Genomic DNA, 57671 nt, shown 5'->3' with positions numbered 1-57671 from the left:
CCTTATTAGGCAAATTGTTTGAAGAAGCTGGTTTACCCGCAGGTGTGCTCAATGTGGTTTCAGGTGCAGGCAGTGAAATCGGTGATTATTTTGTCGAGCATTCGATACCAAAAATGATCTCATTCACGGGTTCTACTGAAGTGGGTCAGAATGTAGGAAGCAAAGCCTTAGCCAGCCCTCGAATTAAACGTCTGGCACTGGAACTGGGCGGAAATGCACCACTGGTGATTCTGGATGATGCTGATCTTGATCTGGCAGTAGAACTGACAATCATGGGGCGCTTTATGCATCAGGGGCAAATCTGTATGAGCACCAATCGGGTCATTGTTGATGCATCCATCCATGATGCCTATGTGGAAAAGCTTTTAGAGCGAGTGAAAACTGTTGCTGTGGGTGATCCAAATCTGGAAGAGACCATCATTGGGCCGATCATCAATCAGAGTCAGGTCAAAAAACATCAGCAGATTATTCAGAGTGCAAAAGAGCAGGGTGCAGAGCTGGTATATGAAGGGGGTATAGAAGGTAATCTGGTCTATCCACATATCTTTACTGGGGTAGCACCTGAATCTCCACTGGCTCAGGAAGAAAGTTTTGGACCGATTCTGCCAGTACTGAAAGCTCGTGATGAAGCACATGCCTTAAAGCTGGCCAATGATACCCGTTTTGGCTTATCCAGTGCGGTTTGTACTTCGAATATTGAACGTGGTATCAGCTTTACAGAACAGCTGGATATCGGTATGACTCATATCAATGGTATTAGTGTGGCAGATCAGGCTAATGCTCCGTTTGGGGGAGAGAAAAACTCTGGGCTTGGGCGTTTTAATGGACGCTGGATTTTTGAGGAATTCACCCGTACTCACTGGCTGACTGTACCCAGTGAATAATATTAAATGATAGAAACTTATCCATAATCCATACAGGTTTAAGCTTGGCATCAAGCTATAATCAGAGCATCAAGTGATCTGTCTGATTAAGCATGTGTGCCAACTTTAAGCCTTTAACTTCGCAGCAAATACATGATCTGGGCTTACCGGAAATTCCCTTTGAATATCCGGAAGAAGTCTATCCGAATTATGCTACCCCCTTGTTATTTCAATCTGATCAAGGTCTGGAATGGCGCTCGGTTAACTTTGGCTTTATTCCCAAATGGGCAGAGGATAAAACGATTGGGACAAAAACCTACAATGCCAGAAATGAAACTTTGCTGCAAAAACCAACCTTTGCAGAAGCGACAGCCAAATGCAAGTTTGGGGTGATTCCCGTCTCGGAATTTTATGAGTCAAAGTATTTTGATAATAAACCACAACGCTGGGGCGTCAGACGTAAAGATGGAAAGGCGACCTTTATTGCGGCACTGTATGAAATTGCACGGGTGCAGGATGAAATCGTACGTTCAGCCAGTATGATTACGATGGATGCAATAGACCATCCCATGATGAAAGAGTTTCATGAGCCGGGAAATATTAAACGTTCAGTCATTGTGATTCCGCATGAGCGTATACATGAATGGTTGAATCTCACGCAACCGGATATTCGTAGCTTTGTACAGGGATTTCCAGTGGAGGAGTTCGAATGTTCACATGTACCAAAAGAAAGAATCAAAAAAGCCAGTCCACAGCTGAACTTTTTTGATTCCTAAAACCTAGAAAGCAATGGCGGATCGTTAATTATTATAAAAGGTGTTATTGATCTCGCCAGCTAAATTCAAAATTGAAAAAATACTTAACGAGCCAAGTTTTTAAAGATATGGCGTAAGCTTTCCATAGTTTTTTCAATTTGTAATGGGGTTAGCCCTTCAAATGACTGTTCCAGTACAACATTGGTCAGGTCATTAATTTTATGTGTCATTTCCATTCCTTTTTCAGTCAGCACGACACGGGTAATACGAGCATCGTCTTCACAGGAATAGGTTTCAACCAGACCTTCATCTTTTAAGCGATAAACGATCTTGGTGGTTGTCGACATTTTAGATACGACCATTTCTGACAGGTCAGAAACGCTGGCATGTGGTTTGGCTTTAAGAGCAAGCAAGATACGGCGACGTGAATTATCGACACCATACTTTTTTAGTGCATGATCTACATTTAGGACATATTGGGCATGGACTTGAGTCACCCAGTAGTATGGAAAGTTTTCTAAATTAAAGTCTTCTGCACAAGGTAAAAATTTTGCATATTTTTTAGTCATGAAATGTTCCTTTTATTTATTTTTCTAGGGCACTGACATTTTATGTAAAAGTTTATACATGTTTCAACCTTTATTTTTAAAATGTTAACGAGATTGCATTTGTTAGATCTTCTTAACATCAAAAAATCAGGCGATTTACATGTTGTAGCTCAATCGGGGCAAATTGTAACTGTCTTTATCCAGATGAATGGCATTGATATGACATGCAAATCTTAAGGCTCCAGATTAGGTTTAGAGTCTAAATAAGAGCTGGGTTGGCAAACCATATGGATAAATGGCCGACCTGCGCATATCTTACTTTTGGTGAGTATGCGGAAATACAATTCAAAATCGATGCTGTTTAAATGAATGCTCTGATACATTTTTAATCTGTAGCACGATGCAGATGCGGATTTCTCAAATCTGACCGAAAGCTAGAGCGAGTACATTTAAATTGGTCACTCATCGAATAAAACCGTTTTGGATGAGAAACTTATGCATCTTTTTGATCTCACGACTAACTATTTATAACGTGTATGAACCATTTTAATAAAAAAATCCATATTTAAAATATGTCTTTAGATAAGTGGATTTAATGGACTTAGTCGGATAGTGGATGATTCAATATTTTATGATGCATGATTAGATATGAATATTAAGAGAAACAGTAATTTATATCTCAGGCTTCTATCAGTTAGATTTAATGCGCTTAGGGTCAAAAAGAAGCCTAAATTTTCTTTAATTTGTAATGAGTTATGTAGAACATGACAGATTTCGGCCAATGATTTGAAAATTAAAAGATTTTAGAATAAGGAGAGACAAAGCGGTGCAACAGTTTTTCATAAATTTTATTGTTCAAAAATCATAAGTTTATGCATAATGGATACATCTTAAGTCGAAAAGGTTAAATTAAATGGATCCCTCGCCGTGCGTTGATCTTCCATATTCGTTGCTTACATACTCAAACGGGATGGTGTTCTAATGGAATTTTTATTAGATCCCGGAATTTGGGTTGGTTTAATTACTCTTATTATTCTCGAAATCGTTTTAGGTATTGATAACCTAGTCTTTATTGCCATTCTGGCTGAGAAACTTCCCCCTGAACAGCGTGATAAGGCCCGTGTGATCGGTCTATCCTTAGCCTTGCTGATGCGTTTAGGTCTGTTGTTCGCGATCTCTTGGTTAGTCACCTTGACTCAACCGCTTATTCAATTATTTAACTGGACCTTCTCCGGACGGGATTTGATTCTGCTCTTTGGTGGTTTATTCCTGCTCTATAAAGCTGTTACCGAACTTCATGAAAAAATTGAAGGCAAGCCTGAAATACAGGTTACGACCAAGGTGGCATATGCAGGCTTTACAGCAGTTGTGGCTCAGATTGTCATACTGGATGCCGTATTTTCACTGGACTCGGTGATTACCGCCGTAGGCATGGTCGATAATATCTATGTCATGATGGCGGCCATGATTATCGCGATGGCCGTGATGTTATTGGCGTCTAAACCATTGACTGACTTTGTGAATCGTCATCCTACGGTCGTGATTCTGTGTTTGAGCTTCCTGCTACTGATCGGGATCAGCCTGATGGCAGAAGGTTTCGGTTTCCATATTCCGAAAGGTTACATCTATTCTGGTATTGGCGTTGCAATTGCAGTTGAAGCCTTTAACCAGTTTAGTCAGCGCAATGCTGCGAAACATGAAGCCAAGATTCCGTTGCGTCATCGCACTGCTAACAGTATTCTCCAACTGATGGGCGCTAAGCTTGAAACCACCAGTACTACTCAGCATGAAGCACAGGAAACCTTTGCGGATGAAGAACGCTATATGATTGGCGGGGTATTGACCTTGGCAGAGCGTTCTGTAGCATCGATCATGACCCCACGAAGTCAGATTTCCTGGGTCGATCTGGAGGATAGTCCGGAACAAATCCGTGAAAAAATCCTGTCTGTACCCCACAGCCTGTTTCCGGTTTGTCGGGGCAGTCTGGATAAGGTGATTACCATCGTTCGTGCCAAAGAGCTGTTAGATGTACTGGATGAACCGGAAGAGTTAAAAGCTTTGATCAAGCGTCATCGCCCTATCTATATCTTTGAAAGAATGAAGGTGATTGACGCGATTAATACCTTACGTACCTCAAAAGGCTCTCTGGTGCTGGTGAGCGATGAATTTGGTCATGTACAAGGTCTGATTTCACCGCTAGATGTGTTTGAGGCAATTGCCGGTGAATTCCCGGATGCCGATGAGCAGCTGGATCTGGTCAAAGTTGATGATACACACTGGATTGCATCTGGTATGCTGGATTTGTACCAGTTAGAACTTGAGCTCGGTATGCTGGATCTGATTGATGAAGATGCAGGCTATATCAGTGTTGCCGGTCTGATTCTGGATAAAACCAATAGTGTGGTCGAGGTAGGCACTGAACTGAACTACCAAGGTATTCAATTCAAGGTAATGGAAATCGAAAATAACCGGATTAAGTCGGTGAGTATCCATTATCAGGGTTAATCGCCTGTCTTGATTATTTTTTGAGTCAGTTGCTTAAGGGCAACTGACTCTTTTATTGAATATTATTTATGACTTAGATATTAATGCTCACCTAAGCTTATTCTTCAGGCTAAATGGAGTATTGAATATTTCGGAAGCCAAGAATGCGTAATAGGTTTTACAGGTTTAGAAGTAATAAATCTTACTGAAGTATCAAAATACAGACATGCTTTATTTAGAATTATTAAACAAATTTAAATAAAGTTTAAAAATAAGTGTGAATTTGACTAAGTGGTAAAATATATATTTCACGTAATTTTGAAAGATATTAGTCAAATTCGAGATACAAAAGCTCATCCAAAGCTTACACAATACTCAGCTTGAGCGCTTGAAAAATTATTTTTGCCAGATTAGGGCTGAATTTAATTATCTAAAAAATAAGTTGAATAGTGTAATAGGGTGTTCCATGTGTTCATTATAAAACACCCGACTGATGCTTAATCCGCCAAAATCCGAAAGTCTGCATATTGACGGATCGTTTCTATATTCAATTGATGGATCTCATCGGTAAATGCAGCATTAAACTGGCCTAAGGTCGGTGCTTTGGCAAAAGCCAATTGACCGGCGATTGCAAAATGAACATGAGCAGAGAGCGCTGCGATCGCAGGAGAACTTACTGCACTATACGCTGCAATCAGGGCCCCTAGGGCACATCCAGTTGCTGTGACGCGCGGCTGTAAATATGAACCGCCTAAAACCTGAATCACCGGATAATCTCTGGAAATGATGTAATCAGACTCACCTGAAATAGCAATACATTCACATTGTTCCAGTAAGGACTGCGCCTGTAGATAAACTTCCGAGCTATCGACAGTGCTATTGACGCCTTTGGACTCAATATTTTTCCCTGCCAAGGCACCAATTTCTGAAGCATTTCCCCGTAAAATGGTGGGTTGATAGGTCATGAGCTGATCCACAACACCTGAACGCCAATGCAGTACATTTCCATAACCAACAGGATCTAGTACCCATGACTTTTGAATGCTGTGTGCTGTTTTCGCAGCAATCTGCATTGCCTCGACCTGTTCGGTAGTCGGTATTCCCAAATTTAAACTGAGTGCCCCGGCAATTTTGACAAAGCTCTCTGCTTCAAAAGGATTATCAATCATAGCGGGCGAAGCATTCGCAGCCAGCAAGATATTGGCCACATAATTGCTGGCCACCGCATTGGTCATCACATGCACCAAGGGTTGCTGCTCTTGAAGCAATGACCAGGCTTCACAGATCTGATCGAAAAGAGTATTTTGTAATTGTTGCACGGAAGTATTCATCATCCTGATCTTTCAATTATGAATAGAGCTGCTAAATGCTTAGCGGGTAAAATAATGGTCTTGATGTTTGCAGTTACGGCATAACAGGCTGACATAATCGCTGGCATCATATTCAACAGTAAGCTCTTGTGAGCCGCAATGCATACAGCGTTTTTGTGAATAAAATTTCAGGCGTGGTTCAATCTTTTGCCATGAACGCCAGACCGGTTGGAAGAAAATATTTTCATCATAACCCAGGAAGCGGAAAAACAGGATGCTGCTCATTTTGCTCAAAGGCAATTGCGGTGGACGAGGCAGGATAGAGGTTTCCCATTTTTCATTCACTGAACGTTCCCGATATTGCTGTAGGGTCTTTTTCAGTAAATTGGTATTAATGAAATTTTCATTTCGTGGTTTTAAAGCTTTCTGCTGATACAGATATTCGAGGGCCGATTGCACCAGATAATAAATCTGTCCCACAGCCAAAACATCGAGCAGGCGATAGCAGAAAGCCTGAAAACTTTGATTGCCCGCAATCTGGATACCCCAGCTACGGCAATAGAACTGAGCGAATTGAATGACTTCCTGATACAGCAGACAATACAGTGCATCTTTGACTTCATCCGCACTTTTAAAAGGTACGCCTTTGCTCAGATTTTCATAGAACCAGTAACGCAATTGCTGGGTAATACTAAACAGGCTTGGCTCAGAATAGCCATCCAGACGTACATTAATATAGTACTGCTGATTCTCTTGTTGAATATCTCTAGGAACTAGAATCTGGTCTTTCAGCAGATTTTTGACCAGACCATGCTGATACAGGTAATTCGGGCTGATGGAATAATATTTAATGGCATGCCAGTCAATATATTCCTGATGCTGGCTATGTTCCTGAACCTGTTCATCCAGAATCGAGAGCAGAAACAGTTTATTAATAAAGCTGAGCTGATTGAGCTCATATTCATGCCGATCCTGTTTTTTATGAAATTTCCGGTTTTCCTGTAAACGGACTTCTTTCAGCATACGTTTACGCTGAGCCAGACACTGATCGCAATAACAGTTATGTTTCTGGTCGGTATAGAGCTGATGCTGGCAGTGGCTGCATTCATGATAAGTAATGTCCTGATCATACTGTTCTGCCTCGATCCAGTACATGGAAGCCTTACATAGTGGGCACTGCGTACTTTCATCAAGCTGTTTTTGCAGAACGTTGAATACCATGATTGCGCACAACTCCAGAATAAAGAGAAACTGCGATTATACACAGCTCATCAAAGTCACGCGTCATTTGAGAATATTTTTAATGCTGCAGATTTCAGGACAGGATAGCCTTTAAACGAACAGAGCTACCGAAGTAGCCCTGTATTCAAGAAATTGGATCATCGTTTTTAAACGGGGCAGGGTAATGTTTCGTCTTCCTCTCCTTGATGTTTCGCTTGAATCAACGCCTGCACTTTTTTGGATGGAACCTTTTTGGCACCAAGTGCATCATAAGTATTCAGAATCGCACTAACCTCATGCGCTTGTAGCTGAACGCCTTCAGAACTCATGAACAGGGCAATAACTTTATGATCAATATTGGCCTGATCCAGAACCTGAAGTGTTTTAAGATTTTCAATCCGTACCACATGCTGTTTTAAATACATAGCTCACCTCAATTTCTTTGTTGTCGTTATTCTTGGATTTTTGCGCTTGGAGAAAACACACTTAGACTGTAGCAAAAACCATGCTCATTTTTTAATCAATATTTCGGAATTGCTATTAATCATAAATTATATATTTTTAAATCAAGCACATAAGAAAATGTAAAAAAATATGATATTAGCCGAAAACTTGGCATATATCTTTCTTTGAATCCTGCCATTGCTGTTGGGTGATGCAAAATGCATTCAAACTGGTGCATGTCATTTGTGCATTTAAAATGAAATTTGGAACGCAGATTAACCAGAACTTAATCTTTTAGAAGTCAGGTTTTGCAGCGCCCAGCATCTAAATTAGATATAAGGTTGTCCTGAACCTAGGCAGTAATTTTTCATATTGGAATAATACTTTGCATGTGCAGGAATCATGCATAGAGGAATCATACAGTGCAGATGAAAGCTTTTTTTATTTTATCTTTAAGTTGTTTTAGAGATGGGGATTTTAGATATCGGGCAAATATAAGGCGATTATCGTATATTTTGATGTAGCTCAATTGAAAAGATCAGTAATTATTCCCATATACAATACAAATGAAACGCACAGACAGGTTCAAGATCAAGGCGTATGATCAATGCATTGACAATCTTTTGCCTTAGAAGCTGTGCAATAAAGGATCAGGACATTATATGAATATCGCGGCGAATCCGGTGATCGAAGCAGATCAAACCATTTATTTAAAAGACTATCAAAAACCTTCTTTTGTTGTAGATTCAATCGACCTGAATATTCAAGTCTATGACGATCATACGCTGGTCAGCAGCAAACTGGAGATGCAGCGCCAAACAGCAGGTGATCTGGTATTGCTTGGTCGTGACCTGGAACTGCAATCGATCCAGTTAAATGGTCAGCCACTAAATGCATCAGATTATATTTTGGATGCTGAGCAACTGGTGATTAGCAATGCTCCAGATCAGGCGACTATTGAAACAGTGGTCAAGATTCATCCAGAAAGCAATACCATGCTGGAAGGTCTGTATCAGGCCAGTTCAGATTTATTCGTAACTCAGAACGAACCGGAAGGTTTCCGTAAAATTACGTTCTATCCAGACCGCCCAGATGTATTGTCTGTATTTACCACTCGTGTCGAAGCTGACAAAAAGTATCCGGTTCTACTGGCTAACGGTAACCTGATCGAAACTGGTGAAGTGGATGAAAACCGTCACTATGCACTTTGGCAAGATCCAACCAAAAAGCCGAGCTATTTATTTGCCTGCGTAATCGGTGATCTGGCAGTGATGAAAGACCGCTATACCACATCAGAAGGTCGTGATGTCGCACTGGAAATCTATGCTGAAGAAAAAGACATTCCAAAATGCAAAATCGCGATGGAAGCGTTGAAACATTCCATGCGTTGGGATGAAGAGCATTATGGTCTGCCATACGACCTTGATAATTATATGATCGTAGCAACCAGCGCATTTAACATGGGTGCGATGGAAAACAAAGGTCTGAATATCTTCAATACCTCATGTGTATTGGCTGATGAAGAATATACAACTGATGCTGCCATCATGCGTGTGCAGTCCGTGATTGCCCATGAATATTTCCATAACTGGACGGGTAACCGGATTACCTGCCGTGACTGGTTCCAGCTGTGTCTGAAAGAAGGTTTGACCGTATTCCGTGATCAGTCTTTTTCTGAAGATCTACAATCTGCTGTGGTACAACGTATTGATGATGTGGCAGTCCTGAAAGCGCATCAGTTTCCGGAAGATTCTGGCCCTTTATCGCATCCACCGCGTCCGGATCATTTTGTGGAAATTAATAACTTCTATACGGCGACCGTGTATGAAAAAGGTGCAGAAATTAACCGTATGATGGCGACTTTGCTCGGTAAAGAAAAATTCCGTCAAGGTACAGATGAGTATTTCCGCCGTCATGATGGTCAGGCCGTAACGGTTGAAGACTGGGTGGCTGCCTTGACTGCCGGTTCAGGGGTAGATTTATCGAACTTCCTGACTTGGTATAACCAGCCAGGTACACCGAAACTGGTCGCAAAAGGTGAGTATGATGCAGATGCACAAACTTATCGTCTTAGCTTTAAGCAAAGCCTGAAAGCTCATCCGAAATATCCGAATCTGAAAGCTGTTCCGATTCCAGTGGCTTTGGCCTTGTTTGATGCGAATACCGGTGAGCAGCTGAGCCTGAACTCTGATGCCTTATTTGAAAATGGCGTCAAAGATGGGGTATATCTGTTTGATCAAGATGAAGCGACCATCGAGTTTAGCGGTATAACCAGCAAGCCGATTGTTTCTTTACTGCGTAACTTCTCTGCACCCGTTGATCTTCATTTTGATTACTCTGAACAAGAACTGGCGTTCCTGTTGCAATATGAAACCAATGGTTTTAACCAGTGGCAAGCGACCCAGACTTTATTAGAACGCATTCTGCTGGATGATCAGCCTTCTGAAATCTATATCGAGGCAATGCTGAATACCTTACCTGATCTGATTCAAAAAGATCCGCTATTGGCTTCACGCTTATTTGATGTACCGGCAGAAGGTTACCTGGGTAGCCGGATTGATACAGACTACAATCCGGCCATGATCCAAGAAAAACGTGATGCCTTGCTGCATAAATTGGCACGTGCTTTTGGAGCAACAGCTAAAGAAATCTATCTGAGTCTGGATCCTGAACTGCAGTCAGATTTTTCTCAGGCGATGGGTGTGCGTGCACTGAAAAATATCATGCTAATGCTGATTGCACGTCAAGGTGATGAAAGTGCATTTGAACTGGCAGGGCAGCAATACCAAAACACAGGCAATATGTCTGAACGTTTGGGTGCCTTGCGTGTTCTGGTATGGAATGATGCGCCTCAAGCCAAAGCATTCCTGGATGATTTCTATAACCGCTTTAAAGATGAAGCACTGGCACTGGATCAATGGTTCATGCTGCAAGCAGCTCATCCAAAAGCGACTGCAGAAACAATTAAAGCACTCACTGAGCATGCGGATTATGACTTGAAAGTGCCAAACCGTATCCGTGCGGTGAGTGGCGGTTTGAATGCCAATCCGGTCAATACCTGGAGCTTTGGTGTGCAGCATTATATCGAGCTGGCGAAATATCTGGATCAGAAAAACCCGATTGTCGGTTCACGTCTACTTCAGGTGCTTTCACGCTGGTATACCCTGATTGAACCACAACGCAGTGAAGTCAAAGCACAACTTGAAGCTTTAAAACCACAGGTGAAATCGAAAAATGTCTCAGAGACATTGAACAGTATGTTAAGCGTATAAGATCGTTATGTAAAAAGCCGGATCAACTGATCCGGCTTTTTATTATTGACTTATTTTAAATGGTGAATTTAAGCGCATTTAAAATACTATAATGTGAAATCAGTCACATAAAAGGTTTACAGTAAGAGGCTAGACAGGAAAGTAAAACTATACTTTTCTATTAAACATGAAGAAATCTTCAAATTGATATACTAGAGGTCTTATTCAAGATGTTAGTGAAAATCGAAGATGGTTTTTATTTAAATACTCGGCATATTATTGCGGTTCATGTCAGCAGAAATGCTGCGACTGGTCTGTTTGAAATCTCCCTTCAATATACACCGCATTCTATTCAGCAAGCTGGAGAATACAAAAAAGTATTTAATAGCCAGCTGGATGCTGAACTCTTCCTGAACGAACTGAATCAAAAAGTTCGCTAAAAAAAGCCTGCATCGCAGGCTTTTTTGTTGTCTGGGTTACGTTAAGGTCTCACAATCAATACCGGAATCTCGGACTGGGAAAGGACATTCTGTGCCACGCTGCCCAGCATCAGTTTTTGCAGACCTTTACGGCCATGTGATCCCATGATAATCAGATCGGTCGGAACTTCCTGCGCTGCCTGAAGAATTCCTTCAGAAGGTGCCATACCATGAATGATCTTGGTCGTGACCTGGGTACCATCATGCACAAAATTTGCCTTGATCTCATTTAAAAGATCCAGTGCATGTTGTTCTGCCTGCATGAAATAGTCAGTGACTGCGGGAGCAACCTTATAAAAGTCCACGCCTTTAAATGGGTCTACAGCAATAATACTGACCAATGTCACCTTACTATTAAAAGCTTTGGCCAGCTCACGGGCATGTTCAGCTGCAGCATAGGACATCGAGGATTCATCGAGTGCGACAAGAATATGTTCATAGTTTTGCATGGTGCTTCCTCATTTTTAGAATATGCAGTGAAATGATCATTTAGAAAATGGAGGTTTACTGTAGAAGGGTTCAGACAGAAACACTGCCTGAAAAAATTGCGCACCTTGAAGATACGCAAATCAGATTATTTTTTAACGATTAACACCGGAATTTGACTGGCGCCAAGAACATCCTGTGCAAAGCTGCCCAGAATCATTTTCTGGAAGCCTTTACGGCCGTGTGAACCCATGACGATTAGATCAGCCTGGGTTTCCTCTGCAGTCTCAGCAATATGTTCGGCATTCACCAGGCCAGTCACAATGCGGGAATCTGCTTCTATACCTTCACTGCCTGCAATTGCAGTGGCTTCTTTTAGGGCATTTTTTGCATTGGCATGAGCCTGAGCAAAATACTCTTTCATAATCGTTGAACTGTAGTAGAAGTCAGCTTCAGTAAAAGGGTCTTCTGCAATCAGGCTAATCAGGGAAAGTTTACTGCCAAATGCCTTGGCAATTTTGGCTGCATGTCGAACTGCAGAAAAGGAAATATCTGAACCGTCTACTGGGACTAAAATATGTTGGTAAGCCATGATTTTTCTCCGCATGTTGTGTGTTTTTTACGCTCTGATTTATTGATAGCACAGTGCACCCATGGGTGCAATTGCAAAAAGCTGAAAAATGGCAAAAAATATTTAAATTACAGATATTTTTCACATAAAAGCAGAGATTTGATGAAAGAAAAAACAGAGTAAAAAACTAGGAATTCAGGTTTTATTGATCAAAAATAACAGGATAAATGACGCTGTTTTTCTGGGGATGGTTTAAACTGCCTAGGCTTATTTTTTGGCTGATCTAGGGGGAAGGTTTTGAGGTTCTTTGTCATTCATTTATTGCTGCTCTGTTCAATTATTCTGGCAGGCTGTCAAAATACTGTACAAAATAGTCGGGTCATTGCCGGTGCTTTTAATTTGACCACAGGGATGCAGCAAAAGGTGATGGATCGCTATGCACCAGGTTCGGTCATCGTGCATCAGAATATGGTCTATGAACCGCAGAAAAAGCTCTCTCTGGATCTGTATCAACCACAAAATATCGAAAATATCGGCCCGCAACCAACCATTGTGTGGATTCATGGTGGTGGCTGGATTTCTGGTTCCAAAGAACATGCCCGGGGTTATTTTAAACTTCTGGCTGCGCAAGGTTATAATGTGGTATCGGTCCAATATCAGTTTGCACCTCAAGCCATTTATCCAAGCCAGTTACATCAGATTGATCAGGCCTTGGAGTTTATTACTCAACATGCAGCCGAATACCAGATTGATGCCGAAAATTTATATCTGGCCGGAGATTCTGCCGGGGCGAATATGGCCAGCCACTATGCTGCACTTTTAACAAATCCCGCCTTTGCCAAACAATCGGATTTTCAACCTTATCTGCAACCTTCCCAGCTTAAAGGTCTGATTCTGCACTGTGGTATTTATGACTTGGAGTCATTCGCCAGTACCGCACCTGATGAAATGAAGATCGTAGAGTGGGGAGTATATAGCCTGATTCAGGCTTATACAGGTGACCGTAAAAATGATACCGAGTTTCTCAAACGTATTTCTCCAATCCAGTATATTACGCCATCTTATCCGCCAGTATTCATTAGCGGGGGCAACAAGGATTTTCTGACCGACACCCAATCCTTGCCTTTTATCAAAGCTTTAAAAGCGCAGCAGGTTCCAGTAACAGAAGTTTTTTATCCCGAATCTAAAGCTTGGCTGATTCATGAATATCAGTTCTTTATGGGCAAGAAAGAAAGTCAGCAGACTTTTATCAAGACGCTGGATTTTTTGCATCAGCTTTCGCCCCTCAGCATAAACTTATAAAAAATTTATTTCTTAAGACCATAACTAAGTTTAGGTCTAGGAAAGATAAATTTGGAGAGTGAAAAAATGAATCCTGCAACTTGGGCATATTTTTTGTTGGGTTTGGCCATTATTGCCGAAGTCACTGGCTCTACATTTCTGGTGAAATCTGAAGGCTTTACCCGTTTGTGGCCTTCTTTAGCGGTGGTTGTTTTATTCTGTATCGCGTTTTATTTGCTGTCTCAGGTGATTAAGGTGATTCCTTTAGGCATTGCTTATGCGATCTGGGCCGGTGTCGGGATCATTCTCACGGCCATTGTCGGTTATATTGTATTTAAGCAGGCGCTGGATCTTCCTGCTTTTATTGGTATTGCCCTGATTATTTCCGGTGTAGTGGTCATTAATCTGTTTTCTCAAACGGCAGGACATTAAAAGAGATAGATATAAGTCTAAGCCAGCTGAGGTTTAAGCCTAAATAGTAAATAAACCATCAAACCAAGCAGTAGGCCCCAGAAAGCTGAACCTATTCCAAAAAACTGGATATTGGATGCACTGAACAGAAAGGTCATCAGTGCGGCTTCCCGGTCATGACTGTCCTGAAAAGCCAGTGCGATGTTATGGCCAATGGTGCCAAACAGGGCAATGCCAGCCAGAACCGTAATCAGAATACCTGGAAAAGCCATCAATAAGCTGGTCAGGGTCGCAGCGAAGAAACCCATCAGGATATAAAACAGACCACAGCTCATACCTGCGATATAACGCTTAGCCGGATCAGGATGTGCCTGTGCATCCAGACTGACTGCTGCGCTAATCGCGGCAAGATTAACACTGAAACAGCCAAAGGGAGCGAGTAGTGCCTGAGTGAGGCCCGTCCAGCCTAAAATTGGATTCACCTTGGGTGGATAGCCATAACTTTTAATTACAGCCAGGCCTGGTAAATATTGCGATGCCAGATTAATCACCATCAGCGGAAGAGCTAGTCCTAAAATAGCTTGCAGGCTAAATTCTGGCGTGGTCCATACAGGCTGAGCGATACTCCAGTTCAAATGGGGAAGTGTAAAATCGATAAAGAACGGACAGAGTACAATTGCAAGCAGTACGGTAATGACAATGCTATAACGGGTACTGAGCTTTTTAGAAATGAGATAAATGGCCAGTACGGTAAGTACAAAGCCCCAGGATTGTTGCAGGCTGCCAAATACTGAAATACCAAATTTCAGTAAGACACCAGCCAGCATGGCACTGGTCAGACTTTGTGGAATAAACTGAAAAATCCGGTCAAATATTCCGAAAAATCCCAGACAGGCAATCAGGATACCGCAAATCAGAAAAGCGCCAATCGCTTCGGCCAGACTGTAATGGCCTGCGGAGGCAATAATTAACGCTAGACCGGCTGTCGACCAGGCGGTGGAAATCGGATAACGATATTTCCAGGAAAGCAGAAAGCCGGAAACCCCAATACCTATGCCGAGTGCCCATAACCAGGAACTGATTTGCGCTGCATTTGCACCCAGGCTTTGGGCTGCTTCAATGACCAGTACGGCGGATACGCTGATCCCAATCATACAGGTAATAAAACCCGCCATGATGGCAGGAAAGGAGAGATCTTGTAAAAGTTTAGGCATCATCCATGACACTATTTTTAAATGCGTTTAAATCATACGCTTTTCATATATCAACACAATGTTTTTAACAATTTTTGAAAGCGCTGCTCTTGCCAGAAAGCTGCTGATTCTTAGAAAGTAGATGTCGCCAGTTTGATGCCGAACCCGCAGAATAGAATTCCTACTGAAGCAACCCCGCCAGCGGTCAATTTATAATTCTGGTTGAAATAGCTCGCGAGTTTGACCCCGGAAAAGATCAGGATTGAAAGGTAGGTCATGCTGATCAGTTGCAGGATTAAAGCCAAGAGTGCAAAAGTCAGTGCCGGATAAGGGTAAACAGGATCAACAAACTGCACGAAAAAAGACAGGTAGAACAGAATCGCTTTAGGATTTAAAACACTGATTGTTAATGCTGTACGGAAAGGCTGAATCGACTCGACAGTTTCAGAAGTAGCCTTTTTAATCTGAACACATTGTGACGACTGTTTCGGAAAGAAAGTCTGATAGGCGGCAATGATCAGTTTGATACCAAGATAACTGAGATAAACAGCACCAATAATTTTCAGGGCAATAAACAGCACGGGAAACGCATGAAGTAGAGAGGCTGCGCCTAACGCCGTACATAGGATCAGAATCAAGTCACCGGTATAAACCCCTAAGGCACCCATATAACCGGTCTTGATGCCAAAACGAGAGGCAATTGACATGACATAGAGGGAATTCGGCCCCGGCAGTAACACAATTAACGTTGTCCCAATAATAAAGGTCGTTAGATCTGTGATACCAAACACGAAGAACTCGCAAAAATGAAAAAAGCCGATGCGGCATTATAGCAACATCGGCCTGGAGAAATTCTATAAATTCGCTGTGAATTTAGGTGGTGCTCAAAAAACTTTCCTTTAATAAAGCCGCCAGTTGCTCACGTGCCTTGATAAAGCCATCGATACCACCTTGCAGTAATTCACTGGCCATCTGGTCCTGTTTCAGTTGTGCATCAAAATCGGCATGACTGATTGGACTCAGTTCACCTTGAGATTGAATATCTTTGGCTGAAAGCTGAGCCTGAACTTCACGCTGATCATTTTCAAGTTGTTCCAGCAAGTTTGGTGCAACAGTCAGTAGATCACAACCGCTGAGGCCCAAAACCTGCTCAATACTACGGAAGCTTGCACCCATGATTTCAGTTTTAATCCCATGCGCTTTATAGAATTCATAAATGCGCTTCACTGAGAGTACGCCCGGATCTGTTTCAATTGGATACGACTCAACACCTTCCGCTTTTTTGTACCAGTCTAGAATGCGGCCGACAAAAGGCGAGATTAAAGTCACTTTAGCATCAGCGCAGGCATGGGCCTGATGCTGGCCAAACAATAAGGTCAGGTTGGTATGGATACCTTCTTCTTCCAATGCTTTCGCTGCCTGAATACCTTCCCAAGTCGATGCGATCTTAATCAGGATGCGGTCAGAATTAATTCCATATTGCTCATACAGCGCGAGTAATTCTTTAGCCTTGGCGATGGTCGCTTCAGTATCAAAAGACAGGGAAGCATCCACCTCAGTCGAAACACGACCTTCAATCAGTTTTAAAATTTCAACACCGAATTTGACGGTCAAAATATCAATCGTGCGTTCAATCAGGGCATTATTCACATAGCCTTCTTGCTGGGCTTGTTGAAAAGCTGCTTCAATCAAGGCCTGATTTTCAGGTTGTTTCGCTGCTGCAGTAATCAGAGATGGATTTGTAGTTGCATCCAGAGGGCGAAATTTCTCAATTGCGCTTAAATCACTGCTATCTGCCACAATAGTCGTCAAGTTTTTTAATTGGTTTAGTGCAGTTAATGTCATTACGATCTAGTTCTATGGTTATTGCTTATGCATTCTTATATATCATAAATCATCCTCTTACCAAGTAGACTGTCGTTGAATTTCTGTGATTAATGGTCGGTTTTTCGCTGCTGACGCAAGTGATTAATCAAAAAATGAGCAGCTGTACCCAGTCGAGTTTCTCGACTCCAGACCAGATCGACAAAATATTCAAATTTTGGGGTGAAATCGAGCAGATGCAAGATCTGTAGCTGCTCCTGCAAATGTGGCTGTTCATTAATCATTTCTAAGGGAAGCACGCCCCAGCCCAAACCTTGCTGGATCATGCTGCAGGCTGAATGATGATTATCAGTGCGCCAGTAATTCCGGGAAAAGAGCAGTTCTGGCTTAATGCTACGATCACGACTGGCAACAACAATCTGTCGGTTTTGTAAAATCTGTTCATAGCTGACCTGGTGAAATTGACTTAATGGATGTTGTTTGGCCGCCACAGCGACCAGTACCTCACGTTTTAATTCTATAAACTGTTCCCGGGTTTCTAATTGCTCCCGCTCAAACATCAGCGCTAACTGCGCTGAACCTTCAAATAGCATGTGATGAGCATCTTCCTGAGGTGCGCTAAAGACATTAACTTGCAGCGCTGGAAATTCCCGTTCCAGCAAAACGATATAATCAGTCCAGCGGGTATGGAGGAGCTCAGACACCACCACAATATTCAGTTCAGATTCAAGACCTGAACTAAGTGCTAGGGCATGTTGCTTCCATTGGTTGATTTCAACCAAAAGCTGCTCAGTTTTTTCATACAGTACTTTCGCTTGTGCAGTTGGTTTTGGCTCACGGCCAATGCGTTCAAATAGCACCAGATTAAGATCAATTTCCAGATTGGCAATGGACATGCTCACTGCAGAAGGAACTTTACCAAGTTTACGTGCAGCAGCAGAGAAGGAGCCGGTTTCCATGACCAGTTTAAACATCAGCAGCTGTTCTTGATTAATATTCATGAATTCTATCTTTCATTTTTATTGATAGATTCTAACTCGAATAATCAAATTTAAAAAAATAAAATTCTTTTATCTCCTGACTTGTTGAACGGAAATGTTAATTTCGAAAAGAAGACTGATTCATGCCACCTTATATGAAGGCATTTTATTGGTGGTGATTGCCATATTACTGAGTACGCTCATGCATATGCCGCTTGAGGTCACAGGCGCTCTCGGAATTGCGATGGCTGTGACTTCAATGTTCTGGAATATGCTGTTTAATCATTATTTTGAAAAGTTTGAAGCCAAACATCGTCTGAAAAGAACCATCAAAGTACGGATTGCTCATGCGATTGGATTTGAAGGTGGTTTGATGCTGGCAACGATTCCGATGGTGGCTTATGCATTGCAGATCAGTCTAGCGCAGGCTTTTCTTCTGGATCTGGTGATGACGCTATGTATTTTGGTATATACCTTCATCTTCCAGTGGTGCTATGACCACCTTGAGGCCAAAATGGGGCTGGAACCAGACTACCGAAAAGCTTAACTTGAGTCTTTACTAGAGTAATCCTCAAATGCTTCGCTAATAATATTGCAATAAAAAACCGCTCATAGAGAGCGGTTTTTTTATATGAGGCTTGGATTATTTTTCAATAATTGCTGTTACGCCTTGACCACCAGCTGCACAGATCGAAACCAGTACACGACCTGAACCTTTCTGGTTAATCAGTTTTGCTGCAGTTGCGATAATACGACCGCCAGTTGCTGCAAACGGGTGACCTGCAGCAAGAGAAGAACCTTTTACGTTCAGCTTGGCACGATCAATTGAACCTAGTGGAGCATCCAGACCTAAACGTTCTTTACAGAATTTTGGATCTTCCCAAGCTTTCAGCGTTGAAAGTACTTGCGATGCAAATGCTTCGTGAATTTCATAGTAGTCAAAATCTTGAAGTTTCAGACCAGCACGTTCCAGCATACGAGGAACTGCATAAGCAGGTGCCATCAACAAGCCTTCTTTCTTCTCTACGAAATCAACGGCAGCAGTTTCCTGGAAAGTCAGGTAAGCCAGTACTTCATGACCATTTGCTTTAGCCCATTCTTCAGAAGCCAATAGCACACAAGACGCACCATCAGTCAGTGGAGTAGAGTTACCCGCCGTCATGGTACGTGCATCGCCTTTACCGAATGCAGGTTTTAGTTTCGCCAGTTTTTCAACTGAAGAATCTGGACGCAAGTTGTTGTCACGTTCAAGACCCAGGAATGGAGTCACCAGGTCATCAAAGAAACCTTCTTCATAGGCTGCTGCCATTTTTTGATGTGAAGAGGCTGCAAGCTCGTCTTGCGCTTCACGGGAAATACCCCATTCTAGTGTAGTAATTGCCTGATGGTCACCCATAGACAGGCCAGTACGTGGCTCACCATTTTTTGGTGCGTCCATCAGGTCTTTCACATTGATTTTAGTCAGTGCTTTTAAGCGGTCTTTCGCCGTTTTCGCAATGTTCAGCTCAAGTAATGCTTTACGTAAGCCATCACCGAAAGCGATTGGCGCATCAGAAGTCGTATCTACACCGCCTGCGATCCCCACTTCGATCTGACCTAGAGCAATCTTGTTCGCGACCAAGAATGCCGCTTGAAGGCCAGTACCACATGCTTGCTGAATGTCATAAGCAGGGGTTTCCGGTGCAAGAGCAGTATTTAGTACACATTCACGAGTCATGTTGAAGTCGCGGCTGTGTTTCAGTACAGCACCTGCAACCACTTCACCTAAGCGTTGACCTTGAAGGTTAAAACGTTCAACCAGACCATTCAGGGCTGCTGTGAACATATCAGTATTGGATGCCGTAAAGTAAGCACCGTTAGAACGTGCAAATGGAATGCGGTTACCACCGATAATAGCAACGCGGCGAACTGTATTTTGGCTCATGTTTGGTTCCTGTTGAACAGAAGTCTGTGTTATAGATGTTGAATCTTGTTGGCTTGAAGTCGTTTTTTTGGTACGTGCAGATGTACTGCGTGTACGTGTGGTTTTAGCCGGACTTTTTTCTGTGGCATTGGCTGTATCAGGATTTTTAGTGCTACGCTTGCTACGCGTTGATGGTTTTGACACAGTTTCTGTCGCAGAGTTCTCGACTGCTGGATTATCTTGAGTTGTTTTGCTCATAAGGCTTTACCAGGCAAATAGATCGTCTTCTTGGCGGTTACATTAGCATAGAAGAAGATAGGCTGTATTGACTACAATGACATTACAGACTGCGCTTAGGTCAAGTCATCTGCCTGTTATCTCAAGTATGATTGGGCGGAAACTGGTAGATCTATTGAAATATAAGTGTCTGGCATCATACTGAAGTTTAAGGATAACTTTAGATCAACCAAAAATTAATTTGTATGAGAGATAATAAACATGACTGATCAGTACCAAACTTTTGCAAAATCTCCTATTGGTAAATTTGTCATTAAAAATTTGGGTCTGCCATCCCCAACTTCTTTAGACCGTTTTGAGTCTGCTACACCAGTTGTCAAAGGTGCGGTATTGTTTGGAGCAGCACCGGCAAGTACCTTGACTGGTGCTATTGCTCAGGTTCTGGCAAATATTCATGCCAATAGTTATGCAGGTAACAATGCTGAACTGCAACAGGCTGCTGCATCGGCTGGACTGAATCTGGGCGCGTTTAATCCGGGCGATAAAGAATCAAAATTCAAAGTTGTCATTTTTGATGCTTCAGGAATCGAAAATTCAGAACAGTTAAAATCACTTTATGATTTCTTCAACCCGATTGCGCGTCAAATCCAAAGTTCTGGCCGTGTCGTGATTGTGGGGACTACGCCTGAAACTGCTAAATCAGTCAGTCAGTCAATTGCTCAACGCGCACTGGAAGGTTTTGTAAAATCTGTGGGTAAAGAGTTTAAAAAGGGAATTGCAGCAAACCTGATCTATGTAGATGCCGGTGCTGAAGCAAATCTTGAATCTGCTTTACGCTTTGCAGTTTCTCCACGTTCTGCCTATGTTTCTGGTCAGGTGATCCGTGTTTCACCTGCTGAAAAAGTGGATGTAGACTGGACTAAACCATTAGCGGGCAAAACTGCTGTAGTGACTGGTGCGAGCCGTGGTATTGGTGAAGCGATTGCTCATGTATTGGCACGTGATGGCGCACATGTCATCTGTCTGGATGTTCCGCAACAGCAAGCAGACCTTGACCGTGTAGCCGGCGAAATTGGCGGTTCAACTTTAGCCATCGATATTACTGCTGCAGATGCAGGTGAGAAAATCAAAGCAGCAGCAGCTGAGCAAGGCGGTCTGGACATTATTGTGCACAATGCCGGTATTACCCGCGACAAGACTTTGGCCAATATGAAACCTGAGCTATGGGATCTGGTGATTAACATCAACCTGTCTGCCATTGAACGTGTAAATGACTATTTAATCTCCAACGATGGTCTAAATGCCAATGGCCGTATTATCTGTGTATCCTCAATTTCAGGCATTGCAGGTAACCTGGGTCAAACCAACTATGCAGCGTCTAAAGCGGGTGTGATTGGTGTGGTGAAATTCACAGCACCAACCTTAAAAAATGGTATAACGATTAATGCCGTTGCACCGGGCTTTATCGAAACACAAATGACGGCTGCGATTCCATTTGCAATCCGTGAAGCTGGCCGCCGTATGAACTCAATGAGCCAAGGTGGTCTACCTGTAGATGTTGCAGAAACAATTGCCATGTTTGCTTCTACGGCTTCAACAGGTTTAAATGGCAACGTGGTTCGTGTCTGTGGTCAAAGCCTATTAGGGGCTTAAAGCATCAAGTCCTTTCTTGCAGTTTAATTAAAGCTCAGGGAGAGGATTTAGGAGAGGGAGATTAGGGGCCTTTTTTTAGCCCTCTCTCTAACTCTCTCCCAAAGGGAGAGAGAACTCCACTCATATATAAATGAAAAGAATATTTTAAAGGTTCAGTATGAATACGCGCCATTTTAGTCAACTTCCAAAACCTTATTTAGCCTATTCAAAAGTGATTCAAGGCTTGATTTTTAAAAAGCCGAAAGCTGAAAAAGTTCTACCGCAAGTTGAATATGTGGTGGATTCATTCAAGGTCGATCAGAAACATTTAAAAGCCTATAATGAAGTATGTGGCTTTAAAAATAATGGTTATATTCCAGCTATTTATTTGACCGTGCTGTCTCAAAGTCTGCAAATGCACATGATGACCTCGGAAGCATTTCCGTTCCCGATTTTAGGACTGGTACATATCCGTAATCAGGTCAAGCAGTACCGTAAAGTCGGTGTAAATGAGACTTTAACCCTGTCATGCAAATTTGGTGAGTTACAGCCTCATGACAAAGGTGTTCAGTTTGATTTTATTACCACAGTCAAAGTAGGCAATGAAGTCGTCGTTGAGGCATTAACGACTTATCTTTCACGTCAAAAGACTGATGTTAAAGCGGCTGTTAAACCGGCAGAAAGTAAAGCGCCAGACTATAAGCTAAATACTGAATGGAAAATTTCAGAAAATACCGGCCGCCGTTATGCCATGACCTCAGGTGATTTTAATCTGATTCATATTCATGCTGTTACAGCGAAGGCTTTTGGTTTTAAACAGGCGATTGCACATGGTATGTGGAGCAAAGCCAAAGCGCTGGCTAATCTGTCATTGCCGGATGCGTATGAAGCCGATGTCTGGTTTAAGCTGCCGATGTACTTACCCTCTAAAGTTGAGTTCCTGACTGCTCAAGCAGCGAATGATACAGACTTTCTGATCCGGAACAGCAAAAACCAGAAGCCGCATGTGACCGGCCATGTAAAAGCGATTTAAATCTGAATCAAAAGCCTAAACTCGATTTAGGCTTTTTCATTTTAAGGGATCAAAATTCTATGGATAGAATGATGCAGCCAATTAAAGATTATCTGTTTGCTGATCAGCATAATTATCAGGGCAATGTGGATGCGCGTTTTCGCGACCTTGCTCGTCAGTTTAGCCGCTTACAGGATGCACGTACTGATCAGGGTGGTGCGGCACTTGTTGTATATTTTCAGGGACAAAAAGTTGTCGATATTTATACCGGAAAGAAGTCTGTCACTGAAAACTGGCAGCCCGATACCATGTCACTATGCTATTCCACTGGCAAAGGTGTACTAGCAACCCTAGCGCATATTCTGGTCAGTAAAGGTTATCTGGACTATGACAGATCAGTTGCAGAATACTGGCCTGAATTTGCCCAGAAAGGTAAACGCTCTATTACTTTGGCACATATGCTGAGCCATCAAAGTGGTTTGTTTGATATCCGTAATATCATTGATGATGCCACTGAAATGGCTGACTGGTCACACATGCTGGAGCGGATCGCGGCAGCTGAACCACGTTTTCAGACCACGACTGATGCCGCTTATCAACCTTTGACTTTTGGCTGGCAGGTGGGGGGAGTACTGGAAAAGGCAACCGGTAAATCATTAGGCCAATTAATGCAGGAATATTTAGTTCAGCCTCTGCAATTAAATGGTGCCTATTTTAGTGTGCCGCTGGATGAACTGCCTCGAGTTGCGCGACCGATCTTTAAAGCAAAATCTGCATCTCAATCTTCTAAAGGCAAAAGAGTAGTTACACGCAAACCCGGTTTAATGGAGCGTGCTCTGGTCTGGAGTGGTCAGAGTCCACAAGATTTTCAGGATGGCATGATTCCTAAAGGCATGAAGAATTTTAGCTTCTTTAGTGATGAGGGATTACAGGCGATTATTCCTTCAGCTAATGGCGTCTTTACTGCAGACAGTCTGGCAAAAATCTATGCGATGTTGGCCAATCACGGTGCTTGGCAAGGCCAGCAGTTGATTTCACCTCCAGTATTCCAGCGACTAAGCCAGGTGCAATATACCCGTCGTGATCGGGTGATGCCTGTGCCAATGCACTGGCGTCTGGGTTATCACCGTATTTTGACATTGGGTAAAGCCTCTACAGGTTTTGGTCATATGGGCTTTAACGGTTCTGGTGCCTGGTGTGATCCGGAACGCGGTTTAAGTTTTGCCTATACCCATAACTTCCCAACAGGTTCATTAACTGGAGATTACCGTCTTTGGGGGCTGACGCAGGAAACTTTGCGCTGTGCTGATGCGGTATTGACGGGAAGAAAAGGCTGGCGCTAACTGAATATCCTTGATTTGGGAGTTTAGTCAGTCATTTAAAATATGCTATTTTGTGGCAAATTCCAGCGCTGCGAAATGAAACCATGAAAAAAGTAATACTGATTCCCTTAGTGGCAACCGGTGCTTTATTCGGTTGTCAGGATCAAACCCAATCAGCTAAAAATACTATTGTTGAAGCCAAGGCACAGATTCCAGCATGGGCGGGAGAGTATCAGGGTACAACTCCTTGCATGGGCTGCTTGTCCCGTTGTGATGATTGTCCGGGCATGGCTGTCATGCTAACTCTGCATGAAGATCAGACTTATACTTTAGAACGTGAAAGCCTGAGTGGACATAATGAGGTGGAAACCTTTAGCGGCCCGATTCGTTTCCAAGATGATTCTCATCAGAAGATTGAACTGGTGAATGTAGCGACTCGTAATTTACTGTATGTTGATCTGGAAGAGCATGTGCTGGAAATCCGTGAAGACAAAAGCGGTAAACGCTACCAGATGCAGAGTGATTTTATTTTAGGGCGATTCGCTTAAACAGATTCAACCCAATCCTTTACAGCCCAATGAAATTCCAACTAATACAGCTCAGATACAACAAGCTGTACCTGCTGCTTCAGCTCCACAACAAAATCAGATAACGCAGCAGGAAAGTGCTCCGGTTGCTCAAGCTGCTGTAGAAGATTTTTCATTTATCTTTGATCAGAAATTTTTATTTCTAAGATTGTATTAATCCGCTCAAATAGAGCGAAAATCAATAGATATTTTATTTTCCAAATATACTAAAAATATCCTGATATTCCTGTCAGGCATAAAAATGGAGCAAACAGCTTCGAGATAGTTGATTTAAATCAGATTGATAGACCTATCTCTCCAGATCATAACTGATTAATTCATTCACTATTTTATAAAAAAACAGTATGCTTAGACCTGTAAAAAGGAGCATACATGTATCAGGTACTTGCACGAAAATATCGTCCTCGTAATTTCAATGAATTGGTGGGTCAAAACCATGTTTCTCGTGCATTAACCAGTGCGTTAGAACGCGGTCGTCTGCACCATGCCTATTTGTTTACGGGCACGCGCGGTGTAGGTAAAACCACGATTGCACGTATTCTTGCAAAATGTCTGAACTGTGAAACTGGCGTGACTTCGACCCCTTGTGAAGTCTGTCCGACCTGTACGGCCGTCAATGAAGGCCGTTTTATTGACTTGATTGAGATCGATGCGGCATCACGTACCAAAGTCGAAGATACCCGTGAGCTGCTGGACAATGTCCCTTATGCGCCAACTCAGGGTCGTTTCAAGGTCTATCTGATCGATGAAGTACATATGCTGTCCACGCATTCCTTCAATGCTCTATTAAAGACACTGGAAGAACCACCGGAGCATGTCAAATTCCTGTTCGCAACCACAGATCCACAAAAGTTGCCGATTACAGTTATTTCTCGCTGTCTGCAATTCACTTTGCGTCCATTGGCTGTCGATGAAATTACCGAACATCTGGGCAATATCCTGACGAAAGAAAGCATTCAGGCTGATCAGGATGCGATCTGGCAGATTGCAGAATCAGCACAGGGCTCGCTTCGTGATGCCTTATCCTTAACAGATCAGGCGATTGCCTATGGTCAGGGGGCTATCCAGCATCAGGATGTCAAAGACATGCTGGGCTTGATCGACCGAACCATCATCTATGATCTGATTCTGGCGATTCATCAGAACCAGAAAGCACGTGTTAGCGAATTATTATTGCAATTCCGTCAGCAGGCGCTGGATGTATCACTGGTATTAGATCAGTTGATTTCTACCTTGCATGAACTGGCTTTATTACAATACCTGCCAGATTTAAGCCTGAAATACAGTGCCGAGATCAATCAAAAGATCATGCAGTTATCGGCTTTGATTTCAGCACAAGATTTGCAACTGTATTATCAGATTGCCTGTAAAGGCCGGGCTGACCTACAGCTTGCGGTTACGCAGGAGCAAGGCTTTGAGATGACGGTGCTGCGTTTGCTAGCCTTCCGTCCGCTACAGCCCAATGAAATTCCAACTAATACAGCTCAGATACAACAAGCTGTACCTGCTGCTTCAGCTCCACAACAAAATCAGATAACGCAGCAGGAAAGTGCTCCGGTTGCTCAAGCTGCTGTAGAAGATTTTTCATTAGATGCTGGCTATGAAGACGATCAGGATGATAATCCAGTCACTGCACAGTCTGAACCATCTTCGAATGATTTTCTGGATGAAGACGAGCCAGAAACCAATTCTGAGCCTCAAGTCATACAAGCTGAATCAACTAGAGTAGAACAATCTGAGTCTGATCAGATTGTATTTGATCCAAACCTGGAAGATGGCCTGTTTGGTTTTGACGATGTTCCTGCAGAACCTGTTCCATCCAGCCCTGAAGCCAGCAGTGATGATTTTCTCTTAGAAGAATTCATTCCTGAAAATGATACTGCTGCACCAGTAGAACAAGAATCCGAGTTTAGTCTGGATGCTTTAGCTCCTGAATCAGAACAAGTGATTCATAAAGCAGATGAAAGCCAGCCAGAAATTTCTACTCAGACTGAGGTTGCATCTACTCAGATCGCAAATACGAATGTTTCTACAGACCGTAATCTGATGCCGCAGGATATTCTGCAAATTCCGGTACAGGATATGCAGGGTGAATGGACGGTAGAAAAATGGGAATTCTGGTTCCGTAATAGCCAGTTATCTCCGGCAGTTCAGGAACTGGCTCAGTATGGCATCATGACCGGCCAGATTAATGCAGCATCGGTCTTCCATATTCCAGAGCGTTATCAGCCGCTTTTGTCGCAGCTACAACATCATCTGGAAGCAGCTTTGCGGGAACAATGGCCGCAGACCATTTTCCAGGTGAAGTTTGAAGATGTAGAGCAGTTAACGCCATATACCATGCAGCAAGAACGTAAAGTACGCGCTTTTAAACGTGCAGAAGAGCTGCTGCATGCTGAACCGGCTATACGTGACTTGCTGGAACAGTTTGATGGTGAATTGCACAATATTCAGCTGAAATAAAATAATTTTAGGCTGAGACAAAACGCGCTAAAGCATCCCGCATTTCAGCTGGAATCGGGGTGCTTTTTCGTGTGTGGCGATCGACAAACACATGCACAAAACTGCCTTGAGCGGCTGCCGTATCAGAATTCATTTTAAAGATTGCCAGATCATAGCTGAGAGAACTATTCCCCATTTTTTCTATGGCGACACCTACCTCAATAATTTCCGGATAAGACAGCTCCTGATTGAACTGGCATTGCGAGCTGACCACCAGTCCAATCATTGGAGAATATTTGGGATCAAATGCGGCTTCCTGAATCAAAAGGGCATTCGCGGCCGTATCAAAATAGCTATAATAAGTGACATTATTGACATGGCCATACAGATCATTGTCTGCCCAACGAGTCTGTATCGGCAGAAAAAATGAATAATGTTCGCGTTGTTTAAGAGCTGCTTTCATATTTTTAAATAACTTGTAGTGGCTAGATCTGCTGTGTCGAAAATAATCCTAAATCTAATAGATCACCTGATAGATGTTGTAAGCATCTTCCAGAGTAAGTTCACGTGGATTGTTCTGTAACAGGCGGCTCTGTTTCATGGCATCTTCCGCCATAATCATCAGCATATGTTCAGGAATTCCTAACTGTTTGAGTTTCAGGGTTAAGCCACTTTTCACCAGATGGTTATTAAAATGATCAATAAACAGGTCAGTCAGGCCATCGTGACAGCCTTTGCTTTGTGGATCTAACCAGCACATCAGTTCGGCATAGAGCGATTTGGCATCCGGCGTATTAAATTTCATCACCTCAGTTAATACCAGTGCATTACTATGTCCATGCGAAATATGGAAATGTCCACCTAATGGATAAGCCAAAGCATGCACTGCACCTACTGGTGCATTGGCAAAAGCTTGACCTGCTAGCATCGAGCCGACCAGCATGTTTTGACGTGCGTCCAGATCCTGACCATCGTCCAGCACACGTTGCAGATTGGCATTTAACAGTTTTAAGGCATGCTTGGCCAGCATATCGGAATAGGGATTTTTTTTGATTTTAGAAGTATAAGCTTCAATGGCATGGACCATGGCATCAATGCCGGTCGCAGCAGTAATTAAGGGCGGCAGATTTTGGGTAAAGGTTGCATCCAGAATGGCAGTATCTGCAAACAGGATCGGTGCCACAATTCCGGTTTTTGTAGTTTCACCTGTAGTGACAATTGAAATCGGAGTAACTTCAGATCCCGTACCTGCAGTGGTAGGAACCAAAATCAAGGGCAAACGGGGGCCAGTAGCCTGATTTACGCCATACAGATCAGACAAAGATTGGTGCTGTGACGGATGACTCAAGATTGCAATCAGCTTGGCGACATCCATAGAGCTGCCACCACCAAAGCCAATCACGATATCGACATTTTCCTGTTTGGCAAAATCTGCTGCTTCAAGCACTACATGCTCAGGTGGATCGGCCTGTACATCGGAATAAATTGCATAATCCAGTCCCGCATCTTCAATAATTTCCAGAATAGGCAGGTGTAATTGATGCTGTAACATACCTGGGTCAGTGACCAGTAAAACACGCTGATAACGGCCCTGTTTGAGAATAGAGGATAATTCCTGAATCGTGCCGAGGCCGGCGATGATGTTGGGAACGGTTTGAAACTGAAATCGATTCATGTCTTTATCCTTTAATTTTTATCGCAAATACAAAATTATTATGGGGCGGTGATATAGGATTCATCAGGTAAATAACTTAACATAAGTATCTTGAAAATGATTAACTCTGAGGTTGTTTATGTCATCCAGAACGCCATATAAGGTGTTATGTGTTTGTTTGGGAAATATTTGTCGTTCTCCCACGGCAGAAGTGGTACTCAGACATTATTGTGATGAACAGAAACTCGATATTGTGGTCGACTCAGCAGGAACCAGTAATTACCATCCGGGGAAAGCACCTGATTTGCGTAGCCAGCAACATGCCTTAAAACGGGGTTATGATCTTTCTGGCCTGCGTGCGCGTCAACTCAAAACCCATGATTTTATTGATTATGATCTGATTCTAGCGATGGATCTGGAAAATCTGGCAGATATTCAGGCGCTCCAGCATCAGGCAGAGGCAGAATTCGGACGCCTGCGTGCCCAGGTTGCTTTAATGAGTGAACATGATCAGCACTATCCAAAACAGGCTTTGCCAGATCCATATTATGGCGGGGCAGATGGTTTTGAGCGTGTCCTGAACCAATGTGAGTCCAGCAGTCGGGCCTGGGTAGAAATTTTTAAACAACATCAAACAGAAAAGGTTTAAGTCATGCAGATTCAGACTCAGGTTCAACTTAAACCTTTTAATACGCTAAATCTCGAAGCGATTGCCGCTTACTACAGCCGGATCCAATCAACTGATGATCTGATTGCTGCACTGGAGTTTGCTGAGCAGCAACAACTGAATGTGCTGATTCTTTCTGGCGGTAGCAATATGTTATTGCCGGAACAGATTGATGCTCTCGTCCTGCATATGGATATCCAGGGCATTGAAATGCTGGAAGGAAATGAGCAGCATCAATTTCTGCGGGTAGGTGGGGGCCAAGTTTGGCATGACTTCGTACTCTGGACGACAGAACAGAAACTCTATGGTCTACAGAATCTGGCCCTGATTCCCGGACTGGTCGGCGCATCTCCAGTGCAGAATATTGGGGCATATGGTGTCGAAGTCGGCGAATTTATTCATGCGGTAGAGGTCTATGACCGTAAGCTGAAAAAATTTGATTCCATTCCTGCTTCAGACTGTCATTTTTCCTATCGTCATAGTATTTTTAAAGATGATCCAACACGTTATGTGATTACACACGTTACTTTTAAATTACTAAAACAGGCAAATCTGAAACTGAATTATGGTGATCTTAAAGCAGCGGTGGGTGATAATCTCACAGCAGAAAACTTGCAGCAGCAGGTGATCCGGATTCGTCAGAGCAAACTTCCTGACCCTAAAGAATTTCCAAACGTGGGAAGTTTCTTTAAAAATCCTATCGTAAATCAACAGGTTTTTGACCGAATTGCTGTGCATTTTTCTAATTTGCCCCATTATCCACAGGCCAATGATCAGGTTAAAATGGCGGCAGGCTGGCTGATTGATCAGGCAGGCTGGAAGGGGAAACAGCTTGGGTCAGTAGGCATGTTCCATAAACAGGCACTGGTTCTGGTGAACTATGGTCATGCTTCTCTGACGGATGTCCGTCAAGCCTATGGCGCAGTACAGCAGGCTGTCTGGGACAAATTCAAGATTATGCTCGAGCCTGAACCGGTATTATTTGATTGTAAAGGCTTAATTCGATCTCATCAGGATAAATAACGTATATGAAAAACACCCATTGGATGGTCCGTTTAGTACAAATCGTCGCAGGACTGTTTGTATTTTTCGGCTGTCTGGTGATGTTGATCTATTCGCCATTTTATTCTCAGCTCGTGGTTAAGGGACTCAACAGATTTGTGTCCTTTGAAATTAATGAAGTCGCAGCACAAAGTCAGAAAATGGCTTCCCTAAGTGAAGATGATACGCTTGAACCAGGTTCTGATCAGTGGATTGCCCGTCAGGCTTATTTGCGTGTGATGGAGCAGGATATCCAGCACAATCATTCTGCCAATCTGATGCTGATTCAGGCACGCTACAAGATACTGCAACAGATGATTGAAGAACATCAGCGTGAACAGCAGGAAGAAAAAGCAGAACAGAACCAGCCTGCACAAGTGCCTTTATTGTCTCAGCAAGAACCTGTGGAAGCCGTTGACCCGACTCAGAAGGTCCGCGAACTGCTGGAATGGGACAGTAATGAAAACAAGGAACGCATTGAGCAATATATTGAATTCTTGACGACTCATCCTCTGGAAGATGAAGAAGCGAGTGCCGTACAGGTCACAGCGAAAGAGGAAATCAAGGAAGATCTGGCTTTACTGCAGGAACAGCAGCAACAGAAACCGGTCAATCAGTCTAAACCTTATGCCATTGTGGTCTTAGGTGGTGGTTTAACTTTACATGAAAATGGTAAGGATATTGTGGTCAATGACTATACGCGTTTGCGTCTGGAAACCACACTCGCAGTTGAAAAACAGTATCAGTTACCGATCGTATTGAGTGGTGTGGAAGCGCCGTATATGCAGCGCTGGTTACAAAATTACAATGTCGATGCCAAATTGCTTGAAGACCGCAGCATGAATACCTGTGAAAATACCCGTTTCAGCTCGTTATTATTGCAAAAAAAAGGTGGGGCACCGACTGTGATTCTGATTACCGACCGTTATCATATGCCGCGTACCCGTCGTCTGTTTGCACTGAATGGTATTCAAACGATTCCAGTGGAAGCACCGATGCCGAAGTCCTTGACCCGTTGGCGTCCAAGTCGACAAAATTATGATCATAGTCGCCGTGCCAATTATGAAATGCTGGCCACTATCCGCGATATGTGGTTTGGCTCCAGTGACTGTCGGGAGGTGCCTTAATGTCTGATATTCCGTTTTTAAACCCGACCATCCTGAAACAGCTGGATTTACCTGTGCCAAGCAGGGAAACAACGCCACAGCTTTTACAGCCCTTAAACCTGAATAGGGATGACCAGCCCACTATTGATCTGTTGTCTTATCGCAGACTGTATGGTTTTGATTTACTGGATTGCAAGCATTGGCAGGGCTATGTACAGATGCCGCTGTTTAAACTGCATGTGCAAGTATTTACACCTAATCTAGAAAATACCCGTTTTGACAAAATTCAGGGAACGGCGTTTCTATTACATGGATATCTGGAACATAGCGGAATTTATCAGCCGATCGTACGTGAGTTGCTGGAACAGGGCTTTAGTGTCCTGACCTATGATCTGCCGGGGCATGGTCTGAGTGATGGTTCATCTGCCAGTATCCAGAATTTTGATCATTACCAGCAGGTTCTGCATGCGGTATATCGTTATGTGAAGCATGCCGAGCAATTACCTAAACCTTGGGTTGGCATTGGACAAAGTACCGGTGGTGCGATCTGGATGCATCATTTGCTCGAATTTGCAGAACGACGCGAAAATCCGTTTGTAGATCGCGTGCTGTTATTGTCACCGTTGATTCGTCCAGCTAAAACTGCCTGGTGGCATAATCCGCTCGGTCTCGGCATTATTAGCCGGATCAAGCGTGAAGTACCGCGTCATTTCCGCCGTAATAACCATAATCCTGAATTTCTGCGTTTTATCCGACTTAAAGATCCTTTGCAACCCCGCATGATGGGCATGGACTGGATTCTGGCGATGTCACGCTGGATGCTGGAAATGGAAGCACGTCCAGCTTGCCGAATCCCTGTCTGGTTAGCTCAAGGTGCTCAGGATCAGACAGTGGACTGGCGTTATAATATTGAATTTATCCGTCGCAAGTTCCGCCTGCAAACTTTGTTAATGCTGGAAGAAGGTTCACATCAATTGATTAATGAACGCGCGGATATCCGTGCAGCACTCACAGGTTTAATTCCAGCCTTTTTACATGCGCATGGCAGTAAGACCTATTATTAGACTGTGACACTCTCAATTAAAAAAAGGCGTTTTAGTAAACGCCTTTTTCTTTTCTAACTCGATTAAATTTCACTTATTCTAAGTCTAAAAACTTTCCAATTTGGCCATATTCCACATACGGAAATAGAAATTTTCCTCATCTTTATTTTCGCAATGTAATAATTCACCTTCTTTAAGCCAGAAATGAATCTGGGCAAAGTTCTTGATTTCATGATTGCTGATTCGCTGTGCCAGATGATGCGGTTTAATAGCAGAAGGATGTTTTAAACCTGCTGAAGCGATTAGCTCAGACAGGGCATGCATTGTATTTTTATGGAAATAAAATACTCGCTCGGCCTTAGTCGGGACATGCAGGGCTTTTTGACGCTCTTTATCCTGAGTAGTGACTCCCACAGGGCATTGATTGGTATGACAACTTTGAGCCTGAATACATCCGACTGCAAACATGAATCCGCGCGCTGAATTAACCCAGTCAGCTCCAAGTGCCATGGTACTAGCAATATCAAAGGCACTGATAATTTTCCCGCTTGCACCAATTTTAATCTTGTCTCTCAATCCTGCACCGACCAAGGTATTGTGCACAAACAAAAGACCTTCTCTTAAAGGAGTACCCATATAGTCAATCAATTCAATTGGTGCAGCACCGGTACCGCCCTCAGATCCATCTACCACAATAAAATCAGGATAAATTTTGGTATGTAGCATGGCTTTCACCATACTCATAAATTGCCAAGGTTGACCCAGACAAAGCTTGAATCCGACTGGCTTACCTTCAGAAAGCTCACGTAGTTGTTGAATGAAATTCATCATTTCAATCGGGGTTTTAAATGCCGGATGTCCAGAAGGTGAGACACAGTCATGTTCACGGCTAATCCCGCGAATCTGAGCAATTTCTTCTGAAATCTTGGCTTTAGGTAAAATCCCCCCATGTCCAGGCTTGGCGCCTTGTGAAAGCTTGATTTCAATCATCTTTACCTGAGGTAGCTTAGCTTTTTCTGCAAATTTTACCGGATCAAACTGACCTTCTAAGGTCCGGCAGCCAAAATAGCCGCTACCAATTTCCCAGACAATGTCACCGCCATGTTCCAGATGATAAGGGCTGATACTACCTTCACCGGTATCATGAAAGAATTTGCCTTTTTGCGCACCAAGATTTAAAGCCCGAACCGCATTGGCACTTAAACTCCCGAAACTCATAGCCGAGATATTCAAAATGGAAGCAGAATAAGGCTGGGTACATTGTTCATTGCCGATCAGAATGCGAAAGGTTTCTGGATCAGCAGGTCGGCAAGGGGTGAGGGAATGGCTAATAAACTTATAGTTTTCTTCATAGACATTCATGATTGAGCCGAAAGGCTTATCTGAATTTTCATTTTTGGCCCGTTGATACACCAGACTACGCTGCATACGTGAAAATGGCAAAGCATCCCGATCTGCTTCGATAAAATACTGACGAATTTCGGGGCGGAATTCTTCAAAGATAAAACGGAAGTGGCCCATAATCGGATAATTTTTTAAGATTGAATGTCTGTTCTGCAAGACGTCATATAGGCCTAGCAGGCTCAGCAGAATACTAACGATCCATAGTGTATTCACTAAGGTTGCCGGCATAAAATAATAAATATAGCGCGGCTCATAACCGATATGAAAAATCGTAAAAATAACGGCGATGGTGATGCAGGCAAACCAGACTGAATGCCGTGAAAAGAAAGTATTAAGTAATTTGTGTCGTACTAATTGCGCAGGGTTAGCCATTATGAAATTAAATTCCTATTTCCACTACGATAGCGTTTAATAATGTGCAGAGCTGCCTGGCTTATACAAGCATAGAATTGTTTTTTAATTTTATAAACTTGCTGAAAATGGGGCGTAGGCCGCTATACCTGACTTCTAGATAGATAATAAATTTTCCAAATAATCTTCTATGGAAAAATTGTGCAAAAGGCATGCATTCTTTTTATTTCAAAAACAGGCTTAAGCGTTTTATAGTGATTTTACCCCCACAGTAGGAGTGTAAATTATGACAAAAAAATCGATCCGTTTTAATAATGCAGAGCTGGCTTGCTCATGCTGCCGTACTCTTTAATTTCTAATGTGACACATCCGGTCTGTTTTCTGGGGCAAGAGGAAAGCAGACTGGCTCAGTAGCAGACCACCAGAGCAATAATAAAAATAAAATGATAAATTGATCAGGTCCCCAAAATGGGGACTTTTTTACTCTTTGGAAGAAGCTGAATCAGTTTCCTCTACTTGATAAACAGCATCTGCCACTATTTTTGGTTCGATATTTTTGATTTTATTGCCAAAACTTCGTAACCACCAAACCAGTTGTGAGGTAAAAGGCACAGTTGCGCTAATCAGGGCTATGCCATTTTCAATTTTTTCAATTTTTTGATCTTTGCTGAGCTGACTTTCTTCAAAATAGTGCGCATCAGATTCAGGCATGCTCAGTTGAAGCAATACATTTTCCGTTGGCTGGTTAAAATCGACCCGGAATCCTAAAGCGCCAGATTCAATATATTCATCAATATCAAAATTTACCGGGTGTAGGGCACGAGAATTCAGCACCTCTGCTGATTTAAAACGGTGCAGGGCAAAGGTCTGAATATCCGATTTATCATGACGGGTACAGACCAGATAGATAATTGAACCTTTTTGCACTAATGCCAGCGGATTTAAAATATAGGTTTTCTCTTCGCCATTATGACCACGACCCTGATAAACACATTCCAGCTGTTTGTCCTGTAACAGGCCTTCGTAAATCGCCTGTTGGGCCGTTTTATCAACGACAGGCGGAATAAGCGGTTGGGTAGCTGGCACGATTCTGACCCGGTTAATCCATTGTCGTACGTTATTTTGTGAAGACAGGCTGCGTCGAGCCAGATCAAACCAGGGATTCATTTCTTCAATCAGACTAGGTGGCAGCAGATGTTTCAAATGTTCTTCCACCATCATAAAGGTTACCGCTTGTGAACTGGTCATGTGCGGCAAGCTTTGAATCGGGGCATCTGAACGCCACCGCCAGCCCTGGGGTGTAGTTTTACTGCTTTCAATCGGAAAACGCTGGGCAATCTGGTTCAGATCACGCTGAATGGTACGCAAACTGATCTCGATCCCTTCACGATTCAGGATTTCCTGGAGTTCACGGGTTCCCATCCATTTGCCGGTAGAAAGACGCGACAAGATTTGCCATTGGCGGTAAAGGCTGTTGGAGGTTTCTTTTTCTTGTGCTGACATAATGTATTTTTACTGGCAATCAGTGGAAACAAATTAAATATGAGCTTACCACAATAAGAAATCTGGATTTTTTTCGCAAGTTATTCTGCGCAACAATTGTCCTACAATCCGTAAACATCTTGGTGAAAAATGATATTGAGTGAATAGGCACTTTGCTGGGTTAATACAGACTTCGAAATGGATGTCATGGCATGGATATTGCTCTGATTTTATTATAATAGATTACAATGACGAGGTTTGTATGCTAAAAGAAAGCCAGGATACAAATACTATTACAACAGTAGAAAATCATACTGCAGCAGATTTAAGCAAAAATTTTACAGATACTACAGCACTCAATATTTCAATTAAGCACAGTCCGCATTTTTTATACCAAGAGATTTCTTCGAAATTTTTCAATGAAATGCGTAATCATCAGGTGATGAACAGCCAGGCAGGTCAACGAATTGAAGAATGGCTGTCACAGCATACATTAGATGAACTGAATCAGCTAAATGAAGTGGCAAAAGAACATTTTCTCTATGACGGTATTACATTTACCGTATACGGCGATGAGCAGGGCACTGAGCGGACTATTCCTTTCGATGTAATTCCCCGGGTGATTGCCCGTAAACAGTGGAATATGGTGGCACTCGGTTCAGCACAGCGTGTTCAAGCCTTAAACCTGTTTCTGCATGATATTTATCATCAGCAGGATATTCTTAAAGCCAATATTGTCCCTGAGCTTCAGGTGCTCACCCATGAAGCGTATCAGCCACATATGTACCAGCATCATTTGAAAGGCAGTATCTATAGCCAGATTAGCGGGATTGATATTATCCGGGATTCCAAAGGTGAATTTTATGTACTGGAAGATAACCTGAGAACGCCATCTGGGGTGTCTTATATGCTGGAATGCCGCAAGATCAGCCAGAAGTTAATGCCAAAAGTGTTTGAGCAATCCAATATTGCCGGTATTGAACAATATCCAAAACTCTTAAAAGAAATTCTGGCGGAAAATGCTTATACCGATAATCCATTCATTGTGGTTTTGACCCCGGGTCGTTTCAATAGTGCATACTATGAACACGCTTGCCTTGCAAGGGAGATGAATGTGCCTTTAGTGACATCACGTGATCTTTTTGTTGAGAACTCGAAGGTTTATGTAAAAACAATACGTGGGCGTCAACAGGTTGATGTTATTTATAGAAGAGTCGACGACGCCTATCTTGATCCACTGTGCTTTAAACCAGACAGTACTTTGGGTGTTCCGGGCTTAATGTCCGCCTATTTACAGCACAATGTTGTAATCGCAAATGCCCCGGGTACAGGTGTGGCAGATGATAAATCGATTTATCCTTATGTCGATAAAATGATTCATTTTTATTTGGGTGAAAAACCGATTTTAAATAATGTTCCAACCTACCAATGCCGTCATCCGGAAGATCTGGACTATGTATTGGCAAATTTGGATCAGCTGGTCGTCAAGGAAGCACAAGGTTCTGGCGGTTACGGCATGCTGATTGGGCCACAAGCCTCTCAACAGCATATTGATATTTTCAGAGATAAGATTTTAGCTGCGCCGCATTTATATATTGCGCAACCAACTTTGGATTTGTCGGTCAGTCCGACTTTAAGCAATTTTGGTATTGCTGAACGACATATTGATCTGCGTCCTTTTGTCTTGAGCTCACCTTACCGCACTGAAATTGTGCCAGGTGGTCTGACCCGGGTAGCCATGCAGGCAGGCTCACTGGTGGTCAACTCATCGCAAGGCGGCGGGATCAAAGATACTTGGGTAGTCGACAACTTACATTCATAACATTCCAAAGAAGGATAACGTCATGGTTTTGTTAAATACCAATGCGCAACATATTTTTTGGTTAGGCCGTTATTTATCTCGTACCCAGTTTTTATGTTCGCATTTTCCATTTTTAGATGATGAAGCCGCTGTGGCTTATGCACATGCTTTCTGTTTGCCTGCGTTTGATGCCAGTTCATTAAATGAGCTGGTTCTGGATAGTACCCAGCCGACTTCATTTACCCAGCAGTTTCAGGTGGCAAAAGACAATATTCAGGAATTGCGTGGTGTATTGTCTGGCAAAGCCTATTCCGAATTGCTGAAACTGATTAAAACTGCGGATCAGAATGCCGGTTATATCTGCGATGTCGTGACAGATTGTGCTGAAATTCTGGAAGCAGAATCATCAGATGTATTTCTGTTTTTCAGTCTGGGCCAATGTCTGGAACAGCTTGATCAGCAGTTACGTCTCGGTGAGGATACTACCCGTACCTTATGTAAAATTGATTATATTGTGGATACGCTCTGTGAGATTGGCTGGGGCAGTGTAAAGCAATACTGGACACAGTTACGTGCTGCACCTGATCTGAAGCAGTTTTATCAGTTTAGTGATCATATTCATCGCTTGTTCGAGGCTGATGTATGAAATTGATGGTGAATCACCAAACGCAATACACGTACACAGCCGAGGTGAGGAACAGTATTCAGTACATCAAAATGATGCCTTCCACCAATGAACATCAGAAGGTGCATTATTGGGATGTCAGTGTACCGGGTCAGAAAGTGATTCGGCATGATGCCTTTAAAAATCTCTGGATGACCAGTACACAGCGTGAATCCTATCATAGCCTGATGATCATGGCACAAGGCATCGTTGAGCTAAATCTTGCACATGAGCAGGGCTTAAATGATTCCTTAAATCCATATCTATTTTTACAGCCGACTGAAGCCACAAAATGCAATGCAGAGATGAAGGATTTTGCAGAGCAGCATGTTCCAGCACTAACTCGTAAACATTTAATCAGCTTGGCCCAAGCCGTACTCGAACATGTTCCTTATATATCAAATAGTACTACGGTACAGGGTTCTGCGATTGATGCTTTTGAAGCACGTCAGGGCGTCTGTCAGGATCACAGTCATATTTTTATCGCCATGTGTAAACATTTAGGTTTACCATCACGTTATATATCAGGTTATCTTTATGCACAGAATGCCTCACATCTGGCGAGTCATGCTTGGGCTGAGGTATTTATTGAACAGGCATGGTACTGTTTTGATGTGAGTAACCTGTTATTTACGCCTAGTGCGCATGTCTATGTTGCGGTGGGACGCGACTATTGGGATGTTGCACCGGTACGTGGTGTAAGAGAAGAAGGCGGTGAGGAATCCATGTATTCCATCGTCCAGGTACTAGGATGTTAATTTATTAATAAGGACAAAAAATGACGTATTGTTGTGCCCTTCGTTTAGAGCAAGGTATGCTATTTATCAGTGATACACGCACCAATGCTGGTGTGGATCACATTTCGGTTTTTCGAAAATTATATACCTTTGGGGTAGATGGGGAACGCGTTATCGTACTCCAGGCCTCCGGAAACCTGGCAACAACACAGGCAGTGATCGGACATATCAGAAATCAGTTAGAACTCAGGCAGGAACCGAATATCCTGAGTTTGCCAACCATGTTTGATGTTGCAGAACTGGTAGGCAATACGCTTAAAAAAGTAATTGCCAATGTGACGGATGATAGTTTAGAACAAAGTACTTACTATTGTAATTTTCTGGTCGGCGGCCAGATTAAAAATCAGGAAATGCAGCTTTATCATATCTACCCGCAAGGTAATTTTATTTGTGCGACACGGGATACGCCATATTTCCAGATTGGTGAGAGTAAATATGGTAAGCCGATTCTGGATCGTGCCTTGACCTATGATATGCCACTCGATGAGGCATTACGTTGTTCTTTGATTTCTTTTGCTTCTACCTTGCGTTCAAATGTATCGGTCGGAATGCCACTGGATGTACTTGTCTATAAAAAAGACAGCTTGATGATGCCGAAAGGTAAACGTATTGCCGAAGACGATGAGTATTTTACGGATATCAGTCGACAGTGGTCAGAAACTTTAAAGAAAGGCTTGGCGGAATTACCTACACCATCGAATGATTATTTCTTATAATATTTATAAAAATGAAAATAAGTTTTTCTTATAAGAATTAGTAAAAATTGACCGTTTAGTATACAGTGCTAACTTTTATACGATATTGCATAGATAAGAATAGAGGTTAGCCGCATGTACCAATTTTGTTACGCCAGTGAAAGTACCTCGTCCAAAGCCGACTTACTTCAAGATTTAACGGATATCCTTAAAGAAGCACGTGATTTTAATCATTCTAATCAAATAACAGGGGTGCTTTATTTTGCTGATGGACATTTTTTCCAGTGCCTGGAAGGGGAATGTCTGGTTTTAAAAGCTTTACTGACAGAGAGACTGTCTAAAGATCCACGCCATAAAAATATTAAACTGTTTGAAACCAAAGAGATTGAGCAGCGTACTTTTGGCGACTGGTCAATGAAATATATTTCTAAACGCAGTTCCATTCAACAATTCTGCCAAGAGATGGGATTTGAAGTTTTTACACCATGCGATTTTAACCAGGAACAAGTAGATGCCTTACTATTTGAACTGTCATTAATCGAAAATGAAGAGCAAAAATTAGCTTAAATACTGACCGTATAAAAAAGCCCAATTTATATTGGGCTTTTTTATTTTTGGCTAGTTTTTCTTTAAACCAGTTTGCGTACCGGGCGGGCAGACATGCGGCAAAGTAATTCATAACCAATGGTGCCATTGGCTTCAGCTACATCATCAACCAGACGGGATTTGCCCCATAGTTCGACTTCAGTACCTAATTCCAGATTGAGACCAGTTGCATCAATGGCAATCATGTCCATTGCCACACGGCCAATCACACGGGTTTGCTGACCATGAATCGCTACATAGTTCTGTTTCGGGAAAGCACGTGGATAACCATCACCATAACCGATAGAAACAATGGCTAAAGTCATATCTTGATCAGCAGTGAAAGTAGAACCATAGCCGACATGTTCGCCCGCTTTGATGTTGTTTAGTGCAATGACTTCAGCTGTGAAAGTCATCACTGGTTTTAGATCCAGATCATGTACAGTTTTGTCTGCAAATGGAGTCGCGCCGTAAAGCATGATACCTGGACGCACAAAGTCAAAATGCAATTCTGGATATTTATAGATCGCAGCTGAATTACAGCAAGAACCCATTAAAGGTGCGCAGTCATTTTTCACTTCAAGGAACTGCTGGATTTGCTGTTCATTGAGTGGATGTTCCGCATCAGCATTGGCAAAGTGCATCGCCAGCACGCAGGTAAAACCTTCTGCTTTTAGTTGATTGATCACATCTTTAATCACATCAATTTTAAAACCAAGACGGTTCATACCGCTGTTGAGTTTTACCCAAACTTTTAAGCCTTTCGCAATATAGGCTTCTTTATTTGCCAGTAACCAATCCAGTTGTGGCTGATGATGCACAATGACTTCAATATTCTGATCGATCACAACCTGCATTTCATCTGCAGAGAAAATGCCTTCGATCAGCGTAATGGGTTGCTGGTAGCCGAGTTCACGAATTTCCAGCGCTTCTTCCAGACAGGCGACACCAAAGGCATCACTATCTTTTAAGGCTGCTAAGCAGTCTTTAACTCCATGTCCGTAAGCATTGGCTTTGACCATGCTGACGATTTTAGCGGTTGGGGCAAGTTGTTTGACACGGTTTAAATTATATTGCAGTGCTTCACTGTCAATATAAACTGTAGCTTGGCGCACCCTAGATACTCCTGCGGGATGACAAAAATAATATCGTGTGGAACACACAAAACAGGGAGAGAAATAACAGGATTGTGAAAACAAAAGCGGTCATTTCAAAATTGTGAATATTGTAGACCTATCTACTATAAATGGACATGCTCATTTATATAATTTCATGCACAGCAAGCATTCTAAATAAAAAAGAGACCATTTCGGCCTCTTTTCTACACTCAGATCAAACTTGAATACTTACTCTTCATCATCATACTGGGCATAGAACTCAGGAGAGAGGTTACTGAAACGGGTATATTGACCTTCAAATGCCAGACGTACGGTACCAATTGGACCATTACGCTGTTTACCGATAATAATCTCGGCAGTGCCGGCTTCTTTCGATTCCTTGTTATAAACCTCGTCACGGTAAATAAACATGATCAAGTCGGCATCCTGTTCGATCGCACCAGATTCACGAAGGTCAGACATCACCGGGCGTTTGTTTGGACGGTTCTCTAGAGAACGGTTCAACTGTGATAAGGCAATCACAGGGCACTGCATCTCTTTAGCCAAGGCTTTTAAGCTTCGAGAAATTTCCGAGATCTCACCTACACGGTTATCACCCATACCCGGCACTTTCATCAACTGAAGATAATCGACCATGATACAACCGAGCTTACCGCCATGCATTTTGGCAATACGACGCGCACGCGCACGTACCTCAGTTGGTGGTAGTGCTGAGGAATCATCAATATAAAGATGCTTTTCCTGTAAATGCACAATGGTACTGGTCACTTTTGACCATTCATCACTGTCCATTTTACCAGCACGTAAGTGACCCTGATGTACACGGCCAAATGACGAAATCAAACGCATCGCAATCGAATCCGCTGGCATTTCCATCGAATAGACCAGCGCAGGAAGGTTGTTGTTAAACAGCACACTTTCGACCAGGTTCATGGCAAAGGTGGTTTTACCCATAGAGGGACGGGCTGCGACAATAATTAAATCGCCGGCCTGCATACCGGAGGTTTTATTGTCCAGTTCCACAAAACCGGTGGTTAGACCAGTAATTGAACCTTCAAGCTGAGAGAGTTCATTTAGCTTATCGAATACATCAGCTACAACGGTATTAATCGCTTTTGGGCCTTGAGCCTTGGCATTGTTGTTATGTTGTTCGGCAATCGAGAAAATATTGGTTTCAGCCAGATCCAGAATTTCACTCACCGGACGGCCTTTAGTGTCATAGGCATTCTGTAAAATTTCAGAGCTGACCTTGATCATGCTACGTAAAGTAGAGAACTCTTTAATTTTGCCGGCATAGGTTTCCAGGTTATAGAAACTCGAAGGCGAATCAGCCATCAGCTGCATTAAATATTCTTCACCACCGACCGCATCGAGTAAGTTCTGCTTGATCAGCCAGTCATGAACCAGTACTGCATCATAAGGCGAGTTTTCCTTAGAAAGCTGTTCAATGGCACGGAAAATATATTTATGCCGGGTCGCATAAAAATCATTTTCAGTCAGCACATCGCCGACTTGTTCAAAAGATTCAGCCACAGTCATAAGGGCAGCAAGTACAGCCTGTTCAATCGCTAAATTGTGCGGGGGAGTACGGAACTCCTTAAGTTGGGTATCAGCAACAATTTCTGGTTTAGCGGTAGGTGCCTTTTTGCTGGCATTCGCCTGTGACATATAAATCCCTGATTTTAAATACAATGGTTAAATATTGTCGGAGATGAATAAGGTTTATTCACTACGAGATGAAATGATACGCGGTCTGATCCAAAATGCGAAGTGCAATTTTTTGTGAACACGAAGAATAAATTGAATTTTCTACTGTTGAGCTTGAGCAGATTATATTTTTTAGAGATAAAAAAAGAGCATGCCAAAGCATGCCCTTTTTTCGGTGAGAAATTACTCAGCTACGATAGTAACCAGAACTTCTGCAGCAACATCATGGTGCAATTGGATTGCGATGTTGAATTCACCAGTGTTGCGAAGCGCGCCATTTGGAAGACGAACTTCAGCACGGTCAACTGTAAGACCAGCATTTGTCAACGCGTCAGCGATGTCACGAGTACCGATTGAACCGAACAGTTTACCTTCATCACCAGCTTTCGCAGTGATTACGATGTTAACTTCGTTCAATTGGTCAGCACGTGCTTGAGCAGCAGCTAATACTTCAGCTTCTTGTTTCTCAAGTTCAGCACGACGAGCTTCAAAAGCAGCAGTGTTAGCTTCAGTAGCTGCAACTGCTTTACCTTGAGGGATCAAGTAGTTACGGCCGTAACCAGCTTTAACTGAAACTTTATCACCAAGTTTACCAAGGTTTTTAATGCGTTGTAATAAGATAATATCCACAGCTCAACCTCACTTATGATTGTCAGTGTAAGGGATCAAAGACAAGTAGCGAGCTTGTTTGATAGCAAGTGCTAGCTGACGTTGGTAACGAGCTTTAGTACCTGTAATACGGCTAGGAACAATCTTGCCGTTTTCAGTGATGTACTGTTTTAAAGTGTCGATATCTTTGTAGTCGATGTACGTAACGTTCTCAGCTGTAAAGCGGCAGAACTTGCGACGACGGTAAAAACGTGCCATGTTAGGTTCTCCTTATGCTTCAGCAGAGTCTTGAGCTTGTTGTGCTTCTTCACGTTGAGCTTTACGCGCACGTTTTTCTTCAGCACTCTTAGCCAATAGTGACTCTTCAGTGATAGCGTTTTCACGACGGATGATAAGGCTACGAATGATTGCATCGTTATAACGGAACAATTCTTCTAGCTCATCAAGAGTAGTTTGACCACACTCAACATTCATCAGAATGTAGTGAGCTTTGTGGATCTTGTTGATTGGGTAAGCCAATTGACGACGGCCCCAGTCTTCAAGACGGTGGATTTGACCTTCAGCTTCTTTGATGTGAGTTAGGTAACGTTCTACCATACCCACAACTTGATCGCTTTGGTCTGGATGTACCAATAGTACGATTTCGTAGTGACGCATTGTCAGCTCCTTACGGTTTAAACAGCCCCAATTTAAGTGAAATTGAAGCAAGGAGTCACAACCTTGGTTGTGTCGCATAATATGCGAAGCGTGAAGTTTAGTGGTTTTGGGGCTGAAATACAAGCAAATCTTGCCAGATGATGAATGTTTAAGTAGGTATGGAAACAAATGAAAAATTTACAAGAGGGAAATTTCTAGAAGAAACAAAGTTACTTTAAGTAAGCTTGAAAGGAATTAGGTATTTAGCAGGAGAAATAAAAAAGATAGAGTAAAACTCTATCTTCTTAAAAAAATATGATTGGATTCTGTGGGGCAGTAGAAGTAAAACTGAAAATAATACTGATCACGGTAATCAGTTTGACCGAGAACATGAAATACTGTTTTGCCCATGCCTGATCATCTTCAGCTTTAAAGCCCTGAATACTGAGATAGATCCAGTAAAGCGTCATCAGATTCAATATCACCAGATAGATCCAGTTTGCATAACCATAAACAAATAAAGCATTCATGGTGATTCCGAACAATATCACGTAGATCAAAGACTCGATCTTGGTGCGTCGAATTGAACGGGCGACAGGCAGAATTGGAATGCCTGCATTTTTGTAATCTTCAAAACGGTAAACTGCAATTCCCCATGAATGAGGCATTTGCCAGAGTGCATACCCAAGAAAAATCAGTAGGGCACCCAGGTCAAACTGGCTTGCAACTGCGGTATAGCCGATCACAGGCGGTGCTGCGCCAGAAATACTGCCTACCAGTGTTTGGTGAATAGTTGTTCGTTTTGTCCATAAGCTGTAAAAACCAACGTATACGACAAAACCAATAACTGCGAATAGGAAAGCGTATGCATTTACCCAGAACCATAAAATGCCAAAACCGATCAGACCCAATACAAAAGCAAAGGCGAGAGCAACAGGTACAGATATGGTTTTTTTGACAAGTGCGCGATTTTGAGTGCGCTGCATTTTTTGGTCGATGTCCTGATCAATAACGTTATTGACCACGCATCCTGATGCCACTACTAGAGTAGTACCAATAAGGGTAAGAAGCAGGAGAAGGAAATCTACAGAACCTTGAGTGGCTACGAAGTAGCCACCCAAAGTGGTAACAAAGTTACCGAAGAGAATTCCTGGCTTAGTCAGGAATAAATACTTTTTCAGCATGACAACCAGTTTAGATCATCATGTTGTAGTGCAGGTAGTTCATGATCCATACAGAACCCACTAAAAGAATAGCGATGGTTAAGATGGTATACACAAATGCAATTACGTTCCAGCGTTGCTCTGAAGAAGAGTTCATGTGCAAGAAGTAAATTAATTGCACAAGAATCTGAGCGACTGCAGTAATTGCAATAGCAGTAATCAAGATACCGCGGCTAAAACCACCTGCCATGACCATACCGAATGGAATTACAGTAAGGACAACAGACAGGATGAAGCCAACAGTATATTGCTTCATGTTACCGTGTGATTCGCCAGCAGCGTTATGATCATGACTCATTATAGAACTCCCATCAAGTAAACTACGCTGAATACACAGATCCATACGATGTCAAGGAAGTGCCAGAACAAGCTTAGGCACGCAAGACGACGAGTGTTAGGTAGAGTCAAACCATATTTCTTGATTTGAATCATTAACACGATCATCCATACCAAACCTGAAGTCACGTGGATACCGTGCGTACCTACCAGCGTAAAGAACGAAGACAGGAACGCAGAAGTGCTAGGGCCATGACCAGCATGAACTAAATGATTGAACTCATAAAGTTCCATACCGATGAAGGCAGCACCGAATAACCAAGTGATCGCTAACCAGGTAAGAACCTGACCAACGTTTTTCTTGTAGGCAGCTAGAACGGCAAAACCAAAAGTTACGGAAGAGATCAAGAGGGCAAACGTTTCAGTTAAAACGAAGCCTAATGAATCACCAAACAGATCACGCGCGCTTGGAGTGCCTAATGGAACGTGGCTACTTAAAACAGCGAATGCAATGAAGAGTGTACCGAAAAGGATAAGGTCACTCATCAAGTAAGTCCAGAAACCAAAGACAGTGATGTCGGTATCATCGTGATGATGATGATGCTCATCATGTCCGTGGTTATCGTGATGAAGTACTTCAGCCATGGTCTTAGTCCTTCTTCAAGTGTTTTTCAAGGATCGCATAACGTTCACCTTCAATACGCTCAACTTCAGCAGCAGGAACATAGTAATCCACTTTCTTGGTGAAAGAAGACACGATGAAGCTAATGATAGCTGCTACGAAAGTAACCGCTACTAACCACCAGATGTGCCAGATTAACGCGAAGCCCATAACAGTGATGAACATTGCGATAATGAAACCAGCAGCACGGTTAGTCGGCATATGGATATCTTCGTACTTCGTAGGTTTTGCATAAGCAACACCGTTTTCTTTCTCGATCCAGAAAGTATCAATACCATTGATCTTTGGAAGATGAGCAAAGTTATAGAACGGAGCAGGAGAAGATGTAGCCCATTCAAGCGTACGACCATCCCATGGATCGCCAGTCAAATCTAGACGTTGATCGCGTTGTAGGAAACCAACCACGATTTGCATAACGAAACAGAATAAACCGATCGCGATAAGTACAGAACCGAAGAAAGCAATTGCTAAGTACGGATCCCACTCTGGGTTGTCATATGTATTCAAACGACGAGTCATACCCATGAAACCAAGGATATAAAGTGGCATGAATGCAAAGTAGAAACCGAAGAACCAGAACCAGAATGCTGCTTTACCCCAAGTCTCATTCAGTCTCCAACCGAACATTTTCGGCCAGTAGAAGATGATACCTGCGAACATCGCGAACACTACACCACCGATAATTACGTTATGGAAGTGAGCGATCAAGAATAAAGAGTTGTGTACAAGGAAGTCCGCTGGTGGAACTGCCATTAATACACCTGTTAAACCACCGATACCGAAAGTCACAAGGAAGCCAAGTGTCCATAGCATTGGTGTTGTATAGGTAATACGACCCTTATACATGGTGAACAACCAAGAGAAGATTTTCACACCAGTAGGAATCGCAATAATCATGGTCATGATACCGAAGAACGCGTTAACGTTGGCACCTGCACCCATGGTAAAGAAGTGGTGAACCCAAACAACCAGTGAAAGAACACCAATTGCTACAGTTGCGTACACCATTGATTTGTAACCGAACAACGTTTTGCGAGAGAACGTCGCAGTAACTTCTGAGTAAATACCAAAAGCTGGTAATACCAAGATATATACTTCTGGGTGACCCCAAGTCCAAATCAAGTTCACGTACAACATTGGGCTACCGCCTAAGTCGTTTGTGAAGAAGTGGAAACCGAAGTAACGGTCAAGAGAAAGCATTGCAATCGTCGCAGTTAATACTGGGAATGTTGCAACGATCAGAACCGCAGTTACAAGAGCTGTCCAAGTGAAAATTGGCATGTCCATAAGTTTCATGCCAGGCGCACGCATTTTAATGATGGTAACGAAGAAGTTAACACCAGTAAGAAGTGTACCAAGACCTGAAACCTGAAGCGCCCAGATGTAGTAGTCAACACCAACACCAGGAGAGTATTCAATGCCAGACAGTGGAGGATAAGCCATCCAACCAGTCGCAGCGAACTCACCAAGCGCAAGTGAAACCATCATTAGACCCGCAGCACCAGCAAATAGCCAGAAGCTTAAAGAGTTCAATAATGGGAATGCAACGTCACGCGCACCGATTTGAAGCGGTACAGAGATGTTCATCAAACCAACAACAAGACCCATTGCCACGAAGAAGATCATGATTACGCCGTGAGCAGTAAAGATCTGGTCGTAGTGTTCAGGGTGTAAGTAACCTTCGCCGCCACCTTTAGCAAGGAACAGCTGAAGACGCATCATGATCGCATCGGCGAAACCACGCAAAAGCATGACGATCGATACGAAGATATACATGATACCAATTTTTTTATGGTCTACAGATGTGAACCATTCGTTCCACAAGTAGCCCCATTTTTTGAAGTAAGTGATACCTGCAACAACTGCGATACCACCTAAGATCATAGCTGCAACAGTGACCAATACGATTGGATCGTAAGGAATTGCATCTGGACCTAACTTACCTAATAAGCTCATGTCTTATTCCCCTTGAGAAGCAGTCGCATGTTCAACATCTACATGTGCTTCAGAAGCAGCTGCTTCCTGGTGAGCAACAGAAGACGCTGAGTGATCAGCACCGTGATAGTTACTCATGTAGTTATTGATCACAGATTCAAACAAACCTTGCTCAACAGAAGAGTAGTAAGTCACTGGATGTGGCTTAGTTGGGTAAGGCTTCATTGCTTCAGCAGCAGCCTTCTCTTCAGGAGTCGTAGCTTTTGCAATAATCGCTTCGATTTGGTGTTTACCACGGTTACCGTCACGCAAGCTTGCAAATTCAGCTTGGTCTAAAACAGTTTTTTGAACTGCTTCTGGATTTACTGAAGTACCGTTACCTGCTTTAACTGCAGCTACCCATTCAGCAAACTGAGCATCAGTCACAGCATGTGCACGGAAGCGCATTTGTGAGAAGCCATAGCCTGAATAGTTAGAAGAGAAACCGCGGTAGCCTTCAGCTGGGCTAGTTTCGTCTGCCATTAAGTTCAGGTGAGTTTGCATACCCGCCATTGCATAGATCTGACCACTTAACGCAGGGATGAAGAATGAGTTCATCGTGAAGTTAGAAGTCAAACGAAGACTTACCGGAGTTTTCTCTGGGAAGCGAATTTCGTTTACAGTCGCAATGTTTTGTTCTGGGTAGATGAAGATCCATTTGAACTGTTCAGCAATAACCTGAACTGTTAATGGTGCTTTATCTGCCTCAAGTGGGCGGTATGGGTCGTACTTGTGGGAACCCCACCAAGTTAACCAAGCTAAAATACCAATAATAATGACAGGGATACCCCAAACTACAATTTCAATCGCAGTAGAGTGTGCCCATGTAGGTTTATAGTCTGCGTCTTTATTCGATGCACGATATTTCCAACCGAACCATAATGCCATGATAATTGATGGAATTACCACCAACAGCATTAAGTAAATCGCAGTCATCATCAGGCTACTTTGGCCTTCAGCAACTGGACCCTTAGAGTTCAGAAGTACTAGATCACCACCACACCCTGTTAAAAGTGCAGCCATCGTTGATAAAGACAATACAGCTAAAATCGTTTGTCTCATTTTACAACCTCGGTGAAGAGTCCCATTCCCTAATTTAATATGGGATAGCGATTAAAGTGTCGCATGATAAAAGAGGCCGTTTTTTACAAAACACCCTTCTAATCATAATACACCGCTACGTTGTAGGGCATTATGCCTGATATTGCCAAACTAAGCTATATATAAAGGTGCTTTAAATGACTGTAATAAAAACTGATTTTGTTGGTCGGGTTTCAAGAATATTTATAGGAATTTTATTGTAATTTCAAAGTTATGTAGGAAAATGGGATGCCAAAACATCCCATTTTATGGCAGAACTAATTATTGTTTAACGACTTGGGTTTTTGCCAGTTTATCGTGCACGGTTTGACGTTTTTGCCCTAAACCGAACGCCCAGTCAATGATTGTGCTGAGTGGCATGAAGATAATATTCAGGAAAATAAAGAATACACTGCGAATAGTGAAGGCGCGCATCAAGCTGGTTTTTTCACCAGTCTCGGCATCTACGATCTTAATTTTAGTCAGTTTTTTACCGATACTTTGACCCGATTTGGCAATCAGAAAGGCCTGAATAGCGAGCATGATCACCAGGTAAATTGCAGTCGCAATCCATGCCTGTTGTGAAAACATGTCAAACATCTGAGTTTGTAGTTGCTGTGCCAGAGCAGGGTCAGCGTCACTACTTAACATCACATTCATAAACTCCTGGTTCAGTTGTGCAAACTGGGTTTCCTGTTCAGGAGTAAAAAATGCGGTCAAAATAAACGTCGCAGGCAGCCATAAAAGCAGATCCACAATCTTGGCTAAAATACGGCTTGGAATACTCGCCAGTTCTTTTTTTGCTGCAACATTTTGAGAACTGCGGGCACGAAGATGGTCTGTACTTGACTCATTTGTGTTCTGTGGAGCCTGATAGACTGGTGTCGCTGGCGTTTCTGGTGCTACATAGCCTTCAGGCTGATAGATCAGTTTCCCTTGGGTGAGTTCACCTAAAGCTTTCCATTCGGTCATACCTTGATGCCAAGCCAAATCAGTCAGAAGTACCTGTTGGTTGGCAAGCATCTGATTTAATTGCTCGAGCGTATATGGGCCAGCTTGTTGATTATTTCGTGCCAAGTAAATCTGCATATAAACTGAATCTCAAAAATATAAATTTAGACAAAAATTGAACTAGGAGTTTAAGTATTTTCAGGCTGAAAACAAATAAAAGAATATAAGTGTAATATATGGATAAGTTTAGGATTTTCAAGAATGTTCATCACCAAATTCCTCCATAATTGAGACAGTGTAGCAAGGATTGATGATTTTGCTATCAAGATGTGAAAATTCACTTAAATTTAATTATGCAATTTTTTATCATGCTGTTTGTTGGTATTTGTTTGTCATTACACTAAGAAGCTTATGCTTATATAAATAATTTGATTTCAGCTAAATCAAAAAACATATGATTAACCGCTTAACTATAAATGTGATTAAGACAGTATCTAGGTAATATTGAGAACATAAAAAAAGACCCTATGAAAGGGTCTTTTCTTATAGAGTGAATTAAGCCTTTTGAGCTTTCTCTTCAGACAGGAAGAACCAGGTATCCAATACTGAGTCTGGGTTAAGAGATACAGATTCAATACCTTGTTCCATCAGCCATTGTGCAAGATCTGGGTGGTCAGAAGGACCTTGGCCACAGATACCTACATATTTGCCTGCTTTACGGCAAGCATGGATGGCCATAGAAAGAAGCGCTTTTACTGCTGGATCACGTTCATCAAACAAGTGAGAAACAATACCAGAGTCACGGTCCAGACCAAGTGTTAATTGAGTCAAGTCGTTTGAACCGATAGAGAAACCATCGAAGTGTTCAAGGAACTGTTCAGCTAACAAAGCGTTAGTTGGTAATTCACACATCATGATCACTTTAAGACCATTTTCACCACGTTTCAGACCGTTTTGACCTAATAGCTCAATAACACGTTTAGCTTCAGCAACAGTACGTACGAACGGGATCATGATTTGAACATTAGTCAGGCCCATTTCGTCACGAACTTTTTTCAGTGCACGGCATTCAAGTTCGAAGCAGTCACGGAAGTTGTCAGATACATAACGGCTTGCACCACGGAAGCCCAACATTGGGTTTTCTTCTTCAGGTTCGTACAGTTTACCGCCGATCAGGTTAGCGTATTCGTTTGACTTGAAGTCAGACATACGTACGATCACTGGTTTGTCAGCGAACGCAGCAGCAAGCGTAGAGATACCTTCAACCAGTTTTTCTACATAGAATTCGATTGGAGATGCATAACCTGCAGTACGGGCAAGTACAGCAGCACGAGTTTCACGTGGCAGACTATCGATGTTCAATAATGCTTTAGGATGCACGCCGATCATACGGTTGATGATGAACTCTAGACGAGCAAGACCAATACCTTCGTTCGGAATTTGTGCGAAGTCAAATGCACGATCCGGGTTACCTACGTTCATCATGATTTTGAACGGAAGTTTTGGCATAGATTCGATAGAGTTGGTTTGGATTTCGAAATCCAATGCACCTTCGTAGATGAAACCAGTATCACCTTCAGCACAAGATACAGTTACTTCCTGACCGTCAACCAGGACTTCGGTTGCATTACCACAACCTACGATAGCTGGAACACCAAGCTCACGTGCAATGATTGCAGCGTGACAAGTACGACCACCACGGTTAGTTACAATCGCAGCAGCACGTTTCATTACTGGTTCCCAATCCGGGTCAGTCATATCAGATACAAGTACATCACCGTCTTGTACTTTGTCCATTTCTTTAATTGAAGTTACGATGCGGACTTTACCAGAACCGATACGTTGACCGATTGAACGGCCTTCACAGATTACAGTACCACGTTGTTTTAACAGGTAGCGTTCCATCGTGCCGACATTTTCACGGCTCTTCACAGTTTCAGGACGCGCCTGAACGATGTAGATTTTGCCGTCATCACCGTCTTTCGCCCACTCGATGTCCATTGGAGAACCGTAGTGGTTTTCAATGATCAGTGCTTGCTTAGCCAATTCTTGCAGTTCATGATCGTTCAATGCAAATTGTTGACGATCCGCTTTTTCTACATCAACTACAACAACTGATTTACCCGCAGCGGCTTCTTCACCATAAATCATTTTCTGGTGTTTAGAACCTAAGTTACGGCGCAGTACAGCGTGTTTGCCTGCATTTAGAAGCGGTTTTGAAATATAGAATTCATCCGGGTTTACTGCACCCTGAACTACCATTTCACCCAAGCCATAAGAAGCTGTAATGAATACTGCATCACGGAAGCCTGATTCAGTATCTAGAGTGAACATTACACCAGCAGCACCAGTTTCTGAGCGAACCATACGTTGTACGCCTGCAGAAAGAGCAACCACGTCATGCGCAAAGTTTTGGTGTACACGGTAAGAGATCGCGCGGTCATTGTACAAAGATGCAAACACTTCTTTGATCGCGATCAGAACGTTATCGATACCACGAATGTTCAGGAAGGTTTCTTGCTGACCTGCGAAAGAAGCATCAGGTAAGTCTTCTGCAGTCGCAGATGAACGAACGGCAACCGCGATGTCAGGGTTGCCGTTTGAAAGTTCTGCAAAAGCTGCACGAATTTCCTTTTCCAGTTCAGCAGTAAGTGGAGTTTCCACAATCCATTGACGAATCTTTGCACCAGTTTCAGCAAGTGCATTGACGTCATCAACGTTAAGTGCAGCAAGCTCTGCATTGATTTTAGCGTTTAGGCCACTTTGCTCGAGAAATTCACGATAAGCAGCAGCTGTTGTTGCGAAGCCACCTGGTACTGATACACCAGCATTAGATAAGTGGCTGATCATTTCGCCCAGAGATGAGTTTTTCCCACCTACAAGCTCAACATCGTGCTTCCCTAATTTTTCTAGACCAATTACGCGCGCTTCCAAAGTTGTTACTCCACTTTTGCAGTATTAATCACTATCTTGGCATGAGAGTATAGCAAATCTTCTAGGTTTTTGATTTTACTAAGCGACAGTCATGTAAGATCGGTTTACTATAAAGATTATATAGTACTAAGACAAATGTTTGAGGAGAATTTTAATGTCAGAAGGTAAACAAATTCAGCGGAGTGTGTTTTTTATTTCCGATGGTACTGCCATTACTGCTGAAACCCTTGGCCACTCACTGTTAGCGCAGTTTCCGCATGTGGATTTTGACATTCATATTATCCCTTATATTAGCTCTGAAGAAGCGGCCATGAATGTGGTCACAGAGATCAATGAACGTGCCCAAAAAGACGGTCAAAAACCTTTGGTTTTCGATACGTTGGTGGATCCCTATGTGCGTGAAATTATTAATACTGCAAATGCAGTAAATCTTGATGTTTTTGAAGGGCTTATCAGTAAATTATCAGAAGAGCTTGGTACTGAACCTACGACTTTAGTCGGTCAGACCCATGCGGTGACCGATTCTGAGTCTTATAAGGCACGTATTGATGCCGTACATTTTGCGCTCGACAATGATGATGGTGCGCGTACGCGTCACTATGATAAGGCTGATCTGATCCTGATTGGCGTATCGCGTTCCGGTAAGACTCCAACCTCAATTTATTTGTCTCTGCAATTTGGAATTCGTGTAGCGAACTATCCGCTAACTGAAGAAGATCTGGACGATAACCGCCTGCCAGCAGTGCTAAGACCGCATAAAAACAAGCTTTTTGGCTTGATGATTGATGCAGAACGTCTGGTTGCAATTCGTACAGAACGTAAGGCCAACAGCCGTTATGCCAGCTTTAGCCAGTGTCAGATGGAACTGCGTGCAATTGAAGGCATCTATATTTCGGAAGGGATAAAGTACCTGAATGTTTCGGAAATGTCGATTGAAGAAATCTCAACGCGTGTCTTACAGATGACAGGACTAAAACGTCGAATTGGCTAAAAAGAATTCAGAGCCAGACTTCAGTTTGGCTCTGATTTATAGATAAAAATTAATAAAAATACTGCTTTCATAGAAATAAAATATGAATATTATAAGTTGTTGAAATATTCAATATTTTAATAAAAAATGCAGTGATTGTTTTTTAAACTTTTTTGCTATTCAATGAAATCAAAAATTCAATTTTGCAGAGCTAAATTTTTCCAAATACACTCCGAATTTTTAATCTTATGTGCTAAAAACAGATTAACTTGCTGATTGAAAAGTATGCACAATTAGCTCAACCTGATGTTCATCTCCATTAATACAATGAATACTATTTTCGGAAATTTTTGCAATAGGCCAGGTAATCAGCTGGCAATTTTCACGTTGCAGAGCAGCATAATAGTGATCTGATTTAAGATAAACTTTGGATGCGGCTGCAAGATTTGGCATGAGCTGGCGTCTGAGCCATAAATTTTGTACCTGATTTTCTAGATAACGTAATGATAAAATGCTTTTAATGCGGTTATTAAATAGGCGTCGATTTTTAATGATTAAGGGGTGATTTAATAACCGCTGCAAACCACGTTCAGTACCTGGCAATACAAATTGCGGATTAATCTGAAAAACTTTTACTGAGTGAGCTTGCTGGCTAATCTTGTTGAGCTGGCTTACGGTAAATTGATCCGTACCGATAATCGCAATATCTTTTCCGGCACAGTCAAGTTCAGCGAGCTGGGAAGAGGGCATTTTAATGCCAGTAAAATGCTGGAAATTTTCGGGACGATTCTCAAATATACCCGTGTGTGCATCCTGCTTGGTAGACATTGTTTTTCCTTGAAATTATTTAATAATTGGTCTTATTTGCTTTGTTATAGATATTAACAAAAGCCCTAGAGCGGTAAAGTTCAAAATTTAACTTAGACAGTCATTCTTTTTTCTATTGTATTTTTAATGAGACATAGATGTATTAAAGCGCAGGAGATCCATCTTAGACATGGATTTATCTATTTGGAGACTTAAAATTTTCAAACAAAGTTTTAAAAAATATACCCATTCCTAAGAGTGGGTATATAGATCAGAATAAATTAGGCAAAGCAAGACAGCATTATTGCCCGTTTTTGATCTGCATCAGCAATTCAAAATTATGCAGACGTTTCTCTGTGTCATAGATGTCACAGGTGAAGATAAACTCATCTACATCATATTTTGCTATGAGTGCTTCCAAACCGGCTTTAACAGTTTCTTTGGAACCCACTTGCGCCATGGCAAAGAAATTGTCGACAGACATTTTTTCAGGTGGTGACCAGAGTCCTTCCATAGAATCAATCGGCGCTTTCAATTTCAGGCTTTGACCGCGAATCAGGGCAAGGACACGCTGGTAAGCACTTGTTGCCAGATATTCAGCTTCTTCATCTGTATCTGCGACACAAGTCGGTACGCCCATAGAAACATAAGGACGATCCAGATATTCAGACGGTTCGAAATTGTCCCGATACAATTGAATCGCTTGACCAAGCATACGCGGAGCAAAGTGAGATGCAAAAGAATAGGGTAGACCAAGTTTTGCTGCCAGTTGTGCGCTAAACAGGCTCGAACCTAATAACCACACAGGTACGTGTGTGCTTTGGCCTGGAGTTGCCACAATGCGTTGGCCTGGAATCGGATCTTTAAAGTATTGCAGAATTTCTAAAACATCCTGCGGGAACTGATCTTCAGTTTCCTGGCGGCCACGACGCAAAGCACGCATGGTCATTTGATCGGTACCCGGAGCACGACCCAGTCCCAGTTCAATACGATCTGGATATAAAGTCGCTAACGTACCGAATTGCTCTGCTACTACAAGTGGAGCGTGGTTTGGCAACATAATGCCGCCAGAACCAAGTTTGATGCTATTGGTATTTGCCAGTAAATAGCCTAAGAGAACGGCAGTCGCTGAGCTGGCAATACCATCCATATTATGATGCTCGGCCAGCCACATCCGGCTATAACCTAGACGTTCTGCGGTCTGGGCCAATTCCAACGCATGTTGCAGGGAGAATTGAATGGTCTTATCGTCACGAACTGGAACCAGTTCGAGAATAGAGAACTGGGTATCGGTAAGCGTACGCATAATATTACTCTTGAATAAACATGACTAAGAGCATACGACTTTGCATTGTATTTGTATATCGAAAAAAATCGATATATATGTAAACCAAAATAACAGGCAAAAAAATAAGCATCCGAAGATGCTTATTCAAGGAGGAAAAGTGATTAGAGGAAATCTTAGCGACGGTGGTTATAACGGTAGTTGCTAGTACGATAGTTTTTTGAACTATAGCGACGGTCATAACGGTCATCATAACGACGGTCTTCGCTGACTTTTTTACCAAGGGCAGAACCACCAGCAGAACCTAATGCAGCACCAATTAAGCCGCCATTAGAACCCGCCATGTTTTTACCTACGGCATAACCGGCACCACCACCTAAAGCACCGCCGATAATCGCACCATTACGGTCACGTTTATTCGCTGCTACTGCGGCACCAGCACCACCGCCAATCGCAGAACCGATTGTTGCACCAGTTGTACCACCCATTTTATTGCCCACTGCGGCACCAACGACACCACCCAAAGCAGAAGCTAAAGCCGTATTCGTTGTATTTCCGGCATTGGCGGCTGTCATACCCATGGCTGAGGTTGCTACGACAGCGATCATTAGAGATTTGTAATTCATGAGTACACCTTTTATATATCTAGCTGTATTTGTTGATGAGATAAATTTAATCTAGCAACCGTCAAATAGCATGGAGGCAGTGTTGGCGAATTGTGATTTTTATCTCCTTAATTTATTCATGATCTTGTTCGAATAAGTTGATGTATTACATGAATTTGGATGTGTTGAACATACAATAAAAAAAGCACCCAAACAGGCATTGCTGTCCCACAATTTTTCACAAGAGGAAGCTCATTTGAGCTTCCTCTTGTTTTATGGGTATTTTATCGGGTGAAAATAAAGCTTTTAAAGTTCTTCTTTCAAACAAATTCACTTGAATTATTCTGA

Annotated in this window: 53 protein-coding genes (1 of these 53 running past the window's edge); 23 read left to right on the top strand and 30 right to left on the bottom strand. The window is 42.5% G+C overall.

The window, feature by feature from the left end:
- Both FTV18_RS08990 and FTV18_RS08985 read left to right on the top strand, forming a co-directional pair.
- Positions 1 to 884, top strand: the 3' portion of a protein-coding gene (locus tag FTV18_RS08990) for an aldehyde dehydrogenase family protein (RefSeq protein ID WP_180017594.1). The gene continues 559 nt to the left of window position 1, outside the view; only the last 884 of its 1443 coding nucleotides appear in the window; its start codon lies beyond the left edge, outside the window; it ends in the stop codon at positions 882 to 884.
- A 92-nt stretch (positions 885 to 976) separates the two neighbouring features.
- Positions 977 to 1639 (top strand): SOS response-associated peptidase family protein, encoded by a 663-nt coding sequence (locus FTV18_RS08985; protein ID WP_180017592.1) that lies wholly within the window; start codon positions 977 to 979, stop codon positions 1637 to 1639.
- A gap of 83 nt (positions 1640 to 1722) precedes the next feature.
- Here FTV18_RS08985 and FTV18_RS08980 read toward each other — a convergent pair whose 3' ends face one another.
- Entirely contained in the window at positions 1723 to 2187 is a 465-nt protein-coding gene (locus FTV18_RS08980; RefSeq protein WP_179992445.1) for a MarR family winged helix-turn-helix transcriptional regulator, read from the bottom strand.
- Positions 2188 to 3147: 960 nt separating this feature from the next.
- On the opposite strand from FTV18_RS08980, the gene FTV18_RS08975 reads away from it, so the two are divergent.
- Positions 3148 to 4671 (top strand): TerC family protein, encoded by a 1524-nt coding sequence (locus FTV18_RS08975; protein WP_179992446.1) that lies wholly within the window; start codon positions 3148 to 3150, stop codon positions 4669 to 4671.
- A 476-nt stretch (positions 4672 to 5147) separates the two neighbouring features.
- Here FTV18_RS08975 and thiM read toward each other — a convergent pair whose 3' ends face one another.
- From thiM to FTV18_RS08960, 3 genes are all read right to left on the bottom strand, one after another.
- A complete protein-coding gene (gene thiM / locus FTV18_RS08970) occupies positions 5148 to 5981 on the bottom strand; it encodes a hydroxyethylthiazole kinase (RefSeq protein ID WP_180017590.1) in 834 nt (277 codons plus the stop codon).
- Between the two features lie 39 nt (positions 5982 to 6020).
- Complete coding sequence (locus tag FTV18_RS08965) at positions 6021 to 7181, bottom strand: hypothetical protein (RefSeq protein ID WP_179992448.1); 1161 nt, start codon at positions 7179 to 7181, stop codon at positions 6021 to 6023.
- Between the two features lie 167 nt (positions 7182 to 7348).
- Positions 7349 to 7606, bottom strand: a complete 258-nt coding sequence (locus FTV18_RS08960; RefSeq protein WP_004783954.1) for a hypothetical protein — start codon at positions 7604 to 7606, stop codon at positions 7349 to 7351.
- A 681-nt stretch (positions 7607 to 8287) separates the two neighbouring features.
- On the opposite strand from FTV18_RS08960, the gene pepN reads away from it, so the two are divergent.
- Both pepN and FTV18_RS08950 read left to right on the top strand, forming a co-directional pair.
- The gene (gene pepN / locus FTV18_RS08955; protein ID WP_180017588.1) at positions 8288 to 10897 is read left to right on the top strand and encodes an aminopeptidase N; all 2610 of its coding nucleotides are present in this window, start codon (positions 8288 to 8290) and stop codon (positions 10895 to 10897) included.
- Positions 10898 to 11106: 209 nt separating this feature from the next.
- On the top strand, positions 11107 to 11316 hold the full coding sequence (locus FTV18_RS08950; protein WP_004783945.1) for a hypothetical protein: 210 nt from the start codon (positions 11107 to 11109) through the stop codon (positions 11314 to 11316).
- A 41-nt stretch (positions 11317 to 11357) separates the two neighbouring features.
- Here FTV18_RS08950 and FTV18_RS08945 read toward each other — a convergent pair whose 3' ends face one another.
- Positions 11358 to 11804 carry a universal stress protein gene (locus FTV18_RS08945; protein WP_104425970.1) on the bottom strand — a complete coding sequence of 149 codons (447 nt, stop codon included), beginning with the start codon at positions 11802 to 11804 and terminating at the stop codon, positions 11358 to 11360.
- A 125-nt stretch (positions 11805 to 11929) separates the two neighbouring features.
- On the bottom strand, positions 11930 to 12373 hold the full coding sequence (locus tag FTV18_RS08940; protein ID WP_125279008.1) for a universal stress protein: 444 nt from the start codon (positions 12371 to 12373) through the stop codon (positions 11930 to 11932).
- 276 nt (positions 12374 to 12649) lie between these two features.
- On the opposite strand from FTV18_RS08940, the gene FTV18_RS08935 reads away from it, so the two are divergent.
- The gene (locus FTV18_RS08935) at positions 12650 to 13654 is read left to right on the top strand and encodes an alpha/beta hydrolase (RefSeq protein WP_180017586.1); all 1005 of its coding nucleotides are present in this window, start codon (positions 12650 to 12652) and stop codon (positions 13652 to 13654) included.
- A 66-nt stretch (positions 13655 to 13720) separates the two neighbouring features.
- On the top strand, positions 13721 to 14065 hold the full coding sequence (locus FTV18_RS08930) for an SMR family transporter (protein WP_180017584.1): 345 nt from the start codon (positions 13721 to 13723) through the stop codon (positions 14063 to 14065).
- Positions 14066 to 14082: 17 nt separating this feature from the next.
- Here the strand turns inward: FTV18_RS08930 and FTV18_RS08925 are convergent, their stop codons facing one another.
- The 4 genes from FTV18_RS08925 to FTV18_RS08910 form a co-directional block, all read right to left on the bottom strand.
- A complete protein-coding gene (locus FTV18_RS08925; RefSeq protein ID WP_180017639.1) occupies positions 14083 to 15258 on the bottom strand; it encodes a benzoate/H(+) symporter BenE family transporter in 1176 nt (391 codons plus the stop codon).
- Between the two features lie 110 nt (positions 15259 to 15368).
- Positions 15369 to 16028, bottom strand: coding sequence for a leucine efflux protein LeuE (gene leuE / locus FTV18_RS08920; RefSeq protein WP_180002213.1), 660 nt, complete (start codon positions 16026 to 16028; stop codon positions 15369 to 15371).
- A gap of 82 nt (positions 16029 to 16110) precedes the next feature.
- Positions 16111 to 17082, bottom strand: coding sequence for a transaldolase (tal, locus tag FTV18_RS08915; RefSeq protein WP_180017582.1), 972 nt, complete (start codon positions 17080 to 17082; stop codon positions 16111 to 16113).
- A gap of 89 nt (positions 17083 to 17171) precedes the next feature.
- Positions 17172 to 18062 carry a LysR family transcriptional regulator gene (locus tag FTV18_RS08910; RefSeq protein WP_180017580.1) on the bottom strand — a complete coding sequence of 297 codons (891 nt, stop codon included), beginning with the start codon at positions 18060 to 18062 and terminating at the stop codon, positions 17172 to 17174.
- 94 nt (positions 18063 to 18156) lie between these two features.
- On the opposite strand from FTV18_RS08910, the gene aceI reads away from it, so the two are divergent.
- Positions 18157 to 18588 (top strand): chlorhexidine efflux PACE transporter AceI, encoded by a 432-nt coding sequence (gene aceI / locus FTV18_RS08905; protein ID WP_180017578.1) that lies wholly within the window; start codon positions 18157 to 18159, stop codon positions 18586 to 18588.
- Positions 18589 to 18684: 96 nt separating this feature from the next.
- Here the strand turns inward: aceI and FTV18_RS08900 are convergent, their stop codons facing one another.
- On the bottom strand, positions 18685 to 20202 hold the full coding sequence (locus FTV18_RS08900) for an acetyl-CoA C-acetyltransferase (protein ID WP_180017576.1): 1518 nt from the start codon (positions 20200 to 20202) through the stop codon (positions 18685 to 18687).
- Positions 20203 to 20442: 240 nt separating this feature from the next.
- Between FTV18_RS08900 and FTV18_RS08895 the strand changes: the two genes are divergently transcribed.
- The 5 genes from FTV18_RS08895 (at position 20443) to dnaX (ending at position 27197) form a co-directional block, all read left to right on the top strand.
- Positions 20443 to 21834: a 3-oxoacyl-ACP reductase gene (locus FTV18_RS08895; protein WP_004783922.1), complete on the top strand. Its 1392-nt coding sequence runs from the start codon at positions 20443 to 20445 to the stop codon at positions 21832 to 21834.
- Between the two features lie 157 nt (positions 21835 to 21991).
- Positions 21992 to 22846: a MaoC/PaaZ C-terminal domain-containing protein gene (locus tag FTV18_RS08890; protein ID WP_180017574.1), complete on the top strand. Its 855-nt coding sequence runs from the start codon at positions 21992 to 21994 to the stop codon at positions 22844 to 22846.
- 59 nt (positions 22847 to 22905) lie between these two features.
- The gene (locus FTV18_RS08885; RefSeq protein ID WP_180017572.1) at positions 22906 to 24168 is read left to right on the top strand and encodes a serine hydrolase; all 1263 of its coding nucleotides are present in this window, start codon (positions 22906 to 22908) and stop codon (positions 24166 to 24168) included.
- Between the two features lie 83 nt (positions 24169 to 24251).
- Entirely contained in the window at positions 24252 to 24695 is a 444-nt protein-coding gene (locus FTV18_RS08880; protein WP_004783916.1) for a copper resistance protein NlpE N-terminal domain-containing protein, read from the top strand.
- Positions 24696 to 25106: 411 nt separating this feature from the next.
- The gene (gene dnaX, locus FTV18_RS08875; RefSeq protein WP_180017570.1) at positions 25107 to 27197 is read left to right on the top strand and encodes a DNA polymerase III subunit gamma/tau; all 2091 of its coding nucleotides are present in this window, start codon (positions 25107 to 25109) and stop codon (positions 27195 to 27197) included.
- Between the two features lie 7 nt (positions 27198 to 27204).
- Here the strand turns inward: dnaX and FTV18_RS08870 are convergent, their stop codons facing one another.
- Both FTV18_RS08870 and FTV18_RS08865 read right to left on the bottom strand, forming a co-directional pair.
- On the bottom strand, positions 27205 to 27639 hold the full coding sequence (locus FTV18_RS08870; RefSeq protein ID WP_004783911.1) for a thioesterase family protein: 435 nt from the start codon (positions 27637 to 27639) through the stop codon (positions 27205 to 27207).
- A 54-nt stretch (positions 27640 to 27693) separates the two neighbouring features.
- Positions 27694 to 28851 carry an iron-containing alcohol dehydrogenase gene (locus tag FTV18_RS08865; RefSeq protein ID WP_180017568.1) on the bottom strand — a complete coding sequence of 386 codons (1158 nt, stop codon included), beginning with the start codon at positions 28849 to 28851 and terminating at the stop codon, positions 27694 to 27696.
- Between the two features lie 118 nt (positions 28852 to 28969).
- On the opposite strand from FTV18_RS08865, the gene FTV18_RS08860 reads away from it, so the two are divergent.
- From FTV18_RS08860 to FTV18_RS08845, 4 genes are read left to right on the top strand one after another with little or no spacing between them, the layout of a single operon-like run.
- Positions 28970 to 29479 (top strand): low molecular weight protein-tyrosine-phosphatase, encoded by a 510-nt coding sequence (locus FTV18_RS08860; RefSeq protein WP_004783908.1) that lies wholly within the window; start codon positions 28970 to 28972, stop codon positions 29477 to 29479.
- 3 nt (positions 29480 to 29482) lie between these two features.
- Entirely contained in the window at positions 29483 to 30520 is a 1038-nt protein-coding gene (murB, locus tag FTV18_RS08855) for a UDP-N-acetylmuramate dehydrogenase (RefSeq protein ID WP_180017566.1), read from the top strand.
- Positions 30521 to 30525: 5 nt separating this feature from the next.
- Positions 30526 to 31665 carry a YdcF family protein gene (locus FTV18_RS08850; RefSeq protein WP_180017564.1) on the top strand — a complete coding sequence of 380 codons (1140 nt, stop codon included), beginning with the start codon at positions 30526 to 30528 and terminating at the stop codon, positions 31663 to 31665.
- Positions 31665 to 32708, top strand: a complete 1044-nt coding sequence (locus tag FTV18_RS08845) for an alpha/beta hydrolase (protein ID WP_005236036.1) — start codon at positions 31665 to 31667, stop codon at positions 32706 to 32708. The genes FTV18_RS08850 and FTV18_RS08845 overlap by 1 nt, the downstream gene beginning before the upstream one ends.
- Positions 32709 to 32792: 84 nt before the next feature.
- Here FTV18_RS08845 and FTV18_RS08840 read toward each other — a convergent pair whose 3' ends face one another.
- Together FTV18_RS08840 and FTV18_RS08835 are read right to left on the bottom strand one after the other, a co-directional pair.
- Complete coding sequence (locus FTV18_RS08840; RefSeq protein ID WP_004783900.1) at positions 32793 to 34463, bottom strand: FMN-binding glutamate synthase family protein; 1671 nt, start codon at positions 34461 to 34463, stop codon at positions 32793 to 32795.
- Positions 34464 to 34922: 459 nt separating this feature from the next.
- A complete protein-coding gene (locus tag FTV18_RS08835) occupies positions 34923 to 35945 on the bottom strand; it encodes a YafY family protein (RefSeq protein ID WP_159123188.1) in 1023 nt (340 codons plus the stop codon).
- A 241-nt stretch (positions 35946 to 36186) separates the two neighbouring features.
- Between FTV18_RS08835 and FTV18_RS08830 the strand changes: the two genes are divergently transcribed.
- From FTV18_RS08830 to FTV18_RS08810, 5 genes are all read left to right on the top strand, one after another.
- Positions 36187 to 37746, top strand: a complete 1560-nt coding sequence (locus FTV18_RS08830) for a circularly permuted type 2 ATP-grasp protein (RefSeq protein ID WP_180017562.1) — start codon at positions 36187 to 36189, stop codon at positions 37744 to 37746.
- A gap of 22 nt (positions 37747 to 37768) precedes the next feature.
- Positions 37769 to 38371 (top strand): alpha-E domain-containing protein, encoded by a 603-nt coding sequence (locus FTV18_RS08825; RefSeq protein WP_004783892.1) that lies wholly within the window; start codon positions 37769 to 37771, stop codon positions 38369 to 38371.
- Entirely contained in the window at positions 38368 to 39147 is a 780-nt protein-coding gene (locus FTV18_RS08820; protein WP_180017560.1) for a transglutaminase family protein, read from the top strand. The genes FTV18_RS08825 and FTV18_RS08820 overlap by 4 nt, the downstream gene beginning before the upstream one ends.
- A gap of 20 nt (positions 39148 to 39167) precedes the next feature.
- Complete coding sequence (locus FTV18_RS08815; RefSeq protein WP_004783888.1) at positions 39168 to 39902, top strand: proteasome-type protease; 735 nt, start codon at positions 39168 to 39170, stop codon at positions 39900 to 39902.
- 114 nt (positions 39903 to 40016) lie between these two features.
- Positions 40017 to 40448 carry a BLUF domain-containing protein gene (locus FTV18_RS08810; protein ID WP_180017558.1) on the top strand — a complete coding sequence of 144 codons (432 nt, stop codon included), beginning with the start codon at positions 40017 to 40019 and terminating at the stop codon, positions 40446 to 40448.
- Between the two features lie 62 nt (positions 40449 to 40510).
- Here FTV18_RS08810 and alr read toward each other — a convergent pair whose 3' ends face one another.
- From alr to ppsA, 12 genes are all read right to left on the bottom strand, one after another.
- Complete coding sequence (gene alr, locus FTV18_RS08805) at positions 40511 to 41581, bottom strand: alanine racemase (protein WP_180017556.1); 1071 nt, start codon at positions 41579 to 41581, stop codon at positions 40511 to 40513.
- A gap of 231 nt (positions 41582 to 41812) precedes the next feature.
- Complete coding sequence (gene dnaB / locus FTV18_RS08800; RefSeq protein ID WP_004783882.1) at positions 41813 to 43252, bottom strand: replicative DNA helicase; 1440 nt, start codon at positions 43250 to 43252, stop codon at positions 41813 to 41815.
- 222 nt (positions 43253 to 43474) lie between these two features.
- Positions 43475 to 43921, bottom strand: coding sequence for a 50S ribosomal protein L9 (gene rplI / locus FTV18_RS08795; RefSeq protein WP_004783880.1), 447 nt, complete (start codon positions 43919 to 43921; stop codon positions 43475 to 43477).
- 9 nt (positions 43922 to 43930) lie between these two features.
- Positions 43931 to 44158, bottom strand: coding sequence for a 30S ribosomal protein S18 (gene rpsR, locus FTV18_RS08790; protein WP_004278792.1), 228 nt, complete (start codon positions 44156 to 44158; stop codon positions 43931 to 43933).
- A gap of 12 nt (positions 44159 to 44170) precedes the next feature.
- Positions 44171 to 44557: a 30S ribosomal protein S6 gene (rpsF, locus tag FTV18_RS08785; RefSeq protein WP_004696436.1), complete on the bottom strand. Its 387-nt coding sequence runs from the start codon at positions 44555 to 44557 to the stop codon at positions 44171 to 44173.
- Between the two features lie 284 nt (positions 44558 to 44841).
- Entirely contained in the window at positions 44842 to 45720 is an 879-nt protein-coding gene (gene cyoE, locus FTV18_RS08780; RefSeq protein WP_180017553.1) for a heme o synthase, read from the bottom strand.
- Positions 45721 to 45730: 10 nt separating this feature from the next.
- Entirely contained in the window at positions 45731 to 46060 is a 330-nt protein-coding gene (locus tag FTV18_RS08775) for a cytochrome o ubiquinol oxidase subunit IV (RefSeq protein WP_171064814.1), read from the bottom strand.
- Positions 46057 to 46680: a cytochrome o ubiquinol oxidase subunit III gene (gene cyoC / locus FTV18_RS08770; protein WP_180017551.1), complete on the bottom strand. Its 624-nt coding sequence runs from the start codon at positions 46678 to 46680 to the stop codon at positions 46057 to 46059. The genes FTV18_RS08775 and cyoC overlap by 4 nt, the downstream gene beginning before the upstream one ends.
- A gap of 4 nt (positions 46681 to 46684) precedes the next feature.
- Positions 46685 to 48673 carry a cytochrome o ubiquinol oxidase subunit I gene (cyoB, locus tag FTV18_RS08765; protein ID WP_180017548.1) on the bottom strand — a complete coding sequence of 663 codons (1989 nt, stop codon included), beginning with the start codon at positions 48671 to 48673 and terminating at the stop codon, positions 46685 to 46687.
- 3 nt (positions 48674 to 48676) lie between these two features.
- Complete coding sequence (gene cyoA / locus FTV18_RS08760; protein ID WP_005236020.1) at positions 48677 to 49753, bottom strand: ubiquinol oxidase subunit II; 1077 nt, start codon at positions 49751 to 49753, stop codon at positions 48677 to 48679.
- A 300-nt stretch (positions 49754 to 50053) separates the two neighbouring features.
- The gene (locus FTV18_RS08755) at positions 50054 to 50860 is read right to left on the bottom strand and encodes an RDD family protein (protein WP_004783867.1); all 807 of its coding nucleotides are present in this window, start codon (positions 50858 to 50860) and stop codon (positions 50054 to 50056) included.
- A gap of 417 nt (positions 50861 to 51277) precedes the next feature.
- A complete protein-coding gene (gene ppsA / locus FTV18_RS08750; RefSeq protein ID WP_004783865.1) occupies positions 51278 to 53656 on the bottom strand; it encodes a phosphoenolpyruvate synthase in 2379 nt (792 codons plus the stop codon).
- A 154-nt stretch (positions 53657 to 53810) separates the two neighbouring features.
- On the opposite strand from ppsA, the gene FTV18_RS08745 reads away from it, so the two are divergent.
- Positions 53811 to 54647, top strand: coding sequence for a pyruvate, water dikinase regulatory protein (locus tag FTV18_RS08745; protein ID WP_166134959.1), 837 nt, complete (start codon positions 53811 to 53813; stop codon positions 54645 to 54647).
- A gap of 243 nt (positions 54648 to 54890) precedes the next feature.
- Here the strand turns inward: FTV18_RS08745 and FTV18_RS08740 are convergent, their stop codons facing one another.
- The 3 genes from FTV18_RS08740 to FTV18_RS08730 form a co-directional block, all read right to left on the bottom strand.
- The gene (locus tag FTV18_RS08740; RefSeq protein WP_180017546.1) at positions 54891 to 55454 is read right to left on the bottom strand and encodes a flavoprotein; all 564 of its coding nucleotides are present in this window, start codon (positions 55452 to 55454) and stop codon (positions 54891 to 54893) included.
- A gap of 280 nt (positions 55455 to 55734) precedes the next feature.
- The gene (locus tag FTV18_RS08735; protein ID WP_004783860.1) at positions 55735 to 56739 is read right to left on the bottom strand and encodes an LLM class flavin-dependent oxidoreductase; all 1005 of its coding nucleotides are present in this window, start codon (positions 56737 to 56739) and stop codon (positions 55735 to 55737) included.
- A 155-nt stretch (positions 56740 to 56894) separates the two neighbouring features.
- Positions 56895 to 57344, bottom strand: a complete 450-nt coding sequence (locus FTV18_RS08730; protein ID WP_004783858.1) for a hypothetical protein — start codon at positions 57342 to 57344, stop codon at positions 56895 to 56897.
- Positions 57345 to 57671 lie beyond the last annotated feature (327 nt).

Origin of the sequence: Acinetobacter sp. YH12241 (genome assembly GCF_013417535.1) — a bacterium.
GTDB lineage: Bacteria > Pseudomonadota > Gammaproteobacteria > Pseudomonadales > Moraxellaceae > Acinetobacter.
Note: the sequence above shows the minus strand (reverse complement) of the source record. Positions and strands in the feature narration are given on the sequence as shown.

Coding starts and splice junctions, on each gene's coding strand:
- FTV18_RS08865 (WP_180017568.1), bottom strand. CDS start 28,851: ATGAATCGATTTCAGTTTCAAACCGTTCCCAACATCATCGCCGGCCTC.
- FTV18_RS08810 (WP_180017558.1), top strand. CDS start 40,017: ATGTACCAATTTTGTTACGCCAGTGAAAGTACCTCGTCCAAAGCCGAC.
- FTV18_RS08925 (WP_180017639.1), bottom strand. CDS start 15,258: ATGCCTAAACTTTTACAAGATCTCTCCTTTCCTGCCATCATGGCGGGT.
- FTV18_RS08965 (WP_179992448.1), bottom strand. CDS start 7,181: ATGGTATTCAACGTTCTGCAAAAACAGCTTGATGAAAGTACGCAGTGC.
- FTV18_RS08885 (WP_180017572.1), top strand. CDS start 22,906: ATGGATAGAATGATGCAGCCAATTAAAGATTATCTGTTTGCTGATCAG.
- FTV18_RS08975 (WP_179992446.1), top strand. CDS start 3,148: ATGGAATTTTTATTAGATCCCGGAATTTGGGTTGGTTTAATTACTCTT.
- FTV18_RS08890 (WP_180017574.1), top strand. CDS start 21,992: ATGAATACGCGCCATTTTAGTCAACTTCCAAAACCTTATTTAGCCTAT.
- FTV18_RS08730 (WP_004783858.1), bottom strand. CDS start 57,344: ATGAATTACAAATCTCTAATGATCGCTGTCGTAGCAACCTCAGCCATG.
- FTV18_RS08895 (WP_004783922.1), top strand. CDS start 20,443: ATGACTGATCAGTACCAAACTTTTGCAAAATCTCCTATTGGTAAATTT.
- FTV18_RS08835 (WP_159123188.1), bottom strand. CDS start 35,945: ATGTCAGCACAAGAAAAAGAAACCTCCAACAGCCTTTACCGCCAATGG.
- pepN (WP_180017588.1), top strand. CDS start 8,288: ATGAATATCGCGGCGAATCCGGTGATCGAAGCAGATCAAACCATTTAT.
- murB (WP_180017566.1), top strand. CDS start 29,483: ATGCAGATTCAGACTCAGGTTCAACTTAAACCTTTTAATACGCTAAAT.
- FTV18_RS08740 (WP_180017546.1), bottom strand. CDS start 55,454: ATGTCTACCAAGCAGGATGCACACACGGGTATATTTGAGAATCGTCCC.
- thiM (WP_180017590.1), bottom strand. CDS start 5,981: ATGAATACTTCCGTGCAACAATTACAAAATACTCTTTTCGATCAGATC.
- FTV18_RS08825 (WP_004783892.1), top strand. CDS start 37,769: ATGGTTTTGTTAAATACCAATGCGCAACATATTTTTTGGTTAGGCCGT.
- FTV18_RS08945 (WP_104425970.1), bottom strand. CDS start 11,804: ATGCAAAACTATGAACATATTCTTGTCGCACTCGATGAATCCTCGATG.
- FTV18_RS08850 (WP_180017564.1), top strand. CDS start 30,526: ATGAAAAACACCCATTGGATGGTCCGTTTAGTACAAATCGTCGCAGGA.
- cyoE (WP_180017553.1), bottom strand. CDS start 45,720: ATGCTGAAAAAGTATTTATTCCTGACTAAGCCAGGAATTCTCTTCGGT.
- FTV18_RS08960 (WP_004783954.1), bottom strand. CDS start 7,606: ATGTATTTAAAACAGCATGTGGTACGGATTGAAAATCTTAAAACACTT.
- FTV18_RS08815 (WP_004783888.1), top strand. CDS start 39,168: ATGACGTATTGTTGTGCCCTTCGTTTAGAGCAAGGTATGCTATTTATC.
- FTV18_RS08985 (WP_180017592.1), top strand. CDS start 977: ATGTGTGCCAACTTTAAGCCTTTAACTTCGCAGCAAATACATGATCTG.
- FTV18_RS08830 (WP_180017562.1), top strand. CDS start 36,187: ATGCTAAAAGAAAGCCAGGATACAAATACTATTACAACAGTAGAAAAT.
- FTV18_RS08745 (WP_166134959.1), top strand. CDS start 53,811: ATGTCAGAAGGTAAACAAATTCAGCGGAGTGTGTTTTTTATTTCCGAT.
- aceI (WP_180017578.1), top strand. CDS start 18,157: ATGTTAATTTCGAAAAGAAGACTGATTCATGCCACCTTATATGAAGGC.
- tal (WP_180017582.1), bottom strand. CDS start 17,082: ATGACATTAACTGCACTAAACCAATTAAAAAACTTGACGACTATTGTG.
- FTV18_RS08950 (WP_004783945.1), top strand. CDS start 11,107: ATGTTAGTGAAAATCGAAGATGGTTTTTATTTAAATACTCGGCATATT.
- FTV18_RS08870 (WP_004783911.1), bottom strand. CDS start 27,639: ATGAAAGCAGCTCTTAAACAACGCGAACATTATTCATTTTTTCTGCCG.
- dnaB (WP_004783882.1), bottom strand. CDS start 43,252: ATGTCACAGGCGAATGCCAGCAAAAAGGCACCTACCGCTAAACCAGAA.
- FTV18_RS08930 (WP_180017584.1), top strand. CDS start 13,721: ATGAATCCTGCAACTTGGGCATATTTTTTGTTGGGTTTGGCCATTATT.
- FTV18_RS08900 (WP_180017576.1), bottom strand. CDS start 20,202: ATGAGCAAAACAACTCAAGATAATCCAGCAGTCGAGAACTCTGCGACA.
- cyoA (WP_005236020.1), bottom strand. CDS start 49,753: ATGAGACAAACGATTTTAGCTGTATTGTCTTTATCAACGATGGCTGCA.
- FTV18_RS08880 (WP_004783916.1), top strand. CDS start 24,252: ATGAAAAAAGTAATACTGATTCCCTTAGTGGCAACCGGTGCTTTATTC.
- cyoB (WP_180017548.1), bottom strand. CDS start 48,673: ATGAGCTTATTAGGTAAGTTAGGTCCAGATGCAATTCCTTACGATCCA.
- FTV18_RS08755 (WP_004783867.1), bottom strand. CDS start 50,860: ATGCAGATTTACTTGGCACGAAATAATCAACAAGCTGGCCCATATACG.
- FTV18_RS08860 (WP_004783908.1), top strand. CDS start 28,970: ATGTCATCCAGAACGCCATATAAGGTGTTATGTGTTTGTTTGGGAAAT.
- rpsR (WP_004278792.1), bottom strand. CDS start 44,158: ATGGCACGTTTTTACCGTCGTCGCAAGTTCTGCCGCTTTACAGCTGAG.
- FTV18_RS08980 (WP_179992445.1), bottom strand. CDS start 2,187: ATGACTAAAAAATATGCAAAATTTTTACCTTGTGCAGAAGACTTTAAT.
- FTV18_RS08845 (WP_005236036.1), top strand. CDS start 31,665: ATGTCTGATATTCCGTTTTTAAACCCGACCATCCTGAAACAGCTGGAT.
- dnaX (WP_180017570.1), top strand. CDS start 25,107: ATGTATCAGGTACTTGCACGAAAATATCGTCCTCGTAATTTCAATGAA.
- rpsF (WP_004696436.1), bottom strand. CDS start 44,557: ATGCGTCACTACGAAATCGTACTATTGGTACATCCAGACCAAAGCGAT.
- cyoC (WP_180017551.1), bottom strand. CDS start 46,680: ATGGCTGAAGTACTTCATCACGATAACCACGGACATGATGAGCATCAT.
- FTV18_RS08940 (WP_125279008.1), bottom strand. CDS start 12,373: ATGGCTTACCAACATATTTTAGTCCCAGTAGACGGTTCAGATATTTCC.
- FTV18_RS08840 (WP_004783900.1), bottom strand. CDS start 34,463: ATGGCTAACCCTGCGCAATTAGTACGACACAAATTACTTAATACTTTC.
- FTV18_RS08910 (WP_180017580.1), bottom strand. CDS start 18,062: ATGAATATTAATCAAGAACAGCTGCTGATGTTTAAACTGGTCATGGAA.
- FTV18_RS08820 (WP_180017560.1), top strand. CDS start 38,368: ATGAAATTGATGGTGAATCACCAAACGCAATACACGTACACAGCCGAG.
- FTV18_RS08735 (WP_004783860.1), bottom strand. CDS start 56,739: ATGCGTACGCTTACCGATACCCAGTTCTCTATTCTCGAACTGGTTCCA.